General features: G+C 54.8%; 59 protein-coding genes (1 of these 59 running past the window's edge). 17 read left to right on the forward strand and 42 right to left on the reverse strand.

All coding sequences use genetic code 11. The features are described 5' to 3' along the window. Positions 1-307 precede the first annotated feature (307 nt). The 4 genes from yqaB (at position 308) to luxS (ending at position 3593) form a co-directional block, all read left to right on the forward strand. Entirely contained in the window at positions 308-874 is a 567-nt protein-coding gene (yqaB, locus tag RTX30_RS19880) for a fructose-1-phosphate/6-phosphogluconate phosphatase (protein WP_312691998.1), read from the forward strand. Continuing rightward, a complete protein-coding gene (locus RTX30_RS19885) occupies positions 871-1299 on the forward strand; it encodes a YqaA family protein (protein WP_312692000.1) in 429 nt (142 codons plus the stop codon). Before yqaB ends, RTX30_RS19885 begins: the two co-directional genes overlap by 4 nt. Positions 1300-1379: 80 nt before the next feature. Beyond that, the gene (gshA, locus tag RTX30_RS19890) at positions 1380-2924 is read left to right on the forward strand and encodes a glutamate--cysteine ligase (protein WP_312692003.1); all 1545 of its coding nucleotides are present in this window, start codon (positions 1380-1382) and stop codon (positions 2922-2924) included. A gap of 153 nt (positions 2925-3077) precedes the next feature. Beyond that, a complete protein-coding gene (gene luxS, locus RTX30_RS19895; RefSeq protein ID WP_312692006.1) occupies positions 3078-3593 on the forward strand; it encodes an S-ribosylhomocysteine lyase in 516 nt (171 codons plus the stop codon). Between the two features lie 40 nt (positions 3594-3633). Here luxS and RTX30_RS19900 read toward each other — a convergent pair whose 3' ends face one another. The 16 genes from RTX30_RS19900 to RTX30_RS19975 form a co-directional block, all read right to left on the reverse strand. Next, positions 3634-4749: an AAA family ATPase gene (locus RTX30_RS19900; RefSeq protein WP_312692008.1), complete on the reverse strand. Its 1116-nt coding sequence runs from the start codon at positions 4747-4749 to the stop codon at positions 3634-3636. Beyond that, complete coding sequence (locus RTX30_RS19905) at positions 4746-5450, reverse strand: RNA ligase family protein (protein ID WP_312692011.1); 705 nt, start codon at positions 5448-5450, stop codon at positions 4746-4748. The genes RTX30_RS19900 and RTX30_RS19905 overlap by 4 nt, the downstream gene beginning before the upstream one ends. A 281-nt stretch (positions 5451-5731) precedes the next feature. Beyond that, complete coding sequence (gene emrB / locus RTX30_RS19910) at positions 5732-7267, reverse strand: multidrug efflux MFS transporter permease subunit EmrB (RefSeq protein WP_312692014.1); 1536 nt, start codon at positions 7265-7267, stop codon at positions 5732-5734. Positions 7268-7282: 15 nt separating this feature from the next. Continuing rightward, positions 7283-8455 (reverse strand): multidrug efflux MFS transporter periplasmic adaptor subunit EmrA, encoded by a 1173-nt coding sequence (gene emrA / locus RTX30_RS19915; RefSeq protein ID WP_312692017.1) that lies wholly within the window; start codon positions 8453-8455, stop codon positions 7283-7285. Between the two features lie 129 nt (positions 8456-8584). After that, complete coding sequence (gene mprA, locus RTX30_RS19920) at positions 8585-9115, reverse strand: transcriptional repressor MprA (protein WP_312692020.1); 531 nt, start codon at positions 9113-9115, stop codon at positions 8585-8587. A 90-nt stretch (positions 9116-9205) separates the two neighbouring features. Continuing rightward, the gene (gene ygaH, locus RTX30_RS19925) at positions 9206-9541 is read right to left on the reverse strand and encodes an L-valine transporter subunit YgaH (RefSeq protein WP_312692023.1); all 336 of its coding nucleotides are present in this window, start codon (positions 9539-9541) and stop codon (positions 9206-9208) included. Further along, on the reverse strand, positions 9531-10241 hold the full coding sequence (locus tag RTX30_RS19930) for an AzlC family ABC transporter permease (RefSeq protein ID WP_312692026.1): 711 nt from the start codon (positions 10239-10241) through the stop codon (positions 9531-9533). The genes ygaH and RTX30_RS19930 overlap by 11 nt, the downstream gene beginning before the upstream one ends. A gap of 159 nt (positions 10242-10400) precedes the next feature. Beyond that, positions 10401-11585, reverse strand: coding sequence for an MFS transporter (locus tag RTX30_RS19935; protein ID WP_312692029.1), 1185 nt, complete (start codon positions 11583-11585; stop codon positions 10401-10403). 170 nt (positions 11586-11755) lie between these two features. Beyond that, on the reverse strand, positions 11756-12757 hold the full coding sequence (gene proX / locus RTX30_RS19940) for a glycine betaine/L-proline ABC transporter substrate-binding protein ProX (protein ID WP_312692032.1): 1002 nt from the start codon (positions 12755-12757) through the stop codon (positions 11756-11758). Positions 12758-12823: 66 nt separating this feature from the next. Next, positions 12824-13888: a glycine betaine/L-proline ABC transporter permease ProW gene (proW, locus tag RTX30_RS19945; protein ID WP_312692035.1), complete on the reverse strand. Its 1065-nt coding sequence runs from the start codon at positions 13886-13888 to the stop codon at positions 12824-12826. Further along, positions 13881-15083 (reverse strand): glycine betaine/L-proline ABC transporter ATP-binding protein ProV, encoded by a 1203-nt coding sequence (gene proV / locus RTX30_RS19950; protein ID WP_312692040.1) that lies wholly within the window; start codon positions 15081-15083, stop codon positions 13881-13883. Before proV ends, proW begins: the two co-directional genes overlap by 8 nt. A 389-nt stretch (positions 15084-15472) precedes the next feature. Next, positions 15473-16435 (reverse strand): class 1b ribonucleoside-diphosphate reductase subunit beta, encoded by a 963-nt coding sequence (gene nrdF / locus RTX30_RS19955; protein WP_312692043.1) that lies wholly within the window; start codon positions 16433-16435, stop codon positions 15473-15475. Positions 16436-16445: 10 nt separating this feature from the next. After that, positions 16446-18590, reverse strand: a complete 2145-nt coding sequence (gene nrdE / locus RTX30_RS19960) for a class 1b ribonucleoside-diphosphate reductase subunit alpha (protein WP_312692045.1) — start codon at positions 18588-18590, stop codon at positions 16446-16448. Next, positions 18563-18973, reverse strand: coding sequence for a class Ib ribonucleoside-diphosphate reductase assembly flavoprotein NrdI (gene nrdI, locus RTX30_RS19965; protein WP_312692048.1), 411 nt, complete (start codon positions 18971-18973; stop codon positions 18563-18565). Before nrdI ends, nrdE begins: the two co-directional genes overlap by 28 nt. After that, positions 18970-19215, reverse strand: a complete 246-nt coding sequence (gene nrdH, locus RTX30_RS19970) for a glutaredoxin-like protein NrdH (RefSeq protein WP_312692051.1) — start codon at positions 19213-19215, stop codon at positions 18970-18972. Before nrdH ends, nrdI begins: the two co-directional genes overlap by 4 nt. Before the next feature lie 263 nt (positions 19216-19478). Next, positions 19479-19805: a DUF883 domain-containing protein gene (locus tag RTX30_RS19975; protein WP_312692054.1), complete on the reverse strand. Its 327-nt coding sequence runs from the start codon at positions 19803-19805 to the stop codon at positions 19479-19481. 163 nt (positions 19806-19968) lie between these two features. Here RTX30_RS19975 and RTX30_RS19980 point away from each other — a divergent pair, with 163 nt between their 5' ends. Then, on the forward strand, positions 19969-20316 hold the full coding sequence (locus RTX30_RS19980; RefSeq protein WP_312692057.1) for a DUF2002 family protein: 348 nt from the start codon (positions 19969-19971) through the stop codon (positions 20314-20316). Positions 20317-20345: 29 nt separating this feature from the next. On the opposite strand, the gene alaE is transcribed toward RTX30_RS19980, so the two are convergent. Both alaE and RTX30_RS19990 read right to left on the reverse strand, forming a co-directional pair. Then, the gene (gene alaE, locus RTX30_RS19985; protein ID WP_312692061.1) at positions 20346-20795 is read right to left on the reverse strand and encodes an L-alanine exporter AlaE; all 450 of its coding nucleotides are present in this window, start codon (positions 20793-20795) and stop codon (positions 20346-20348) included. Between the two features lie 448 nt (positions 20796-21243). Then, complete coding sequence (locus tag RTX30_RS19990; protein WP_312692064.1) at positions 21244-21423, reverse strand: hypothetical protein; 180 nt, start codon at positions 21421-21423, stop codon at positions 21244-21246. 188 nt (positions 21424-21611) lie between these two features. On the opposite strand from RTX30_RS19990, the gene RTX30_RS19995 reads away from it, so the two are divergent. Both RTX30_RS19995 and RTX30_RS20000 read left to right on the forward strand, forming a co-directional pair. Further along, complete coding sequence (locus RTX30_RS19995) at positions 21612-21770, forward strand: YqaE/Pmp3 family membrane protein (protein ID WP_312692067.1); 159 nt, start codon at positions 21612-21614, stop codon at positions 21768-21770. A gap of 124 nt (positions 21771-21894) precedes the next feature. Further along, the gene (locus RTX30_RS20000; protein ID WP_312692070.1) at positions 21895-22749 is read left to right on the forward strand and encodes a hypothetical protein; all 855 of its coding nucleotides are present in this window, start codon (positions 21895-21897) and stop codon (positions 22747-22749) included. Between the two features lie 29 nt (positions 22750-22778). On the opposite strand, the gene RTX30_RS20005 is transcribed toward RTX30_RS20000, so the two are convergent. Beyond that, entirely contained in the window at positions 22779-23387 is a 609-nt protein-coding gene (locus RTX30_RS20005) for a short chain dehydrogenase (protein WP_312692073.1), read from the reverse strand. 99 nt (positions 23388-23486) lie between these two features. Here RTX30_RS20005 and RTX30_RS20010 point away from each other — a divergent pair, with 99 nt between their 5' ends. After that, positions 23487-24383, forward strand: a complete 897-nt coding sequence (locus tag RTX30_RS20010; protein WP_312692076.1) for a LysR family transcriptional regulator — start codon at positions 23487-23489, stop codon at positions 24381-24383. 38 nt (positions 24384-24421) lie between these two features. Here RTX30_RS20010 and tcp read toward each other — a convergent pair whose 3' ends face one another. The 7 genes from tcp to RTX30_RS20045 form a co-directional block, all read right to left on the reverse strand. Next, the gene (gene tcp / locus RTX30_RS20015) at positions 24422-26083 is read right to left on the reverse strand and encodes a methyl-accepting chemotaxis citrate transducer (RefSeq protein WP_312692080.1); all 1662 of its coding nucleotides are present in this window, start codon (positions 26081-26083) and stop codon (positions 24422-24424) included. Between the two features lie 133 nt (positions 26084-26216). After that, entirely contained in the window at positions 26217-27638 is a 1422-nt protein-coding gene (locus RTX30_RS20020; RefSeq protein ID WP_312692083.1) for a DNA cytosine methyltransferase, read from the reverse strand. Positions 27639-27708: 70 nt separating this feature from the next. After that, positions 27709-28251 (reverse strand): RNA 2'-phosphotransferase, encoded by a 543-nt coding sequence (locus RTX30_RS20025; protein WP_312692086.1) that lies wholly within the window; start codon positions 28249-28251, stop codon positions 27709-27711. Between the two features lie 86 nt (positions 28252-28337). Continuing rightward, positions 28338-28853 (reverse strand): rhodanese family protein, encoded by a 516-nt coding sequence (locus RTX30_RS20030; protein WP_312692089.1) that lies wholly within the window; start codon positions 28851-28853, stop codon positions 28338-28340. A gap of 2 nt (positions 28854-28855) precedes the next feature. Next, on the reverse strand, positions 28856-29167 hold the full coding sequence (locus tag RTX30_RS20035; RefSeq protein WP_312692092.1) for a metalloregulator ArsR/SmtB family transcription factor: 312 nt from the start codon (positions 29165-29167) through the stop codon (positions 28856-28858). A 98-nt stretch (positions 29168-29265) separates the two neighbouring features. Further along, a complete protein-coding gene (locus RTX30_RS20040) occupies positions 29266-30612 on the reverse strand; it encodes an enolase C-terminal domain-like protein (protein WP_312692094.1) in 1347 nt (448 codons plus the stop codon). After that, positions 30602-31948 (reverse strand): MFS transporter, encoded by a 1347-nt coding sequence (locus RTX30_RS20045; protein WP_312692096.1) that lies wholly within the window; start codon positions 31946-31948, stop codon positions 30602-30604. Before RTX30_RS20045 ends, RTX30_RS20040 begins: the two co-directional genes overlap by 11 nt. Before the next feature lie 408 nt (positions 31949-32356). Between RTX30_RS20045 and RTX30_RS20050 the strand changes: the two genes are divergently transcribed. Beyond that, on the forward strand, positions 32357-33625 hold the full coding sequence (locus RTX30_RS20050) for a lipase family protein (RefSeq protein WP_312692098.1): 1269 nt from the start codon (positions 32357-32359) through the stop codon (positions 33623-33625). Positions 33626-33629: 4 nt separating this feature from the next. Here RTX30_RS20050 and RTX30_RS20055 read toward each other — a convergent pair whose 3' ends face one another. The 5 genes from RTX30_RS20055 to RTX30_RS20075 all read right to left on the reverse strand — a co-directional run bounded on the left by RTX30_RS20055 (position 33630) and on the right by RTX30_RS20075 (position 40132). Beyond that, positions 33630-34637, reverse strand: coding sequence for a substrate-binding domain-containing protein (locus tag RTX30_RS20055; protein WP_312692100.1), 1008 nt, complete (start codon positions 34635-34637; stop codon positions 33630-33632). Between the two features lie 29 nt (positions 34638-34666). Then, the gene (locus RTX30_RS20060; protein ID WP_312692103.1) at positions 34667-36076 is read right to left on the reverse strand and encodes a sucrose-6-phosphate hydrolase; all 1410 of its coding nucleotides are present in this window, start codon (positions 36074-36076) and stop codon (positions 34667-34669) included. Next, entirely contained in the window at positions 36076-37446 is a 1371-nt protein-coding gene (locus tag RTX30_RS20065; protein ID WP_312692105.1) for a sucrose-specific PTS transporter subunit IIBC, read from the reverse strand. Before RTX30_RS20065 ends, RTX30_RS20060 begins: the two co-directional genes overlap by 1 nt. A gap of 77 nt (positions 37447-37523) precedes the next feature. Then, positions 37524-39041: a carbohydrate porin gene (locus RTX30_RS20070; protein WP_312692108.1), complete on the reverse strand. Its 1518-nt coding sequence runs from the start codon at positions 39039-39041 to the stop codon at positions 37524-37526. A gap of 164 nt (positions 39042-39205) precedes the next feature. Next, on the reverse strand, positions 39206-40132 hold the full coding sequence (locus tag RTX30_RS20075) for an aminoimidazole riboside kinase (protein ID WP_312692111.1): 927 nt from the start codon (positions 40130-40132) through the stop codon (positions 39206-39208). A gap of 148 nt (positions 40133-40280) precedes the next feature. Between RTX30_RS20075 and RTX30_RS20080 the strand changes: the two genes are divergently transcribed. Next, positions 40281-40952 (forward strand): HAD family hydrolase, encoded by a 672-nt coding sequence (locus RTX30_RS20080; protein WP_312692114.1) that lies wholly within the window; start codon positions 40281-40283, stop codon positions 40950-40952. Here RTX30_RS20080 and phnE (RTX30_RS20085) read toward each other — a convergent pair. The 5 genes from phnE (RTX30_RS20085) to RTX30_RS20105 form a co-directional block, all read right to left on the reverse strand. Next, positions 40939-41820 carry a phosphonate ABC transporter, permease protein PhnE gene (phnE, locus tag RTX30_RS20085; RefSeq protein WP_312692117.1) on the reverse strand — a complete coding sequence of 294 codons (882 nt, stop codon included), beginning with the start codon at positions 41818-41820 and terminating at the stop codon, positions 40939-40941. The two genes, RTX30_RS20080 and phnE (RTX30_RS20085), sit on opposite strands and share 14 nt — an antisense overlap. Continuing rightward, a complete protein-coding gene (gene phnE, locus RTX30_RS20090; protein WP_312692120.1) occupies positions 41817-42689 on the reverse strand; it encodes a phosphonate ABC transporter, permease protein PhnE in 873 nt (290 codons plus the stop codon). Before phnE (RTX30_RS20090) ends, phnE (RTX30_RS20085) begins: the two co-directional genes overlap by 4 nt. 81 nt (positions 42690-42770) lie before the next feature. Beyond that, positions 42771-43712 carry a phosphonate ABC transporter substrate-binding protein gene (gene phnD, locus RTX30_RS20095; RefSeq protein WP_312692123.1) on the reverse strand — a complete coding sequence of 314 codons (942 nt, stop codon included), beginning with the start codon at positions 43710-43712 and terminating at the stop codon, positions 42771-42773. A gap of 35 nt (positions 43713-43747) precedes the next feature. After that, a complete protein-coding gene (phnC, locus tag RTX30_RS20100) occupies positions 43748-44590 on the reverse strand; it encodes a phosphonate ABC transporter ATP-binding protein (RefSeq protein ID WP_312692126.1) in 843 nt (280 codons plus the stop codon). Positions 44591-44713: 123 nt separating this feature from the next. Beyond that, on the reverse strand, positions 44714-45163 hold the full coding sequence (locus RTX30_RS20105; RefSeq protein WP_312692129.1) for a hypothetical protein: 450 nt from the start codon (positions 45161-45163) through the stop codon (positions 44714-44716). A gap of 144 nt (positions 45164-45307) precedes the next feature. Here RTX30_RS20105 and RTX30_RS20110 point away from each other — a divergent pair, with 144 nt between their 5' ends. The 6 genes from RTX30_RS20110 (at position 45308) to RTX30_RS20135 (ending at position 50779) form a co-directional block, all read left to right on the forward strand. After that, positions 45308-45697 (forward strand): DUF3592 domain-containing protein, encoded by a 390-nt coding sequence (locus RTX30_RS20110; protein ID WP_312692132.1) that lies wholly within the window; start codon positions 45308-45310, stop codon positions 45695-45697. 30 nt (positions 45698-45727) lie between these two features. After that, complete coding sequence (locus RTX30_RS20115) at positions 45728-46117, forward strand: DUF3592 domain-containing protein (protein WP_312692135.1); 390 nt, start codon at positions 45728-45730, stop codon at positions 46115-46117. A gap of 37 nt (positions 46118-46154) precedes the next feature. After that, positions 46155-46523: a DUF3592 domain-containing protein gene (locus tag RTX30_RS20120; protein ID WP_312692138.1), complete on the forward strand. Its 369-nt coding sequence runs from the start codon at positions 46155-46157 to the stop codon at positions 46521-46523. 246 nt (positions 46524-46769) lie between these two features. Further along, the gene (locus RTX30_RS20125; protein WP_312692140.1) at positions 46770-47858 is read left to right on the forward strand and encodes an ABC transporter substrate-binding protein; all 1089 of its coding nucleotides are present in this window, start codon (positions 46770-46772) and stop codon (positions 47856-47858) included. An 88-nt stretch (positions 47859-47946) separates the two neighbouring features. After that, positions 47947-49716 carry an iron ABC transporter permease gene (locus RTX30_RS20130; RefSeq protein ID WP_312692142.1) on the forward strand — a complete coding sequence of 590 codons (1770 nt, stop codon included), beginning with the start codon at positions 47947-47949 and terminating at the stop codon, positions 49714-49716. Next, positions 49709-50779, forward strand: a complete 1071-nt coding sequence (locus tag RTX30_RS20135) for an ABC transporter ATP-binding protein (protein ID WP_312692144.1) — start codon at positions 49709-49711, stop codon at positions 50777-50779. The genes RTX30_RS20130 and RTX30_RS20135 overlap by 8 nt, the downstream gene beginning before the upstream one ends. Here RTX30_RS20135 and RTX30_RS20140 read toward each other — a convergent pair. The 4 genes from RTX30_RS20140 to RTX30_RS20155 are packed head-to-tail and all read right to left on the reverse strand — an operon-like array spanning position 50776 to position 53784. Beyond that, on the reverse strand, positions 50776-51414 hold the full coding sequence (locus tag RTX30_RS20140; RefSeq protein ID WP_312692147.1) for a DUF1109 domain-containing protein: 639 nt from the start codon (positions 51412-51414) through the stop codon (positions 50776-50778). The genes RTX30_RS20135 and RTX30_RS20140 overlap by 4 nt on opposite strands. Next, positions 51401-51964, reverse strand: coding sequence for a sigma-70 family RNA polymerase sigma factor (locus RTX30_RS20145; protein WP_312692150.1), 564 nt, complete (start codon positions 51962-51964; stop codon positions 51401-51403). Before RTX30_RS20145 ends, RTX30_RS20140 begins: the two co-directional genes overlap by 14 nt. A gap of 9 nt (positions 51965-51973) precedes the next feature. Next, the gene (locus tag RTX30_RS20150) at positions 51974-53206 is read right to left on the reverse strand and encodes a thioredoxin family protein (RefSeq protein ID WP_312692153.1); all 1233 of its coding nucleotides are present in this window, start codon (positions 53204-53206) and stop codon (positions 51974-51976) included. A gap of 32 nt (positions 53207-53238) precedes the next feature. Continuing rightward, positions 53239-53784 carry a peroxiredoxin gene (locus tag RTX30_RS20155; RefSeq protein ID WP_312692156.1) on the reverse strand — a complete coding sequence of 182 codons (546 nt, stop codon included), beginning with the start codon at positions 53782-53784 and terminating at the stop codon, positions 53239-53241. Between the two features lie 146 nt (positions 53785-53930). Between RTX30_RS20155 and RTX30_RS20160 the strand changes: the two genes are divergently transcribed. Then, entirely contained in the window at positions 53931-54305 is a 375-nt protein-coding gene (locus RTX30_RS20160; RefSeq protein WP_312692159.1) for a hypothetical protein, read from the forward strand. 55 nt (positions 54306-54360) lie between these two features. Here RTX30_RS20160 and RTX30_RS20165 read toward each other — a convergent pair whose 3' ends face one another. Together RTX30_RS20165 and RTX30_RS20170 are read right to left on the reverse strand one after the other, a co-directional pair. Next, entirely contained in the window at positions 54361-55113 is a 753-nt protein-coding gene (locus RTX30_RS20165) for a glycosyltransferase family 25 protein (RefSeq protein ID WP_312692162.1), read from the reverse strand. 19 nt (positions 55114-55132) lie between these two features. Then, positions 55133-56087 carry the 3' portion of an O-antigen ligase family protein gene (locus RTX30_RS20170; RefSeq protein WP_312692165.1) on the reverse strand. 284 nt of this gene lie beyond the right edge of the window, so the window shows 955 of its 1239 coding nt (coding positions 285-1239); its start codon lies beyond the right edge, outside the window; the stop codon is at positions 55133-55135.

Here is a 56087-nt window from a genome sequence, read left to right on the forward strand (position 1 = left end):
TCAGCTGGATAGAGTACTCGGCTACGAACCGAGCGGTCGGAGGTTCGAATCCTCCCGGATGCACCATTCTCTCCGTAATAAAAAGCCTTCTTTCTGATTAAACCGCTCTTAATGCTGACACCATGCAATAGATACATTGCTTCAGCAACGGCCCGCAACCTGAAAACTGCGCCATTTTCCGAAATCGCCATCCTTTGAATACCGCTCCCAAATAAAAGACTAAACCTTCGCTTATTACTCACTGGCAGCGACAATAAACGGTGTTTACGCTAAAGTAACAACCTGTTATCCAGTTTGTGAGAGCAAGATGTACGAACGTTATGCGGGGCTGATTTTTGATATGGATGGCACCATCCTGGATACTGAACCCACTCATCGTAAAGCCTGGCGTGAAGTACTGGCGCGTTATGGCATGCACTTTGACGAACAGGCGATGATCGGGCTGAATGGCTCGCCGACCTGGCGTATTGCTCAATCAATTATTGCTGCCAATCAGGGCGATCTTGATCCTCATCTTCTTGCGCAAGAGAAAACGGCAGCGGTAAAAGCCATGCTGCTGGATTCTGTGCGTCCTTTACCGCTTATCGACGTGGTTAAAGAGTGGTACGGGCGTCGCCCTTTGTCTGTAGGCACTGGCAGCGAGAGCGCGATTGCCGAAGCGTTGCTGGCGCACCTGGGGCTACGGCACTACTTCGAGGCCGTCGTGGCTGCCGATCATGTCAAAAATCACAAACCCGCACCGGACACGTTCCTGCTGTGCGCGCAAAAAATGGGCGTTGAAGCCCGGCAGTGTGTGGTGTTTGAAGATGCTGATTTGGGTATCCAGGCGGCGAACGCTGCCGGTATGGACGCCGTGGATGTACGCTTACTGTGAGTGACACGCTGTCGCTCTTTTCACTGTTTGCCAGCAGTTTTCTTAGCGCCACGCTACTCCCTGGTAATTCGGAAGTGGTGCTGGTTGCGATGCTGCTTTCTCACGTTAGCCAGCCCTGGCTTCTTGTTGTAATAGCAACAATGGGTAATAGCCTTGGAGGGCTGACTAACGTTATTCTTGGGCGTTTCTTCCCGCAGCGTAAAACTTCGCGCTGGCAGGAAAAAGCGACCCACTGGCTTAAACGTTACGGTGCGCTGGCACTGTTACTGAGCTGGGCGCCTGTTATAGGCGACATACTGTGCCTTCTGGCGGGATGGATGCGCCTTCCATGGGGGCCAGTAGTGATTTTTCTGTGCCTTGGGAAAGCGTTGCGCTATGTGGCTATCGCCCTCGTAACGCTTCAGGGTATGACGTGGTGGCACTAATTGGACTGAGTGAGTGACCTTTAATCGTCAACCATTACAATTATGCTTAATAAAATGATTATTACAGGCGGGAGGTCAATTTGATCCCGGACGTATCACAGGCGTTGTCCTGGCTGGAAAAACATCCTCAGGTTCTGAAGGGGATCCAACGTGGTCTTGAGCGTGAAACGCTGCGCGTAAATGCGGATGGCTCACTGGCGACGACTGGCCATGCGGCAGCGCTAGGTTCTGCTTTAACCCATAAATGGATCACTACTGATTTTGCCGAAGCTCTGCTGGAGTTTATCACTCCGGTGGAGGGCGATATCGACCATATGCTGACGATCATGCGTGATATTCACCGCTACACAGCCCGCCAGATTGGCGACGAGCGGATGTGGCCGTTGAGTATGCCGTGCTATATCAAAGAGGGGCAGGAGATAGAACTGGCGCAGTATGGCTCCTCGAATATCGGTCGTCTGAAAACCCTGTACCGTGAAGGGCTGAAAAACCGCTATGGCGCGCTGATGCAAACCATCTCTGGCGTGCATTATAACTTCTCGTTGCCGATGGCATTCTGGGAAGCGCGTAATGGCAGCACGGATAAAGACTCGGTTTCGGAAGGCTATTTCCGCCTGATCCGTAACTATTACCGTTTTGGCTGGGTGATCCCGTACCTGTTTGGCGCTTCTCCGGCAATTTGCTCGTCCTTCCTGCAAGGGAAGCCGACCACGCTGCCCTTTGAGAAAACGCAGAATGGTATGTATTACCTGCCATATGCTACCTCGCTGCGTCTGAGCGATCTCGGTTATACCAATAAATCGCAGAGCAACCTGGGCATCACCTTCAATAACCTGCAGGATTACGTCGTGGCGCTGAAGGCGGCAATTAAAACGCCCTCAGAAGAATATGCCAAAATCGGTCTGCAGAAAGAGGGTAAGTATCTGCAAATTAACACGAATGTGCTGCAGATCGAAAACGAACTTTATGCGCCGATCCGTCCGAAACGCGTTACCCGCAGCGGTGAAACCCCGTCAGATGCGCTGTTGCGCGGCGGTATTGAATATATCGAAGTGCGTTCGCTCGACATTAACCCGTTCACCGCGATCGGCGTTGATGAACAGCAAGTTCGCTTCCTCGATCTGTTTATGGTCTGGTGCGCGATGGCCGACGCGCCGGAAATGAGCAGTGATGAACTCCTGTGTACCCGTACCAACTGGAATCGCGTCATTCTGGAAGGGCGCAGACCTGGCCTGACGCTGGGCATTGGGTGTGAAACTGCGCAGTTCCCGCTCGCCCAGGTCGGCAAAGATCTGTTCCGCGATCTGAAACGTGTCGCACAAACGCTGGATGGCGTGTACGGTGGTAATGAGTACGAAAAAGTATGTGACCAGTTGGTTGCCAGTTTCGACGATCCGGAATTAACGTTCTCGGCGCGAATTTTGCGCTCTATGATTGATAATGGGATTGGTGGTACCGGCAAAGCGCTGGGCGAGCAATATCGTGCTCAGCTGTGCAATGAGCCGCTGGAAATTTTGCGTGATGAAGATTTTATCGCCGAGTGTGAAGCGTCGCTGCTGCGTCAGCAGGAAGTGGAAGCCGGGGATACAGAGTCATTCGAGGCGCTTCTGGCGCGACACGCCTGACACAAAAGAAAAAGGCCACATCTCTGTGGCCAAAATTTCATCTCTGAAAATCAGGGATGATGATAACAAATGCGCGTCTTTCATATACTCAGACTCGCACGGGAAAAAAGAGTTCATTTTATTTTAAAAAAAATCACTATCGGAGGTGACTAAATGCCATTGTTGGATAGCTTCACTGTCGATCATACCCGTATGGAAGCGCCTGCAGTCCGTGTTGCAAAAACTATGGACACCCCGCATGGCGACACCATCACCGTATTCGACCTGCGTTTCTGCGTACCGAATAAAGAAGTGATGCCGGAAAAAGGCATTCACACGCTTGAGCATCTGTTCGCCGGTTTTATGCGCAACCACCTGAACGGCAACGGTGTTGAGATTATCGACATCTCCCCGATGGGCTGCCGTACGGGTTTCTATATGAGCCTGATTGGTACGCCGGATGAACAACGCGTCGCCGATGCATGGAAAGCCGCGATGGCCGATGTGCTGAAGGTCAAAGAGCAGAACCAGATCCCGGAACTGAACGTTTATCAGTGCGGGACTTACACCATGCACTCGCTGGACGAAGCGCAGGACATCGCCCGTCATATTCTTGACCGCGATGTTCGCGTCAACAGTAACGAAGAGCTGGCCCTGCCGAAAGAAAAACTGCAGGAACTGCACATCTAGTTGTGTTGCCGTAAACCGCCTCTTGTGAGGCGGTTTACTCTCAGAGATCGACCACGCGATATTCCACGCAGTGGGCCTCATCTGGCTGCGGCACTTCAAGTTTTGCCGCCATCCGTTCTATTGCCGCTTCCGGCACTGCATGCTGGCGGTTCGCATTCTGCTGTTTCCACTGCTGCCACGGCACCTCCAGATAGACAATTTTGACCCGTGCGCCATAAGCGCTGAACAGGCCAGTCAACTGGCCGCGCAGCTGGCGCGTGATGTTAGTCGCGTTCCAGACAAACGGTATTTTCTGGCGAAGCAGCACGCGAGCCTCTTCTTTGGCCAGCTGGACGACCCGGCCCGTAGCCTGACGATCCTGCGGACTAACGCCGATGCGTCTGCGAATATCATCCAGACTCACCACCGCCATTCCCTGGCAGTGCTCGCGGACGTAGTGATCTTTCCCCATACCCGGCAGGGCGCTAAGCAGCGTAACGTCAAAGCCTTCGGCCTCCCAGGGGGTAAAATCCGGCGAACTGTTTTCATGCGTCAAATAGTGCCAACGTGCCGCGTTCGAAGCGAAAGGGCGCGCCTGTCCCCAGCACTGTTGCTCCTGGCAGAACAGTTCAAACAGCGTGATGCGGTCAAGCATCTCCTGCTTATCTGCGCAATGGCGTCCTTCCATATCGGCCCGTGCCAGAAGCGCCAGTAAGCGGGTATCAATACGCAGAGCGGCGCTCAGCAGCAACCGTTCTGGTGCCGGGCGTTCCAGCAACCAAAGCGGTAAGCCGTGCAGGCGCACCAGAGCGGCAATCTGTTCCCGCAGGGTGAAAGGCGTCGGAATATCACGCCATAAAATTTTTCTCGCTGTTAATTCGCCTTTACGCGCATGGCCTGGCGACTGAATGCGTCCATCTTCGTCCTGCACGGTAGTGCTGCGCTTTTCAACATCGTGAAGCAGCGCTGCGGCCCACATTATTTCCTGCTGTTGGGGCGCAAGCCGCGAGTAGCCAGGCTGTGCTGCCAGTGCGTCGAGCACCATCTGGGTGTGGATGCCCACATCGCCTTCAGCATGATGCAAGGGATCCTGCGGCACCTGGTGCATCTCCTCTACCCAGCTAAAACGCTGGCGCAGCGCAGTCCAGCGCTTGTCATCGCTCAGTTGCCAAATCATTGTGCGCCTCCTGCAAATTCATGCGCCATGCGTGCCCGCCGCCAGTGACGTTTCCAGTGCTCTGTTGTCTTGACGTGATTTTTCCGCACAAATTTAAAAACCTGATGAGAAAAATCCTCAACCGGAAATTCCCCGGTATTACGACTGACGATCCCCTCCAGCGTGCAGGGTTGCCCGGTCTGGGTATCCCAGGGATCGAATGCGCCACGCCCGGTAGTGAGCGCCAGAAATTCGCGCTGCCAGGCTTTTTCGTCGTGGCCCGGTTGCGGGCCGTCAATCACCGGAACGCAGGGGAAGTCAAACAAAGCCGCGTAAAATTGCACTTCTTCCCAGCTCAGCCACATATCTTTGCAGCGCACGGCAAACAGGAAGAAATCCTGCTCCAGCCCGCGGTATTCGATGGAGTGAACGGCATAAAGGTTTTCGCCGAACAGTTCCAGGTCGCCAAGGTCATTTTTGAGCCACTGCCAGCGCTGGCGGATTTTATGGGTCCACGCCGATTCGGTTGGTGCGGCATGAGAACGGGCAAACACACCATAGCGGTTAAGGCAGTTATTTTCGCCGTCCAGTTTTTCAGTGTGCACGAGCGTGTCGATGCACTGCACATCACGCCAGTAATGGGCGTTGATACGATCATCGCTGGTCGTGCCATGGGAGAACGGATAGTGCCAGGTTCTCCCGTACTTTCGTTGCGTATTCATGATAATCCATTATTTTTTGTGTAATAAATGTTCGCCCACAGGGCGTTAAGGGTTAAATGCGTTAAAAGAGGGTTGGTGAAACACACACCCGCGAAAAGAGGGTGAACGGCGAATAAGGGATAACACCTGAGCGAAATGCCCAGAACCGGTTACGGGTGAAGGGGGAAAATCGAAGCGGCGTAAAGATACACGCAGGATGGTGACAAAACAACCACCAAAATTTGTGGGAAAAAAGGGATCCGCAGATCCCTTTTTGCAACCGTTATGCCGGCAGGTGGCGCTTAATGCGCCCCACCTCCGCCACCGCCCGCGCCAAACGGTGGTTTAGCGAACCACACCAGACCGAGCAGGATCAGGAATACGCCGGCAGAGAACCAGAAGATCTCATTGGCGGAAATAATCAGTCCCTGGTTGGTGATCTGCTGAGCTATCCAGGCAGAAGACTGCTGCTGCGACATACCCAAGCCTTGCAGCTGATTATAAATCTCCTGCGAGTTCGGGTTGTACGGATTCACCGACTCCGTTAGCTGGGCGTGATGCATTGACTCGCGGTTAGTCCACAGGGTAGTGGTAATCGATGTGCCGATAGAGCCAGCCAGCGTACGCGCAAAGTTCGACAGGCTGGACGCAGCGGCCAGACGCTCCGGCGGCAGACCAGACAAGGTAATGGTAGTCAGCGGCATAAAGAAGCACGCTACGGCAAAACCCTGAATAAACTGCGGCCACGCTGAAGCGCCAAAATCCATGCCCGGCTCAAACGTGTACGCACGCCAGTAGAAGCACACTGCGTACATAATAAAGCTGAAGGTCACCAGTCGGCGCATATCCAGTTTGTGGGCAAAGCGGCCGATAATCGGCGACAGCAGCACCGGGATCACCCCGACAGGCGCCGATGCCAGCCCCGCCCAGGTTGCTGTGTAGCCGTAAACCTCCTGCAATAACTGTGGCAACAACACAATGGCGCCAAAGTAGAGCATATAGGCGAGGCTGATACACAAACAGCCGATGGTAAAGTTGCGCGACTTAAAGAGTGACAAGTCGACAATTGGGTTATCGTCGGTGAGCTCCCACACCACCAGAAAACTGATGGACACCACGGCGACAATCGTCAGGACGATGATCTCCGTAGAGTTAAACCAGTCCAGCTCTTTCCCCTGATCGAGCATCACTTGCAGACTACCAATGCCAATCACCAACAGCGCAAGGCCCACGCCATCAATGCGCCGTTGCTCGGTACGGGTTTCACGGCCACGCAGGCTTTGCAGGGTCATCAATACCACGACAATGCCGATTGGCACGTTGATAAAGAAGATCCAGCCCCAGTGGTAGTTATCACTGATATAGCCGCCAAGGATCGGCCCGCAAATGGGGGCCACAATCACAGTCATCGACCATAACGCCAGCGCAATAGAACGTTTGGCTGGCGGGTAATTACTCAGCAACAGACTTTGCGACAGCGGGATCAGCGGCCCGGCAACAATCCCCTGAATCACGCGGAAGAAGATCAGCATACTCAGGCTGCTCGACATGCCACATGCCCAGGACGCAATGGCAAAGGCCACGGTTGACCAGAGGAACAGTTTCACCTCACCCACGCGCTTTGCCAGCCAGCCGGTGATAGGGATGGAAATGGCGTTCGCCACCCCGAAAGAGGTAATAACCCAGGTTCCCTGGCTCAGCGAAGAGCCAAGGTTCCCGGCGATCGTTGGAATAGCAACGTTAGCGATGGTGGAGTCCAGCACCTGCATGAAGGTCGCGAGCGACAGCGCAATGGTCATAATGACCAGCTGCGCGCCTTCCAGCGGTTTCTGTTGCATTGCACTCACCTCAGATTAACCGGCGTTGGCTTTCACGATGTTATCGATCAGGGTATTGACCGGCTCAAGGCTGATTTCCCGCGCGTTACTTTCATACGCCGGGCTGGTACGAACCTGGCTTGCCAGCACCTGGCCGTCACGCTCGGACGTATCCACCGTTACCAGCGTAGAAAGACCAATACGCAGTGGATGATCGGCCAGTTGCTTCGCATCCAGCTCAATACGCACTGGCAAACGTTGCACCACTTTAATCCAGTTACCGGTCGCGTTCTGGGCAGGCAGCAGCGAGAAGGCGCTGCCGGTACCCATATCCAGGCCAACAACCTTACCGCTGTATTTCACTTCATCGCCGTAAATGTCGCTGACCACCGTCGCGGTCTGGCCAATGCGCATATGCGCCAGCTGCGTCTCTTTAAAGTTGGCATCGACCCACAGATTGGTGGCCGGAACGACTGCCATCAGCGAGGTGGTCGGGCTGATCTGGGCGCCTGGTTGAACCGCACGGCGCGACACATAACCGGTAATCGGGCTAATGATTTTGGTGCGTTGCAGTGCCAGCCAGCTATTGCGCACTTCTGTGGCGGCCTGTTTGACGGCAGGTTGATCTTCCAGACGGGTATCCAGCACGATCGCCTGGTTTGCATTAAATTGCTGTACTGCGACATCCAGCTCGGCCTGCGCGCTGGTGACCGCATCGCGCGCATGCTGCAGCTCTTCGCGGCCAATCAGGTTAGCGCTACCCAGCGGTACACGGCGGTTGAAGTCGCTCTGCGCCTGGGCGAGGGCGGTTTTTTTCACTTCAATGGTCGCCTGCAATTGTTTGCTGTTGATCATTGACTGACGTGTCTGACGGACGCTGGTTGCAAGGCCGGTCTGCGCTTTTTCAAACGCCTGCTGAGCATCGGTTGCATCCAGCGTGACCAACACATCCCCTTGCTTAACGAAATCGGTATTATCGGCCCAGACTTTCGTCACGCTACCGGATACCTGCGCCATGATTTGTACCTGGTTCCCTGCCACGTATGCGTCGTCGGTCTCTTCAAAATGACGCAGTACCAAAAACCAATAAATTCCATATGCAACGGCAATAACAACAAAGAGCAAGGTCAGCAGCAGAAGGGCGCCTTTACGTTTGCCTTTCTTTTTGACCGGTTGCTGCGGGGTTTGACTCTCCGCACTTACGCTCATGCTTTTCTCCACGATCTTATTATTTCTTATCGGCAACGCCGACCTGTTTTTGCCAAAAAGGCCAGCATGAAATCTGCCAGCCCACTTGTCTGAATGCTTTTATCCTGGATAGTCGAGCGTCTTTTCGCGTTAGCGCAACGCCTCGAGAATGACGTCGTCTTCGTCCATCTGGTCGAGACGCGACAGGAGTTTACGGGTGATATGCTCAAGCTGATCTTTCTCGGCAACGCTTAGCGAAGACCAGAGTTGATGCAGGCAGTTGTGCTGCGGGGGCAGAACCTGACGCAGAAATTCGTGACCTTTTTCGGTCAATTGCAGATGCAGACAGCGACGATCATTATCGCTTTCGCGGCGCTCAATCCAGCCGCGTTTTTCCAGCTCATCGGCGATACGCGTGGCATTGGTGCGCGATGAACCCAGCGCACTGCTCAGCTCAGAGGGCTGAATACTGTGGTTTTCCTGGGATTCCAGCGTGATTAACGCCATAAACAGCGTTTCGTTGATGCCCTGCGCTTTTAGCATTTTGTTGCGGTTTTCCAGCAACTTGCCCTGCATATGCATACACAGACGCGTTAACAGAATTTCCTGGAAGGGGAAATCCTCGTAGCGGCTGGCGCGAAATTTAAGCATTTGTTCAATGGGCGTAAAAGAACTATCCATTTGGGCATAACCTCATTAATTGCAGTCGATATAGTAACGACAGTGACAAATAAAGTAAATGTATTATTTGTGCTAATAAATTTGCCTTATCTATACACTTGTCAGTAGCTTCCAGGCGATTCCGTAAGCGAATGCGCTGAGTAACGTGGGAACAATAATGCTGCGCGTCTTCCAGAAACTGACGCCCAGCACCACAAAACCGGCCAGTGTTGGTAACAGACGGCGGCTGTCGGCGGCAATCTCCGGTACACAGGAGACCACCAGTAACGCACAAATAGAGGCGATACCAATCGTGTCGAGCAGGACCGCGGTATAACCGCGTTTAGCAGGGCGTGCCTGCCCGGCGCGGACACGCAGGGGAAGATAGCGAAAAAGAAAATTGACGCAGCCTACCAGCACCCCGAGAAACACTACTTCATGACTCATCGGGCGTACCTTGATAAAACGCCTGCACCAGCGCCGTCAGGCACCCGGCCACGATGCCAGCCAGGATCGCCGCAGGAATAGAAAACAGCGTGACGCCGCCCAGCGCGCCCACCAGCGCCGCCGTGACGCTGAGTGTCTGCCGGCGCTGGAACGACGCCAGTAAAAAACTCATAAACAGGGCGGGCAGCATAAAGCCGAGGGCCGATTCCACCGCCGGGTAGTGTTCCAGCAACCCGCTACCGGAAAAGGCGCCAAGCAGCGTACCCGCCACCCATGAGAACCATGAGCAGAAGGCAATGCCGATCATCCAGTTCTCGCTCCAGCGGCGGTTATCACGCACCAGTTTGGCGGTCGCGGCTGCAAACACTTCATCGGTCAGGCCAAAGGCCCAGATGGCGGTTTTTGGGTTTTTCAACGGCTGCAAAATACGGTTACGCAGTGAAGGGCCGTAAAGAACATGGCGCACATCCATCGCCATGACGGTGAATGCGGCAACCCACAAGGCGCTACCGGCAGCAAGCATGGTAGTGATCACAAACTGACTGGCGCCTGCATAAATAATGCAGGAGAAAAAAACGCTTTCGAAGGGAGTAAAACCGAGCTTGGTCGCATTCATTCCAAAAGCAAACGCCACAGGAACGTAACTTAATACGATCGGCAGACTGTCTTTGATGCCTTCCTGCAGCGTAGCCCTATTCATGGCACTGGCGTCTGTCGGTGTTGCTGAACTATCCATAGTGTTTGTTATATATCACCCACGTTAATATAACCGGGATAAACAAGTCCCTTAACCTTAACAGACTAAAGGACACCTTTACACCCCGGTTTTTCTCTGAAACCGCGAAACGTGGGCGGTTGATTACATCGCCGCCTCCTGGCGGTGGAATCCTCGCCACCACACCAGCAAGTTAATGACCGCCATCGTACTGCCCGCGGTGCACACACCCGCCCAGCCAGCCTGCTGCCAGGCCCATGCCGACATCAGCGAACCCGCCGCGCCGCCAATAAAGTAACTGGTCATGTAGCCTGCGGTCAGGCGATTACGCGCATCTGGCTTCACACGGTAGATCACCGTCTGGTTGGTGATATGTACCCCCTGCACAGTGAGATCCAGTACGATAATGCCCACAATTAATGCGATAACCGAACTGTGGCCAAGCCAGATAGCGACCCAAGACAGCAGCAACAGAATCAGCCCTCCGGTGGTGGTGAGGTGAGATTTGCCTTTGTCGGCCAGTCCACCAGCCTGGCGTGCGCCGAGCGCGCCGGCCGCGCCAACCAGGCCAAACAGACCGATCACCGCTTCAGAAAAGTTAAAGGGTGGCGAGGCCAGCAAAAAGGCCATTGACGTCCACAGGATGCTGAAGTTGGCAAAACTCAGACAGCCCAGCATGGCACGCGTGCGCAGCAGCTTGTCACCGGCGAAGAGGGTAAATACGGAGGCCAGCAACTGTGGATAGTTCAGGTGCGTCTCCGGTTTAACTTTCGGCAGGCCGCGCCACAGCGCCAGCGCCATCAGTGCCATCAGGACGCTGGCGAACCAATACACGGTACGCCAGCCGCCGAGGCTTGCCAGTAAACCCGCGACGGTACGCGCCAGTAAAATTCCCAGCAGCAGGCCGCTCATAATAGTGCCGACCACTTTGCCGCGCGTGGCCGGTGTGGCAAGCGTAGCAGCCAGCGGCACCAGGATTTGCGCGACGACGGAGAATAACCCGGTCAGCGCGGTACCGAGGATCATCAGCGGCAGCGTGCTACTGCTGGCGGTGATCAGCATGCCGCCAGCGGACAGCAGCGTCATCACAACAATCAGGGTTCGACGTTCGAACATATCGCCCAGCGGCACCAGGAACAACAACCCTGCGGCGTAGCCCAGCTGTGCGGCGGTAACAATAAAGCCCGCCTGATTCGGTGAAAGCGAAAAGGCGCGGGCGATAGTTTCAAGCAGCGGTTGCGCGTAATAGTTGCTGGCGACCGCGAGGCCGGTCGCGACGGACATCAGCGCAATCAGCGCCGGGCTCAAGCCATGATGTGGTTTGGTCATTGGAATAATGAGTCTGCTCAGTATTTTTGTCAGAAGCGAATCATAACCAATGACCAGCCATTTGTGACGAGGAATGCGTGTCGGAATGTGCGGTTAGCGTGCAGCAAGAAAAACAAAAGCGCCATCCGGAGCTGCTCCCGATGGCGCTTCGACAGTTATGCCAGAATGCTTTATTTCTGTGCGGCTAATGCCTCTTTCACCCAGCCATCGAACTGCTGCTGGTGCGCTTTGATCCAGCCGTCCACATGCCCCTGAATGTCGGCTTCAGAGTTTTTGCCTGCGTGCATCATGGCATTTTCAGCATTGATATCGGCCAGCGGCAGTTTCATCACCGCGAACAGTTTCGCCGCCGCCGGATTTTTCTCCGCCCAGGCTTTGTTCGCCACAATGTGCATGGTATTAACCGGGAAACCATAGTTCATGCCGTTTGGCAGTTTGGTATCCAGATTTTTTTGCTCGCCAGGCAGGGAAGAGAAAGGCACCTGCAACCAGACCACATCTTTACCCGGCTTCAGCACATCGCTGACCCAGTACGGCGTCCAGGTGTAGTAAAGCACGGGTTTGCCTTCTTTAAAGCGGGTTATGGTGTCGGCCATCATGGCCGAGTAGTTGCCATGATTCACCGTGACGGTTTTTTCCAGCCCATACGCCTGGTGCTGGTGGTTAATCACCGCTTCACAACCCCAGCCCGGTGAGCAACCCATCAGGTCCGCTTTACCGTCGCCGTTACCGTCAAACAGTTTGGCGATCTTTGGATCTTTGAGCTGATCAATGCTCGTAATGTGGTACTGCCCGGCAGTTTTCTTATCAATAAGATAACCCTGCGCCGCGCCAGTGACATAAGTCCCCTGGCGGTAGAATTTTTTATCGCCACCTGCGGCGGCATACATGTCGTCATGTAACGGCTGCCAGTTTACGGCGGTGAAAGTGACGTCGCCTGCGGCCATTGAGGTATAACCGACGTTGTAATCGACTTCGTCCGGTTTATTGACGGTGTAACCCAGCTTTTCAAGGGCGCGGCTTACCAGCAAGGTCTGAAAGGTTTCTTCAGAAATGGTGCTTTGAAAAGGCTGTACGGTAATGCCTTTGCCCGGCAGGTCTGCATCGGCTGCGAACGTGCTGGTAGAGACAAGGGTGGCAAACGCTGTGGCAAAAAGTACGCTATGTCGCATCGTTGTTCCTTATTTTCAGGTGGGATACTGGAAGCCCGGCAGGCAGTACGCCGCCGGGCAACAGGATTATTTGGCGAATGGGCGGGTCAGCAGACCCAGAGGACCGGTTTGATACCAGCGGCGATTTCCCCGGCTGCGGGAGTCGCGGCCAACAGCCTGGGTCAGGCGGTCGAGAATGATGGCGAGGATCACAATGCCCACCCCGCCAACAGTGGCCAGCCCCATATCAAGGCGACCGATCCCGCGAAGTACCATCTGGCCAAGCCCGCCAACGGCGATCATCGAGGCGATCACTACCATGGAGAGGGCAAGCATCAACGTCTGGTTAATTCCCGCCATAATGGTGGGCATGGCCAGTGGTAACTGTACTTTGAACAACATCTGACGCGGGCTGGCACCAAATGAGCGCGACGCTTCGATTAAATCCGCCGGCACCTGGTTAATCCCAAGAATGGTCAGACGCACGACCGGCGGCAGGGCGAAGATAATCGTCACCACCACACCCGGTACGTTACCGATACCAAACAGCATGACTATCGGCACCAGATAAACAAACGCCGGTGTTGTCTGCATCGCATCCAGCAGGGGACGAATAATTTTTGCCGCCCGCTGGCTGCGTGCCAGCCAGATCCCCAGCGGCAGACCAATCACCACGCAGAACAGCAGTGCGGTGAGCACCAGCGCCAGCGTGATCATCGCCTGCGACCAGGCACCAATTGCGCCAATGGCAATCAGCGATACCAACGTGGCGATCCCCATTCCGGCGCTACTCATCTGCCAGGCTATCAACGAGAAGACGATGATGGCGACGGGCGCAGGCATCCCCAGCAGCAATTGCTGGAACGCGCTGAGGATGTAATCCACCGGTACGCGGATCCCCTGAAATACCGGGCGGAAATGCATGACCACCCAGTCGATCGCGTGCGTCACCCAACTGTCCAGTGGGATCAACGTCTTATGGAACGGATCCATAATATTGAAATGCTCTGGCGCAGGCGCAGGTGCGCTGTTTAGCCAGTCTGCGCTGCCGCCATCGGCGGGCGCGGATGCACCGCCGCCCCAGGCGTCGGTAGATTGTGCCGCGCTGTCGGCGGCGGGCGTGCTATCCCACGGATTGTTTTGATCAGCCATTGTTTGCCCCCTCGCGATCTAAAGCCTGTAGCAACATCCGTTTTGAGATGATGCCCACGTACTGTTGTTCTTCTCCGACGACCGGCACCGCGCACGGCGCCTGGCCAACATGAGAGAGCAACTCGCTCAGCGGCGTTTCAGCCTCCACCGCCAACGGGGAGTCAATTAACGCCGCATCGATTCCCTGGTTCTGGCGCAAGGCCTCTTTCAGCGAATCGATGGAAACAACGCCAACAAATTTATTGCCGCGTTCAATCACATAACCATATTCACGATCTTCATCCTGCAGCAGTTTCAGCGCAGAGCGCGGACCAAAACCGGGCGTGCGACGGATCAAGCCGACAGGGGTACGACGCGCAATATCTTTGGCGCTGAACACCTGGCTAATATCTACGCCGCGGAAGAAGGTACGCACATAATCATTGGCCGGATTATTTAATATCTCATCCGGAGTACCGACCTGAACCACTTCGCCATTTTGCATAATGGCAATCCGGTCGCCAATACGCATGGCCTCATCGAGATCGTGCGAAATAAAGACAATAGTGCGCTGATGTTTTGCCTGGAGTTTTACCAGTTCATCCTGCATTTCCGTTCGAATTAATGGATCGAGTGCTGAGAAAGCTTCATCCATTAATAAGATATCGGGATTGATAGCCAGTGCGCGCGCCAGACCAACACGCTGACGCATACCGCCAGAGAGTTCATCCGGATACGCATGCGCATAATTCTCCAGCCCGACCTGACGCAGTGCATCCAGCGCTTTTTCCTGACGCGTCTGTGCCGAAGTGCCCGCTAATTCCATACCGAATGCAGTATTATCCAGTACCGTCATATGCGGCATTAGGGCAAATGACTGGAAGACCATCGCAATCTTTTTCCTGCGCACCTCGCGTAATTCGGCGTCCGATATTTTGGCGATATCCACACCATCTATCAGCACCTGCCCGCGGGTGGGTTCAATCAGGCGATTGAGAAGGCGTACCATAGTGGATTTACCCGACCCGGATAATCCCATGATGACAAATATCTCGCCTTCTTCAATGGCCAGACTGGCGTCTTTTACGCCAAGCGACAGACCCGTTTTTTCCAGAATTTGTTCTTTCGAAAGTCCTTTTTCTATATATTTGAAAGCCCGCTGTGGATGCTCACCAAATACTTTATAGAGGTTCTTAACTTCTAATTTAATTGCCATGCAATAATAGAGTTCCTGTTATTTATTGTGTCGATATAATACCCGATGAGAATAATTGACTGGCTATACCCTAGCATACTCAGAATCTGAGACAACCCTCAATTTCCGGGCGTCGCGAATTTCAACGTTGTTGAATCGGTGCTATTTCCCATGAGATAAGGGCTGGCGGCTGGTGATAAAATTTTCGTTTGCATCGCGAAATCGCGTCTGAATTGAGTAAATTCAGACGAAAATGACAGATGCATTACAGTGTAGAGGCTGTATGGATATTATGCTGAAGAATTCGGTAAATATTATTCAATGAACAATAACCTTTTTGGCAGGCGGGATATTTAATTTTAAATAACGGATGGGATATTCCCTCCCCGTGAAAGGGGAGGGCGAGAGGATCAAAAGTTCCAGTCTTCGTCTTCGGTTTCGACTGCTTTACCCATTACATACGAGGAACCAGAACCTGAGAAGAAGTCGTGGTTTTCGTCTGCATTGGGCGAAAGGGCGGCCAGAATCGCCGGGTTCACTTCTGCCATTTCCGCCGGGAAAAGGGCTTCATAGCCGAGGTTCATCAAAGCCTTGTTGGCGTTGTAGCAGAGAAACGCTTTCACATCCTCGACCCAGCCACTGTCGCCGTACACATCTTCTGTATAGCGCACTTCGTTATCGTAAAGGTCGAGTATCAATTCCAGCGCGAAGTTTTTCAGTTCTTCGCGTTTATCGGCGCTCACTTTCTCCAGCCCTTTCTGGTACTTATAACCAATATAGTAGCCGTGGACCGCTTCATCGCGGATGATCAGCCGAATCAAATCTGCCGTATTGGTCAGCTTACCGCGGCTCGACCAGTACATCGGCAACCAGAAACCGGAATAGAACAGGAAAGATTCCAGGAACACGCTGGCAATTTTCTTCTTTAGCGGCTCATCGGCGCGGTAATGCGCAAGGATCAACTGCGCTTTACGCTGCAAGGCGGCATTCTCTTCACTCCAGGCGTAGGCAGCATCCACGTCTTTGGTCTGGCAGAGCGTGGAGAAAATCGAACTGTAGGAGCGGGCATGCACCGCTTCCATAAAGCTGACATTCGACAGTACCGCCTCTTCGTGCGGTGTGATCGCATCGCTCATCAGCGCGGGCGCGCCAACGGTGTTCTGAATAGTGTCGAGCAGTGTCAGCCCGGTGAACACGCGTATAGTCAGTTGTTGCTCCGCCGGGCTTAGTGTTTGCCAGGCGGGAATGTCGTTCGACAGCGGCACCTTTTCCGGTAGCCAGAAGTTGCTGGTCAGGCGATTCCACACTTCCAGATCTTTGTCGTCCTGAATGTTGTTCCAGTTCACCGCGCTGACGCGTGACAGTTGGCTCATCCTTTTCTCCTTACAACGCGCAGGACACGCAGCCCTGGATCTCAGTGCCTTCCAGCGCAAGCTGACGCAGGCGGATGTAGTACAAGGTCTTAATGCCTTTTTTCCACGCATAAATCTGCGCTTTATTGATATCACGGGTAGTGGCGGTGTCTTTAAAGAACAGCGTCAGCGACAACCCCTGATCGACATGGCGCGTGGCTTCGGCGTAGGTATCAATGATTTTTTCCGGCCCAATCTCATAGGCATCTTCATACAGCGCAAGGTTATCGTTGTTCATAAACGGCGCAGGATAATAAACACGTCCGGTTTTGCCTTCCTTGCGGATCTCAATTTTCGACACGATGGGATGAATGCTGGATGTCGCGTGGTTGATATACGAGATCGACCCGGTGGGCGGTACCGCCTGCAGGTTCTGGTTATAAATCCCGTACTGCATCACATCCTGGCGCAGTTGTTGCCACATCTCACGCGTAGGCAATGTAATGCGGGATCGTTCGAACAGCGCACGGACTCTCTCTGTCTTCGGTTGCCAGTCGCCTTCCAGGTACTGGTTGAAATATTCACCGCTGGCGTAACGGGAGGCCGAGAATCCGGCAAAAGTGTGCCCCCGTTCACGGGCGATCATCATTGAGGTATGCAGCGCATGCCAGGTGATGGTGTAAAAATAGAAATTGGTGAAATCCAGCCCTTCCGGGCTACCGTAGGCAATGCCTTCACGCGCCAGGTACCCATGAAGATTCATCTGCCCAAGCCCGATTGCGTGAGACGCGGCATTGCCTGCCTCCACCGACGGCACTGAACGAATATGACTCATATCCGAAACGGCTGTCAGCCCGCGAATGGCGGTTTCGACGGTACGGCCAAAATCCGGGGAATCCATAGTGTGGGCAATGTTCAGCGAACCGAGGTTGCAAGAGATATCGTGCCCGATGGCGGCGTAATCGAGGTTTTCGTCGAAAGTCGAGGCGCTGTTTACCTGCAAAATTTCCGAACACAGGTTGCTCATGTTAATGCGCCCGGCAATCGGATTGGCGCGGTTGACCGTATCTTCAAACATAATGTACGGGTAGCCGGACTCAAACTGGATCTCTGCCAGCGTCTGGAAGAAATCACGCGCATTAATGTAGCTTTTGCGCACCCGATCGTCTGCCAACAACCGATCGTACATTTCGCTGATCGCCACATCGCCAAAGGGGTTGCCATATAAGCGCTCAACATCGTAAGGCGAAAACAGCGCCATTTGCGCATTCTCTTTTGCCAGCCGGAAGGTGACATCCGGGATCACGACTCCCAGCGACAGGGTTTTGATGCGGATCTTTTCGTCAGCGTTCTCACGTTTGGTGTCGAGAAAACGCAGAATATCCGGGTGATGGGCGTGTAAGTACACCGCGCCAGCCCCCTGGCGTGCGCCCAACTGGTTGGCATAAGAGAAGGCGTCTTCCAGCATTTTCATTACCGGGATCACGCCGGAGGACTGGTTCTCAATACGTTTGATCGGTGCGCCCGCTTCGCGCAGATTGGAAAGCAAAAATGCCACACCGCCGCCGCGTTTTGAAAGTTGCAACGCCGAATTCACCGCGCGGCCAATTGACTCCATATTGTCTTCAATACGCAGCAGGAAGCAGGAAACCAGTTCACCGCGTTGCTGTTTGCCGCAGTTGAGGAAGGTGGGGGTCGCGGGCTGGAAGCGTCCGGAGAGGATCTCTTCGGTCAGTTGACGCGCCAGCGCATTGTCACCCTGCGCCAGCGTGAGTGCGACCAGGCAGGCGCGATCTTCAAAATGTTCCAGGTAACGTTTGCCGTCGAACGTTTTCAGCGTATAGCTGGTGTAAAACTTCCACGCGCCGAGGAACGTCTGGAAGCGAAAACCGCGGGCGTGTGCGTGGGCAATCAGATCAACCACAAAGGCGCGATCGTAACGGGCCAGTACGCTTTCATCATAATAGCCTTCCGCCACAAGATAATTCAGGCGCTCATCCTGACTGGCAAACGTCACGGTATTCGGGCGCACATGTGTTGCCATAAACACATCGACGGCCTGGTGATCTTTATCGAACTGAATGCGCCCCGCGTTATCATAAAGATTGAGCATTGCATTCAGTGCATGGAAATCAGGCGTGCTTTGCGTCACGCGTTCTGCGGTTGTCGTAGCCAAAATTCGCTCACTCCTTTACGCACGTTATCGATGTCCTGCCGGGTGCCCATCAGCTCAAAACGATACAGCCAGGGGACGTTGCATTTCTGTGCAATCACATCGCCCGCGCGTCCGTAAGCGTCGCCGAAATTACGGTTACCGGAGGCAATCACACCGCGGATCAACGCGCGGTTATGCGGATCGTTCAAAAAGCGGATCACCTGACGGGGCACCGCACCCGCCGTGCCACCGCCGCCGTAACTGGGCACCACAAGGATATAGGGCTCGTCTACCTGGATACGTTCGCGCTCATTCAGCGGAATGCGTACCGCCGGCAGCCCGAGACGCGCCATAAAACGCTGCGTATTTTCGGAACTGCTGGAAAAGTAGACGAGGGTGCTCATGCGCTGGCCACGCTGGGGGCGCTGTGCAGGCGGTTGATCATATCCGGGCGAAAACCGGACCATTTATCCTCTCCGGCGACCACCACCGGTAACTGACGAAAACCCATCGCCCGCAGATCCTCTACCGCTTCCGGCACCAGATCGACGTTCACCATTTCGAACGCCAGGCCACGGCTTTCCATGGCACGTTTGGTGGCGTGGCACTGTACACAATCGTTTCGAGTGTAAATGGTAATGCGCATAATTCGTATTTCCGTTTAGAATGATTAAGCGGCGCGAAAGTTCGCGTCAGTTAGTGTGTCAGTTACTGAGAAGAATACTAGATGTAGTTATTAGAAGATGCAACCACACAATATATAGGAATTTGTCATAGGCTTTACCCGAAGGATGGAAACAATGGGTAAGGGGGTTTTGTACACGTTTTACACAGAGTTAGTGCCGCCGGAGCAAATAAAAACCCCTGCAGGCGGGGATCCGGCAGGGGTTAGCGGTAGTCAGTTAATCGTTAGCGGCGCAAGCTCAACAGGGCGCCAAGAAAGATCCCTACCGCGGCGGCAGCGCCCACGCTGCACCAGGGTTTATCTTTAACAAACGTATCTGCGCAACCTACGGCATCTCGCGCCGCTTGTTGTACGCGGTTGCGACCGTGCAAACGAGCACGCGTCTCTTTTAGCAGCGCCTGCGCCTTGCGACGTGCGGTTTCAGCTTCGTCTTTGGCATCACTGCCCCAGGATTTCAGCACCGCTTCCAGGCTGTCTGCCAGCTGGTTTACATCGTGGTTGATCTCCTCAACACCTTCATCTACATCACGGCGATTCGGTCTGTTAAACATAGGATCCTCCCTCGTTTTTGATGTGAAATTTAGTGTAGACCATATTTTTCGAGGCCAGACGGCAATCGCGCCTTTCGCCGCCGTTTGTGGACTTTTCTGAAAGCGTTGCCAATGCTGAGTCATGTAAGGTGGCGATGCTGTAGAAAGATGACGAGGAAAATCTATGTATTTAAGACCCGATGAAGTGGCACGCGTTCTGGAAAATGTGGGATTCACAATGGATGTGGCAACGACGAAAACGTACGGTTATCGCCGTGGCGAAAATTATGTTTATGTGAATCGCGAAGCGCGTATGGGCCGCACAGCGCTGGTGATCCACCCCACGCTTAAAGAACGGAGTTTGTCGCTTGCGGAGCCCGCCTCGGACATTAAGATGTGCGACCACTACCAGAATTTCCCGCTTTATCTCGGCGGCGATGCGCAGGAACATTACGGCATTCCGCATGGCTTTAGCTCACGGATGGCGCTGGAAAGGTTTATTACAGGATTATTTGGTGAACCACAGCATTAAGCAGCAGGTTTTAAGCCTGCTGCCCGCCATCAGGCTTTGGCCTGATGGTAACGACTCACCCGGAACAGACGGCGGCAATAATCAAGGAAATAGCCGTACACCGCGCCCATCATCATCGACAGCACAATATTAGAGCTGACTGCAGCGATAATCTGGTGCCCGTCTGCACCCACCGACCACAAAATTGCCACATACACTGGCGACTGAAACGTCACGTAGGCCAGCACGTCCGCCAGATTTTTCATCCAGCCTGACGGGCTAAAACGGCGGGCAAAACGCATAAAGAGATCGCGGTACATTCCATATGGCCAGGCAATAATAATGTTTACCGGAATCGCCACCAGACGCGATGAAAGTGACTGCTCAAAGCTCATTCCAGAGAGAAATATTTCAATCAGCATGTTCACTACCGAGCAATAGACAACCATCGCGAAGGTGTCTGCTGCGGCGTGACGCAGGCGGGACTGCGAAGAGAACATGAGCGAGCTCCTTGATACTCAATAAAAATAGCAAACGTAAAGGGGATATAGCGTTTTGACGTGCCTGATTTGATGCGGATAGATTATCTGTCTGGATATAAACTAACAACTAGCGATTAATTTTTATTATTTTCTCTTTATTGGATAAAGTGCTCTGCGAGTGTGCGTTTTTTGTGCATTTCATTATTTTTGTTGGGGTTGGTTAAAAAATTCTTTATTTTCATGTTGTTATATTTTCATGTGTAACGACAGGCTGTTTTAAGCGAGATAAATAAATGCTCTTTCAGAGGAGTGTGCTTAAGGCTGCAACATGGAAAGGCCTTGCAGGATTTTTTATGCTGATAAAGCTGCATGGGTAGTGTTTAATTCTGAGGATTACTGTGATTATTTATGCGTTTTTATTGCATAAGAACGGCATGTGCGGTGAGAGGACTCTCACCGCAAACGATCAGCAAACGCCGAAATCTCCCTCTTCTTTATAGAGAGAAACATCCTCGGCCTTCAGCGTAAGTTTGTCCGCTTGCTCATCATGGGCAGGCACTGCAACGAGTTGATCTTCATGGACTTCAAGCACCTTTAATTTCGGGCCGCCAATGCGCGGTTGCACGATATCGCCGACAGAAAACATACAGAGCTCCTTTGTTGTGAGTTTGTGTTCATAACCATAGCCTGGCGCGGAGTTACGGTATAGCGCAGCGATAGCGTAAAACAGCGTAAAAGCGCCAGATAAAGGTGGCGAGGCCAGCCTCAGCAACTATTCTTAAAGAGAAAGTGTTTTTTTTCAATGAGCTGCAATGTACTTGCAAGGGAGGCTGTATGGGTTTCTGGCGTATTGTCTTTACGATTATTCTGCCGCCACTTGGCGTACTGCTTGGCAAAGGTTTCGGCTGGGCATTTCTTCTTAACATCTTACTCACGCTGCTGGGGTACATCCCAGGTCTGATCCACGCCTTTTGGGTACAAACGCGCGACTGATCTTCAGGCGGGCGGTTTACCGCCCGCCCTGCTCGCATGCTGCATATATTCTCGCCAAAATCGTAAAGATTTGTTTCATTCAGACGATAAATACCTCGTCTGGTAATGATTCTAAGGAGAAGAGATGAGCATTAAGGACGTCGGAGCTGTGTCTGCCACACAAAATATGCCCGATACGACGCGTCAGTCAAAGACCATCATCTTTGCAGGTAAAGAGATCGTCACCGAGAGTTCCATTGCAGTAACTTTCTCTGCCGAAGCGCTTGCGCGCGGGATGGAAGGTCATACCCCACCGACCAAAGAACAGATTGAAGAAACGACCCGCGCTGTGGCAGCGACGCGGAATAACAACATAGCAGCCACGACCCGTGGTGGGCCGAGCCTGGCCAGTGCGTTTTATGGCGATCCGGCCACCGCTAACGATGCCGTGCGTTTTATCGACTTTTTCCAGCACTCAACAGTTGCCGCTGACGATATGGCCAATGCGCTCCATCAGGCAATGACGTCCCCTGAAGTCAGTGGCGACTACACCACCAACGCGATGGATTTGGCACTGACACAAGCCAAGCTTAACAAAGTGGTGCAACAGTACGTCTCTGCGGATTATCAGCAGCAGGCCAGCGATTTTGTTGCCCAATTTATCCGTGAAAAAGCCGATCAAGCGGATCAGCAGACCCGCGTGGTACTCACCCAGGCGGCCACGCTGGCACAAAGTCTTGGCGATAGCGGGCAGGCGCAGCACCATCAGGAAGCGATTGCACAACTGAGCGCCGGGACACACGCTTCGCAGACCGTGCGCAACGAGATGTTACAACTGACTGCCAGCAGTAAAGACAGCGATGTCTGGTTTACTCAGCTTAATGACCGGGTGAATGCAAGCCCTTCGCTGCCGTACATCAGTGAGATGGAAAAAAGCCACATCAGCGCGTTGCAGCAGCAGTGGCAAAGCTTTGTGAATAACGTCAGTGCCGTAAAATAGTGGCCATCCCCGCTACGGCGGGGATGTGTTTAATAACCAACGGCATAGGTGCGCCCGGTCTGCACGCCAGCGATACTGCGGCGATAAGCCAGTGCGACGCGCGCTGCCGGCACACTTTCAAACCCCGGAAAGAAAGGGCCATAGCCCGCGGCGGATTCTGCCAGCATCGTTGGGCTAACCACGTTGATACGTATGCCACGCGGCAATTCGCAGGCCGCCGCTTTGACAAAACCCTCCAGCGCAGCGTTAACGGTGGTGGCATTAGCGCCCTGGGCAATGGGTTCCACACCAACGATCCCGCTTGTCAGGGTAATCGAGCCGCCATCATTGAGATAATGCTGGCCAATTAATGCCAGCCGTACCTGTCCCAGCAGTTTACTTTCCAGACCCAACGCAAAATCTTTCGCCGTCATGCTCGTCAGCGGGCCGAAAAACAGATCCCCCGTCGCGGCGACGATCGCATCCACACGTCCGGTTGCGGCAAACATGGCCTGCACGCTCTCATCCCGGGTAATATCGACCTGCAGATCGCCGCGCGTAAAGCCAACGCAAAAAATGTCATGCTGATTGTCTTTGCGCAGTTCATCAACCACCGCGCTGCCCACGGTGCCGGTGGCACCAATAACGATAATTTTCATTGTGCTCTCCATCTGTCCTGGAAGAGCGCATTCTTTCCCTAATCATTGATAAGATAAATGAGTGAAAGGTTTGTTGATTACAAAGTGTAGGTTAGCAATATGGATAAACTGCGCAGTATGGAGATCTTCGTCACGGTAGTGGAGGAGGGCAATTTTACAGAAGCCGCCGCCCGGCTGGCGATCTCGGCAGTGATGGTGGGGAAGTACGTCGGGCAACTGGAAAACGCCCTCGGCACGCGTTTACTGGTACGCAATACCCGGCGGCAAAGCCTGACCGATGCTGGCCGCGTTTTCTACGAAGAAGCCCGCCGGGTGCTGGAGCAGGTACATGTAGCGGAAACCTCCATTGAGCGGCTACGGGCTACGCCCGCCGGCACCCTGCGTGTTAGCGCCCCGACCACGTTTGGCGCCTGCGTCATTGCACCCTTGACGGCCGTTTTTCTGAACGAGTGGCCGCAGGTGCGTGTTGAACTGGAGCTCAGTAACCGGCGGGTCGATCTGGTCGAAGAGGGATTTGACCTGGCGATCCGTATTGGCGACGTGTGCCCCGACGATGTGGTGGCTAAACCGCTGTGTCTGTACCGGATGGTGATTTGCGCTGCGCCGTCCTATCTGGCGCGTTATGGCACGCCGGTGACACCGGACGATCTGCGCGATCACCGCTGCCTGACACACATGGTATGGAACGCGCATAACGAGTGGAAATTGCCTGGCGACGGCGGTGAAATACGCTGGCAGCGTGATCCGGTGTTGCGCTGTAATGACGGGCAGGGCTTGCGGATGGCGGCCATTGCCGGAGCGGGCTTATTGTTGCAGCCGGAGATTCTGGTTCGCGGTGAGCTGCACAGCGGCAAGCTGGTGCCGGTACTGCAACGCTTTTTGCCCGTACCACGCCCGATTCACCTGCTGTGGCGGCAGGATAGCCGCCCGTTACCGAAACTGACGCACTATATCGATCACTTACGGTTTCACATAACGGAATGGGTTAATGATTAACCGGCGCGATATCCGCTCGCGCCGGCCGTCTCAGTGGATTAGAAGGTTTCCCAGTTATTGTCGCTGGTGGATTGCGTCGCAGCTACCGGGCGAAGGGGCGCTGCTTGCGGTTTGCCGGGTTTGCTACTGGTCAGTGCGTTATGGCCGTTGACGCGGAATACCGCAACCGCCTGGCGCAACTGTTCAGCCTGCTCTTCCAGCGCCGCAGAGGCGGCGGCAGACTCCTGCACCAGCGAGGCGTTCTGCTGGGTGACGCTGTCCATTTGCGACACTGCAAGGCTCACCTGCTCGATCCCTTTGCTTTGCTCTTCCGACGCAGAGGCGATTTCCCCCATGATATCGGTCACGCGGGTAACGGCGTTAACGATCTCCTTCATCGTGTCGCCCGCTTCTGCTACCTGGGTGGTACCCGAGTTGACACGGTTAACGGAGTTTTCGATCAGTGTCTTGATCTCTTTCGCTGCCTGGGCGCTGCGGCTGGCAAGGGTGCGAACTTCCCCGGCGACCACGGCGAAACCGCGACCCTGCTCACCCGCGCGGGCAGCTTCGACGGCGGCGTTGAGCGCCAGAATATTGGTCTGGAAAGCGATGCCATCAATCACACTGGTAATATGCGCAATTTGCTGCGAGCTGTCGGAGATTTCGCTCATTGTGCGCACCACATTGCTGACGACCTGGCCGCCGCGCGCGGCGGTATCCGAAGCCGTTTTCGCCAGTTGTGAGGCCTGACGGGCGTTGTCGGTGTTCTGTTTCACCGTGGCAGTCAGTTGCTCCATACTGGCGGCCGTCTCTTCCAGCGAGGCAGCCTGCTGCTCAGTACGAGAAGAGAGATCGTTATTGCCGGTAGAGATTTCACTCGCCCCGGTGTAAATCGAGTCGGAACTGTTACGCACGGCGCTAACAGTCTGCACCAGCGAGGATTGCATTTCATGCAGGCCCGCGGCCAGTTGGCTCATTTCGTTGCGGCCCTGGGCGGAAATGGACTGGGTCAAATCGCCGCCAGCAATCGCGCGGATATGGCTCATAATGCTGTGCAGTGGCCTCAGCAATAAATGTTGCAGGCCGAGCCAAATCACCACCATTACCGCAATCACCACCAGCAAAATCGTGCCGAGTGTCCACTGCATGCTGGTAAAGCTGCTTTGGTTTTCCTGGGCGGCGGCTTGCAGGAAGGTGTTATTTTCAGCCCGCCATTTGGCATAGCTGGCCTCCATATCATCCTGCGCTTGCTGCGCATCCAGGTTGCCGTAGGCTTCGTAATTATTGGCTTTCAGGAAGGTAATCGACTGTTGCAACACATCGTGCATTTTGGTGACGTTTTGCGCGACTTCATCGGCTAACGCCTGATCCTGACCCGCAACACGCGGTGTGCTTTTATAGTTGTTGAAGTAAACGTCGGCTTTACCGAGCGAGTCGGTCGCCGTGGTCAGCAGTTTATCGATACTGGCAAGCGACGCGGGATCGCGCTGGTTTTTTAAAAAGCGGATAGCCACTCGTGTAACGGTGACACGTGTTTTGACTAGCGTATTTACGCTGTCGCCAAGATTTTCTTGCTGTGCGTTCAGAACACCCGTGTTCTGGAAGTTGATTCTGTCGTTGTTGACCGCCGAGTAGAAGAGACCCCCGGTGACCAGTTGAAGGAGGCAAAATACTGAGAGAGCAATAATAATGCCGGTAATAACCCGTATATTTTTAAGCATGGCCATAGTCCGTGAAAGAGTCGGGATTGCTCAACAATTATCGACCTGGCCGGCAGTAACTTTATGATCGCTTTTTAAACACTTAACGTGGACTAAATAAAGTGCCCGGTGCGTCACACACCGGACTGTTGGGTTACTTTTTGTTGCGCCGTTTTACCGCCAGTGCGATACGCGGCTCCAGCAGTTTTGCCACGGCGGCAAACACCGGTACCACCACCGAATTGCCAAACTGGCGGTAAGCCTGGGTATCAGAGACGGGAATACGGAACGCGTTTTGCCCCACTTTTTCGAAGCCCATCAGGCGGGCGCATTCGTGCGGTGTCAGGCGGCGCGGGCGTCGGGCCTGGTTTTCTGCGTGCGTAAAATCGGTTTCGCCAAGGGCTTTATCCCAGCCGCGATCGACCAGAATCTCCGAGCCATCTTTATGGTAGCGTGCCGACAGGGTGCGGGCGACGCTATCGGCACGGGTCGGATCGACCAGCCCAAAGCCGAAACCGTTGCCTTTTGCCGCATGTTTTTTGGCATAGCGGTAGAGGTAGTCCCACAATTTCTGCGACAGCACGTACTTACTGTCGACGGAGGGATCAAGCAGCTCGCCAAATGTCGGGCGCTGCGCCGGGTAAAGGCGGTCAATATCGCGCAGTGTAAAGCCTTCGCTAAGTTGTAAATCCCGGCGGAAGCCGACCAGCACAATGCGCTCCCGGTGCTGCGGCAGAAAATGCTTACCATCGATAATTTTCGGATCGTCTTTACCCGACGCATCGGCGTCGGCCACGTCGTAACCCAGTTCGTCCAGCGTATTCATGATCACGCTAAAGGTTTTGCCTTTGTCATGGCTTTTCAGGTTTTTAACGTTTTCCAGTACAAAAATGGCCGGGCGGCGGGCTTTGATGATCCGTGCAACGTCAAAAAAGAGCGTCCCTTGCGCTTCGCATTCAAAACCGTGGGCGCGGCCAAGCGCATTCTTTTTACTGACGCCAGCAAGGCTGAATGGCTGACAGGGAAAACCTGCCAGCAGCACATCGTGTTCGGGGATGTGCTGGGTAATGTGTGCGTAGGCTTCTGTTTCACTGATAGCGGGGTTGCCGCTCAGCGTCACCTCGCGAATATCCTGATTAAAGGTGTGCGTGGCTTTATCGTTGTACCAGTTGGCTTTGTAGGTGCGCACCGCATTTTTATTCCATTCGCTGGTAAAAACACACTGCCCGCCGATGGCCTCAAAGCCGCTACGAATGCCGCCGATACCGGCAAAGAGATCGATAAAACGAAAGCGATAATGCGGGTGGTGTGCCGGCGGGGAAGGCAGCAGGTCGCGCAGCAACGCTTCTTCGGCTGCGGTCAGCCTTTTCGCCGCGCCTTTGCCATTGACCCAGCGGTTAAGGGATTCGCGGCTCCATTCGAGTTTGCCCGCTTTTTTTAACTGCTCTGCCACATATTTCTGGCCGTAAATTTCCAGTACCTGGTCGAGTAATGCCCGGTCGCGCAACTGCTGCCGCTGTTGGTCAGTGTCGGCCTGCGCCAGCAGATCCTGCGCAAGTGAATCTAATTCCGCCATGGCGTCTCCTTGGATTATGGGCTGAATATATCACTCATTTGACCCAGAGGAGAATCGCCAGAACAGGGGGTTATTGCTGAATAAATGCCGCTGGTACGGCTTCCGTCAGCCACACGCCGTTGTCGGCTTGATAGAAAACAAAGCCTTGCGCATGCATTTCGCCCGCGAGAATGCGTAACACCACGGGTTTGCCGTGGCGTTGCCCGACAGTTGTTGCGGTGACTTCATCGGCAGATAAATGCACATGCTGGCGCGACTTCGCCTCCAGCCCCTGGGCCAGGATGTCCTCCAGAAAACGGGTAGCAGTACCGTGGTATAGCGTACCGGGCGGTGTTACAGGCGTGTACGAAATTTTCACTTGCGAAGTTGAATGCCCCTGCGCGGCGCGAATGCGTGCGCCATCGACAGAAAGCGTAAAGCGCTTTTTGTCGCTGGTATCGACAATTTCCTGGATCAGCGCAGGGGTATAGTGATAACCCTGTCTGGCTGCCCCCGCGATTAACGCGTCAACACTGGCCCAGCCTTCTGCATCCAGTGTCAGGTCAATCGCCTGTGGCTCATGGCGCAGCACGTAGCTTAAAAACTTACTCAGTTCACTCTGTTTTTTGTTCAATGATGGCTCTCCCTCGCAAAGTGCTATTATCCTGCCGCTGTTTTTGCCTGGCAATTCACGACAATTGGCGATGGCCTGCAAAACCCTTAACGGTTGTTCCATGGCATTTTCGCCAGCAGTAGCGCCATGCCACACCAGCCGCTAAGCCCGGCGAACAGCAGTCCCGCGCCGACAAAACCCGACAGCAGGAAAAAGCCAGGGTTGACGGTATAACCCAGTACCACACCGGCGAGGATCAACGTACCGGCAACGATTTGCACCTGTTGCATCAGCGGGCGTGGCTGGCTTTTATCTTCAATGGTTGGCAGGTTCACCTGTTTCCAGTGATTTAATCCGCCTTCAAGGATCATGACCTCTGCCGTGCCGGCTGCCTGCACCAGTGCCGCAATGTTTTGTTGAGTTCGCATGCCGGACTGGCAATGAAAGATCACCGTTTGTGTCGGCGGGAGCATTTTCCCGGCCTGTATTTCGTCAAGCGGCAGCGAGAGCGCGTCTTGCAAATGCTCGCGGCGAAACTCTGCCGGCTGGCGAATATCGACAATTACTGCGCCCTTTTTCTGTAACGCAAGGGCCTCTTTCGGCGTAGTCTGAGTGTAATGCATGATTATGCCTCCGGGCAGTATATGCCCTTGAGTGTGCTGATAATTTCCCGTACTGCAGGATCTTTAATAAAGTAATTCACCCGCTGAGCGTCGCGCTGACTTACGACCAGACCTTCTTCCTTCATGCGTGCCAGATGTTGGGATGTAGCAGAAGGGCTCAGACCAGTGATAGCGCTCAGTTCGCCTGCCGGAGTGCCTGGCGCATCGATCAGCATACAGAGAATAAGCAGTCGGTGCGGGTTGCTCATTGATTTCAGCAGGCAGCTGGCCTGAGCGGCCTGCGCCTGCAGTAGGTTGATTTGGGTCGCGTTCATTTTAGTTTAGATTTTTCTAAATTTAGATAAATCTAAAATAAAGGGGGGGAGAATACAAGTGAAGAGTGCCGCCAGACTCTGGCGCTGACGGCATGACTTTACGGGCGCATCAGGGTCGGGCGCTTGGCGTTAAACGTCCAGTTATCGATCAGAAATTGCATGCCGATGGCATCGTTACGGTTTTTATCCGGCAATGACAGGTAAAGTTGATGCGCCGCTTCTACGCGCGCCATATTCAGCGTAATCCCGAGCCCTGGTCCTTCCGGCAGCGCCAGAAAACCGTCGCGAATTTTCGGTGGTTCTTGGCTAAGTTGCTGGCCATCCTGCCAGATCCAGTGCGTATCAAACGCGGTAATGCGATCGCCCGGCGCGGCGGCGCCCAGGTGAGCCACCATCGCCAGCGAAATATCGAAGTGATTATTCGAATGACAACCGGTTGTGAGTCCCCACTCACTGCATAATTGCCCGACGGTATGGGCATTGCGCAGTGTCCAGAAGTGCGGGTCCGCCAGAGGGATATCGATAGCATTCAGTCGTAACGCATGCTCCAGCTGCCGCCAGTCATTGGCAATCATATTGGTCGCAACCGGGACGCCCGTGGCCCGTTTAAACTCCGCCAGGGTTTCGCGACCAGAAAATCCCTGTTCCGCGCCGCAGGGATCTTCCAGGTAAGGCACGCGCCCGGCCAGCTGTTTGCCCAGCCGTATCGCCTCTTCCAGCGACCAACTGGCATTAGGATCAACCGTCACCCGCGCACCGGGGAAGCGCGCCAGCAGCCGCTCGACCGTTTCCACTTCATAGTCGCCCGCGTGCACGCCGCCTTTCAGTTTAAAGTCGCGAAAACCGTACTGTTCTGTGGCCGCCTCGGCCAGACGCACCACACTTTCATGATCCATAGCCTGCTGGTGGCGCAGCCGGAACCAGTCGCCATGCTCATCTTCGCCGGACAGGTAGTTCATCGTCGTTTTACGGCGATCGGCGACATAAAACAGATAGCCGAGCACCGGAATGCGATCGCGCTGTTTGCCGCAAGCCAGCAGATCCGCCACCGGCAAATTGAGCCATTTTCCCTGTAAGTCCAGCAGCGCGGCTTCAATCGCCGCCACGGCGTTATAAAACTTTTCCGGGTTCATCTGCGGAATATGAATCGTGTCGGCCAGCGTACTGTGCTGGTTGCGTGCATCGCTGCGCCACAGCTGGCTGAGGGTGTGATTCAGACGCAGCAACTCACTGCCGACAATCTGTGGTTCAAAGCGCGCCAGCAAGTCCAGCACTGAACTGTGGCATGGGCATTCGCCGACGCCGGTATGACCGCTGGAATCGGTCAGTTGCACCAGAATGCGGGTGAAATAGCAGTTATGCGCCCCGCCAATATTCAGCAGCATACTGTCGTACCCGGCCACCGGAATGACCTGCATTTTGGTTATTATCGGGCTAGCGGACATGTTTATTCTCCACGGTCACAAAGGCACCGGGGGCGGGGGTATGCCGGAACAGCAGCAGCCACAACCCGGTGATCACAGAAACGCTGGTTAACGCATACAGCCCACCGGTGGTGGAGCCGGTGGTCAGTTCCAGGTAGCCAAACACCGTCGGGGCGAAAAAGCCGCCGAGATTGCCAATGGAATTAATCAACGCAATGCCTGGCGCCACAATGCTGGCGGGCAACTCGCCTTGCGGCATCGGCCAGAACAGCGTGGCGCTCACTTTCGAACCGATGCAGGCAATAATCATTGCCACAAAACCGAACCACGGGTTACCCATTGTCGCCATAAAGGTGCCACAGGCGGCAACCAGCATCGCCAGGCCCAGCCCCTGGTTCAGTTTGTCGCGGTAGCGGTCGCTGTAACGGCCCACGACATTGAGCGCAATAATGGCGCACATCCAGGGGATGGCGGTGAGCAGGCCGATACCAAAACTGCTGAACCCCTGAATACGCTGGATAATCTGCGGCAGCCAGAACACCAGCGTGTAGCCGGTCATGGTCATGGTGAAGAAGATCAGACAATAGGTCAGCAGCCGCCGGTCGGTAAGTAACGCCCATTTTCCCGGTGTGGTGTGGTAGCTTTCACGCGCGTGGTCTTCCTGCTCCAGCAACGCAGTCAGCGCGTGTTTCTCTTCGGCGCTAAGCCAGCGTGCATCTTGTGGGCGCGACACCAGCACTGCCAGCGCAATCAGCCCTACCAGGACCGAGCCGCCGCCTTCCAGAAACATCACCCATTTCCAGCCAGCAATACCCATGAAATCATGCATCATCAGGATGGAACCGGTAATCGGACCGGAAAAGAGGAATGCCCCTGCCGAGGCGCTTAAGATCATTGCCGTCGCGCGCCCGCGATGGCTGTTTGGCACCCACTGACGAAAGTAAAACAACACACCGGGGAAAAAGCCCGCTTCCGCAACGCCGAGCAAAAAACGCAGTGCATAAAACTGTACCGGCGAGGTAACAAACCCGGTCAACATCACCACCAGCCCCCAGGTCACCATAATGCGGGTGAGCCACAGCCGCGCGCCATAACGTTTCATCATGATATTACTGGGGACTTCAAACAGCGCATAACCAATAAAAAACAGACCGGCCCCAAGGCCAAAGGCCGCGGCGCTGATCCCGGCGTCAGTGTGCAGTTCAGCTTTAATAAAGCCAATATTAGAACGGTCGATTTGATTAATGATCAACATTATTGCCAGCATAGGAATGATACGGCGGAAGAATTTTCCGACCGCGCTGGAAATATGTTTTTGCAATTCGGGAGGTACCTGCAGATGCCCTGTCTCAGTCATGGGTGTGCTCCTGTTATTATAGTTTTTAAATAGTAAGGAGCTCGATAAGGGAAAAATATGTGCATCAGCACAAGGGTTGTTGTGTGTTTATGCAAAAGTTACACACTATCATGATGTTATGTTTGATATTGACGGGCATTTGACTTACGGATATGCGTGATTATTCACAAAAAACACATCAATAATGAATAAATCGCCCGGATGGTTGGAAAAATCATTATTGTGGTCTAGCGATATATCGTTGCGTCATTATTATTTGAAATTTTCTGGCGATATTTTAAAAATAACGTCACGCTTCGTGTTGAATAAAACACTCGCACTTTTCGGTTGAATTATTACAAACATATGCGTTTACTGGCCTGAAATACCTTGTTATTAATCAGAGAATAACCTGAGGTTTGCCGGACGATGAAAAACATATTATGGGTGCTGGCAGCATGGCTGACGGCGTGGGCCAGTGGTGCAAACGCATGGAGTCATGCGTTGCCTGTGGGAGCGGCGGTGGGCGACCAGTCGCTTTCGCCGTTTTATATCTGGGACAGCGCGCTGCCCTCTCAACCGGGCGTGATGCTGCGCGAAGAGCCTCAGCCACCTTCGCCTGGCATCACCGATGCCGGGCAAACGCAACGCATTCTTTATACCTCGCAAGATAAACGCTGGAATGCAGGCATTGTCCCGGTCAGTGGTGCTGTCTGGTTCCCGAAAGGAGAGCCGCCCGCCGGTGGCTGGCCGGTGCTCGCGTGGGCGCACGGGACGCTGGGCGTCGCCGATGCCTGCGCGCCCTCATGGACCAACCCCACCCCGCGCGATGCAAACTATATCAATCAATGGCTTAAGCAGGGCTTTGTTGTGGTTGCGACCGATTACCAGGGACTCGGTGGGCCAGGCCCACACCCCTATATGAACTGGGAGGCGGAAGGGCGTTCGGTGCTCGACAGCGTGCGCGCGGCCCGGCAAACCTGGCCGCAGCAGGTTGCCAATAACCTGGTGATCAGCGGGCAATCGCAAGGTTCCGGTGCATCGCTCGGGGCGAGCCTGATTGCGCCAGACTATGCACCCGAACTGAAGCTGCGCGCGACAATCGCCACAGGAATTGTCGCCACCTTTCCGGATGGCCCCATCAAACCTGGCCATGCCCGCCCTGGTCAGCGCGATCCTGCGCGTTTTACGTTACTGCGGTTGATCGGCGGATCGCTGCCGGACGGTGCCCCCGAGGCCGATAAATGGGTAACTGAGCCGGGGGCGAAGATGCTGGCTCTCGCCAGAACGGCCTGTATGCCAGAGTTGGGGAAATATGAACGGCGCGAGAACATCACCGGCGCGAAGGCGTTTATCGGCGGTTCACGCCAGGTGGATGCCGCCCTGCTGCCGGTGACGGATATGCCCGTGAAGCTATTTCCTGCGCCGCTCTTTACCGCCACCGGGCTGGCTGATCACACACTGGCTCCGCATCATCAATATGCCGCTGTCGCCGCGCTGTGCGCCGGGGGGAATGCCGTCGAGTGGAAAACCTATCCCGGCATTACCCACAACGGCACGGTGAACGTGGCATTTGGCGATGAACTGGCCTTTGTGCGTGAGGTAATGGCGCACTCCCCGCAGCAAAACAGCTGCGGTTCATTGCTCGCGCCAGGCGAACCGCAACAGCCGCTGAAGGGAATACCGTTCAACCGCTGAGGCCTTACGGGTGCCGCCAGCGCAACGTTGCAGGCAAAATGCGCTGCGGCGAAGTCGGCTCGTTGCCCTCAATCATCTGCGTGATGATGTCGAAGCAGTCCTGCGCCAGGCGTGGGATATGTTGTTCCACGGTATCAATCGGCAGCGACAGTGAGTCATAGAGGTAGTGATCGTCAAAGCTGGCAATGTGGATGTCGCTCTCCAGCAGATGGTGCTGGCTCATATAGCGCAGCACCCCTTCCAGCAGACCACAGGCGGCGGTAAACAGCGCTTTCGGCGGGCGGCCTAACCTGGCGCACAGCGCGGCGAACATCTCATAGCCGCTGCTGGGGTGATAATTGCCGTGAATAATCCATTCAGGGCGCGGCGTGACGCCGGCGCGTTCCAGCCCTTGCATAAACCCGGCGAGGCGATCTTTAGTCGGTGACAAACGTGGCTGGCCGCCAAGAAAATAGATTTCGTCAGGATTGGCCCGTGCCAGGCGTTCCACCAGCCCGGCGGTAGGGGTGAGCGAGTCGGTGATCACCAGCGGCAGGCGCGTTTCATTGATATGGCGGTCAAACAACACCACTGGCAGCTGTTCACTGAGCTTCACGTAGTCGCTGTCGCTTTGCATGCTGGAAGCGACAATCAGGCCATCGACCTGACGCGCCACCAGGTTGTTAACCACCACGGTTTCCTGACTGGCGTTTTCGTCAGTGCAGGAGATCAGAAGTTGCAGGCCCGCTTCGCGGCAGAGGTTTTCCAGCTCGTGAGAAAAAACGGCAAAACCGTAGTTGGTAATTTCCGGCACCACCAGCCCCAACGTATGGCTGCGGTTTTCGCGCAACAGGCGGGCGTGAATACTCGGCTGATAATGATGCTGCTGGGCAATCGTCAGGACACGCTCGCGTGTCTCCTGCGCCACCCGCAACTCTTTACCCCGGCCGTTAAGCACCAGGCTGGCAGTGGCTTTTGACACCCCTGCCAGCGCGGCGATATCACTGATGGTAACGCGTTTTGTTTTTCTCACGGTTTTGCATCGGTTAATGAAACAAGCACTTATTCTACCATGCAAGAACGTAACGACCAGTAGCGTGCCCGTACTTCTGCGTCGCCTGACAGGGTTAATTTCGCCGGATGCTCAGGGAAGTAGCGGCTGCTCATCACACCTTCGCCATCGTTAATAAAGATCTCAACGCTGGAGTGATCGCACAGAATCTGCAATTTCCGGGTATTACCGCACCAGTAGCGGTACAACCACTCGCCCGTTTCGAGGCTACGACGCGCAAGACGCAGTTCGTCCTGGTGCCACTGCAGTATCAGCGTACCGGCAAAATCCAGCGTCACCCCGGCGTCGCACTCCAGCACCAGTTCAAGACGTTGTGCATCCAGCGCGGGCAGGCGATCGGCCGTGCCCTGCCAGCTCTGCTCTTCACCGCGCAGCGCCTGCAACTCAACAATCGGCTGTTGCAAAAGTTTGCCATCGCGAGAGGTGAGTTCGCGCAGGCAGGTCATTTGGTGGATCCAGCCATTGGCGACGGTAGGTTGCAGCATCTCTTCGCCATCCGGTACCCCCATCCAGCCCACCAGCAGGCGACGCCCGTCTGCAGTCAGGGTGGTTTGCGGGGCATAAAACTCAAACCCACTGTCCAGCTCGCTAAACCCGCCGTGCAGGTAGCGCGCGTTGGCGTAATCCAGTTGGCCGCTCAGGTAGGCGCTCGGATAGGTATTCAGCCAGCGCTTCTCTTCCCGTGCCAGACCCTGCGGGCAGCAGATAAGAAATGTGTGGTCGTCGAGGGCGAACATGTCCGGGCATTCCCACATATAACCCGCTGCATCCAGACCGCCGAGTCCGCTTCCGGCGACTTCGCCCAGGTTCTGCCAGTTCCATAAATTTTCGGAACGCAGCAGCAGCACCTTACCTTGCAATTGCAGATCCTGCGCCCCCAGCACCATGTACCAGTACTCGCCATGCCGCCAGACTTTGGGATCGCGCACATGCCCGGTATAGCCATGCGGTAAGGGGAGCGCCGGGCCAAGCTTATCGAAGCCGCCTTCGCTGTTTTGCACCGCCAGACATTGCCAGGCGGTACGCGTACCGTCATCAAACTTCACATTGCCGGTGTAGCAGAGTGTCAGCACACCGTTATTATCCACCGCGCTGCCCGAGTAGCAGCCGCTGCGGTCATACTCTTGATCCGGCAACAGCGCCACCGGTTCATGCTGCCAGTGCAGCAGATCGTCCGAACTCCAGTGCGCCCAGCCTTTGTGCAGGTGCTGGCAGCCCAGCGCATTCCACTGGTAAAAAAGGTGGTAACGCCCGCCAAAGTGAATGAAACCGTTCGGATCGTTGAGCAGCCCGGTGGTGGGCGCAAGGTGCCAGCCGGGGTAATGGCTGTCTTTTAGCGCCCTGGGCTGGCCTTTCATCACTGCCTGTAACATGGCAGGGAGCAGGTTTTTTTCAGCCATTATTCAGAGTCCGTTTTGTATTTCAGCAGGTATGAGAGCACAAAGGCGACGCTAAATGCGATAACCATGCCGATGGCATAATTAAGCAGCGAGCTGGCCTGCACAATCGCCATGCCCGGAATGCCGGTCAGGCCGACAGCAGTCATATAAACATGCACAGACACCACCCAGGCCCCGCCCACGGCTCCGCCCACCAGCGCAGCAATAAACGGTTTAACAAAGCGCAGGTTGATACCGAAAATCGCAGCTTCGGTAATGCCGAGCAGGGCAGAGAACGCCGACGGCAGGGTGATCGCTTTGATTTTCGCATCTTTGGTTTTAAACCACACGGCCAGGCAGGCGCCGCCCTGAGCAACGTTCGCCATCGCCCAGATCGGTAACAGGAAGTTTACGCCGATTGAGGGATTACCCAATAGCCCGGCTTCAATAGCGTGGAAGCTGTGATGCACGCCGGTGATGACAATCACTGAATAGAGCCCGCCAAACAGCAACCCGGCCAGCCAGCCGGCATGGGCGATCAGCGTGCTGAGCACAAAGGAGATGCCGTCGCCCAGCGCACGTCCGGCGGGGCCGATAATCAGCATGGCGATGAAACCGGAGATGATCACCGTCAGGAATGGCGTCAGGATCAGATCCAGCGCATCCGGGATCACACGACGCAGTTGCTTCTCCAGCACGCTCATAAACCACACTGCCAGCAGGACCGGAAAAACGGTGCCCTGGTAGCCAATCATCGCCACTTCAATGCCGAAGAAATTCATGGTGTGGAAACCAGCCGCCACCCCCCAGGCGTTGGTCAGCGCCGGGTGAGTCAGAATGCCGCCCAGCGTTGCGCCTAGGTACGGGTTACCGCCGAACTCACGGGCAGCGGTAAAACCAATCAGGATCGGCAGAATGATAAACGCCGCCGAACTGAACATGTCGAGCATGATATAGAGTGCGTTATCCGGGTTGACCCAACCGTAGGTTTTCACCATACCCAGCAGGCCCATTAACAGACCAGAAGCGACAATCGCCGGAATAATCGGTACGAAAATATTCGACAACAAACGGGCGATACGCTGGAACGGGTTCAGCTTACGTGCGGCGATATCGGCGGCTTCTGACTTACTGGTTTCGCTGATCCCCGCTTCGGCAATAAACGCCGCGTAGACTTTGTTGACGACGCCGGTACCAAAGATAATCTGCAACTGTCCGGCGTTACGAAAACAGCCTTTTACGCCGTCCACTTTGCCGATGGCGGCGGTGTCCGCTTTGGCATCCTCGACCAGCACCAGGCGCAGACGCGTGGCGCAGTGCGCGGCGCTGGCGATATTCTCCTTGCCACCCAGTAACGGCAGTAGCGACCGGGAAATTTGTGCAAAATCCATAAAAACCTCTGTCTTATCGTTTTTGTGGTGTCAACCAGGCGAGAGACGGCTCCTGCACCCCGCAGGAGCCAGCCTCATCAGAACCAGGTTTCCATTTGTACGCCGAAGTTCCATTCGCCGCCGGCTTTGAAGCCGTTGCTGCCAAAGGCATCATCGCTGGCATACTTATCCAGACGGTGATCCCAGTCCATCCAGGTGGCGAAGAGGCGAATTTCCGGACGTTTCAGGAATTCACCCACATCGCTGGCTTTCAGCGTCGGGGCGACGGTGAGTTTGTAGAAGCTGCCGCTCACGGCGTTACGGCTGTTATAGCCTTCCGGGCGTAGATCCATGTACTGATAGCTACCTTCGTACTGCATTTCGAAGTTTTCAGTAATGCCCTGAATCAGGCGCAGGTTAGCAGTCGCCCACTGGTAGCTGTCGCCTTTGACGTAGCGATCTTTACTGCTCTGCGCCAGCAGTGCCGGCGCAATATGCCAGCCACCGCCCAGCGGGGTAATGCCGTAGCTCGCCAGGCGCCAGGTGTTGGCATCCGACAGCAACGCGCCATCAGAACCGATAGATTTCACCTCTGCGCCCAGGCCGTGACCGTAAAGCAGCGCGGTCTTCGCTGACCCCTCGCGCAGGCCGTAGAAGCTGTCGTTATGCAAGCCGAGCAGGGCATGTACACCGGTGTTGGCCGCATCTCCTTTCACTTTGTTGCCGTCCAAATCCAGACGATCGTCGTTATCTTTGGCACGCATACCGCTGACCATCAACTGTACCGGGCCGTAGAAGTTGTTCAACGACAGAATATAGTTTTGCGCGGTGTTTTCGCTGTTCTCAATATCGCCAAATGTGCGGCCATACACCGAGATGTTACTGCGGGCATTATCGCTCCACTTCATGTCATAAACACCCGCCCCTGTCCCGGCGAGGAAGACGACATCGGAGTCAATCCAGTGGATGTCGAAGTTATCCCTGTCGAAGCGTTTACCTGCCCAGACGGTGGAGTCTTTAAACGCACCGCTAAAGCTGGGCAGGTGGCCGATTTCGGTGAAAGCCTGGCGCAGGTTGAGATCGCTGGAGGAGGCCGTCCAGTCGTTGTAGGTTTTCTGGCCGTCGGCGAGCATCACCTTAAAGCGGGTAGTCGCTCCGTTGGCCAGGGTCTGTTTATGTTCGAGGTTCATCTCCACATAGGTATCCGGCTCGTTACCGAGACGACCTACGTGACCGCCGGTTTCTCCTGCGGGCGTGACCGTTGGACCGCCCTGGGTTTTGGCGGCGGAGTTGTTCATCAGCAGGCCTGAACGTGCATAGCCGTGAAATTCAAAGCCGCCTTCGTCACTGGATTTCTGCTCCAGTTTCGCAGTGCGCTGCTCCACTTGTGTAGTGGTGGTTTGCGTTTTTTGCTGTGCGGCAGCCAGTTGCTGCGCCTGTTTTTCTGCAGCCTGTGCGCGGGTTTCAGCGGCACTCGCGCGCTGCTCTGCTGCCTGCAAGCGCTGTTCCAGCGCCGCCAGGCGCGCTTCAATACTGCTCGTGCTGGGATCGGCGGCCCAGGCAGAGCCAGAACTTAAAATCAAACCAAGGGTTATTGCGAGCGTGCTTTTTTTCATCGTTTTGCATCCCTAAGGAAGAGCCATCATCACAGAGTTATTTTGCTAAACCGGTTTAGGTTGCAAATCATAATCACGGTGAAATTACCGAGGCAATCAAATTTGCTAAACCGGTTTAGTGAATGTGAGACGGCTCGCAAAACGAAGCGATACGCCCGGTAAATTCAGGCCAATTGCTCAGTAAGCTGATGAGGGTAAGGCAGGGCTGTCATCGCTCCTTTTGCGGTGGTGGCCAGTGCGCCGCAGGTTTGAGCCGTCTCCAGCCGCTGCGTCAGCGTCGTTTCGCTATCCGGCAGGCCATACGCCGCCAGCCCCCACAGCAAACCCGCGACAAAGGCATCGCCCGCGCCAGTAGTATCGACACTGACTACCGGTACCGTTGGGTAGTGGTACGGTTTGCCGTTGTGCCAGGCCAGTACGCCATCTTTACCCTGCGTCACCAGCACGAGCGGGATAGCATACTGTTCGGCCAGTGTCTGCATGCCGTGTTCGATGTGCGTGGAGCCGCTGAAAAAGAGCAGCTCCTCTTCGGAAAGTTTCACCACATCGGCCAGCGCGAAAGCGCGCGTCAGGCACTGGCGAAGCAGGGCCGGGTCTGACCACAGGTCGTGGCGGATATTGGGGTCGAAACTGACAAAGCCACCCGCTTTGCGGATGCGCTCCATGGCGCTGAAGGTCGTGCTGCGCGACGGTTCTGCCGCCAGTGCAATTGAGCAGCAGTGCAGCCACTCCCCGGCATGAAAGGCGGGTAAATCCTGTGTCTCAAGGAACAGATCGGCGCTGGGGCGCACCATAAACGTAAAAGAACGCTCGCCTTCATCGTCCAGTGCAACCACCACTGTCGAGGTGCGCTGCGCCGGATCGGTGACCATAAAGTCGGTGTTTACCTGTTCGCTGGCCAGCGTGTGTTGCATAAAGCGACCGAAGGGATCATCCCCGACGCGGCCAATAAACCCACTGTTTCCCTGTAAACGCGCCACGCCGACGGCGACATTCGCCGGTGCGCCACCAGGGCATTGCATCAGGCGTCCTGCCCCTTCCGGCAGTAAATCCACCACGGCGTCTCCCAGACACCAGACTCGAGCTGACATGCTATTCTCCCGATAAAAAGTATTGCTAAAAATTAACTAAAACGGTTTAGCAAATCAATGTCGTTCTCTGCTTTCTGCGTAACATCTTTAAGTTGTCATCTTTTTTATGCATGCTGAACGTCTGTTTATCAACCAAATGGAGGGGCATATGTCGCAACCGCTTTATGTTTTCGATCTCGATAACACCTTGATTCACGGCGACAGCAGCACACTCTGGAGTCGCTACCTGGTGCAGGAAGGCTTTGTCATTAACCCGGACTATCTGCTGCATGAAGAGCGGATGATGCAGGATTACGCTCGCGGCGAAATGGATCTGCATGAGTATGTGGCATTAACGCTGTCGCCGCTGGCCGATATTCCTGTCGCGCTGGTGGATCGTATGGTTGCGCTGTGCATTGAAAAAGAGATAGCTCCGCGCATTTACCCTCAGGCACGGGCGCTGATTGAGCGGTTACGGGCGCAGCAGCAACCGATGCTGATTATCTCGGCATCGGTGGGTTTACTGGTGAAAGCTATCGCTCCGGTGCTGGGGATTGAGCACGCCATTGGCGTGGAAGTGAAAACCGATAACGGGCGTTACACCGGCGTGATTGACGGGACACCGAGCTACCAGCAAGGCAAAATCGCCTGTCTCGAGGACTTTCTAGCACGTCATCCACAATATGGCGGGCCGCTGACGTTTTATACGGATTCAATCAACGACCTGCCGTTGTGTGAGCGTGCCGATCACGTTTACCTGGTGAATCCATGCCAGAAGCTGGCAGCGCAGGGCGCGCAGCGCCACTGGCCGGTGCTCAACTGGCAGCTTACTCCGGTTTAAATAACGCGATTGATTTACCGGTAATGTAGCGTCGGCGCAGCCAGGCTGACGCGGCATCCATCAGCATGACTACGGCCACGAGGATCACGGTGATAAACATCACCACATCCCAGTTCCATAAGCGCATGTTTTCGGCATAAATCAGCCCGATCCCCCCCGCGCCAACAAACCCCAGTACCGCAGCCGAACGGGTGTTGGACTCAATCTGATACAGACTCAGCGCGAGAAAAGTCGGAAAAGATTGGGTAAACGTACTGAACCGGTGCTTCTGTAAACCGCCCGCGCCGACTGCCGTCAACCCACGCCCGGGGGCGCGATCCACTGCTTCGTGGCTTTCCGCATACAGGCGACCCAGTAATCCGGTGTCCTGCATAATGATCGCCAGCACCCCGGCGAGCGGCCCCAGCCCGACAGCCCGCACGAAAATCAGCCCCCAAATCGCCATATCAACTCCGCGCAGGATGTCGAATAAACGGCGCATGAAAAATGCCACCGTCGCCAGCACGCCGCCTTTCATAATGTTGCGTGCGGCGAGGAACGACAGCAGCAGGGCAAACACCGTGGCGGTTAAGGTTCCGGCGAAAACAATCGCCAGCGTAATGCCAATTTGCGTGAAGTAGTAGGCAAAGGGCCAGTTGAGGAAATCATGCCAGACGAACATGCGCAAAATGTAGCGCCCAATCTGCTGCATACCGTTGAGTGCCTGATCAACTGGAATGCCAAACTGCATAAAGAACCAAAGATAATAAAGCGCGACCGCCAGTGCGATCAGCGCGAGACGGCGCAGGTAACGCCCCTGGGCCTGGAACAGGTTTTTATTCAATTTACGGCTCAGCGCCACGTTCGGTACGGTTTGCCAGCTTGTCATTTTTTGCCCTCCAGTACCCACTGACGCAAACGGCCAGAGAGCGTATCCAGTACCGACACCACAATAATGATCAACAGCAGTGTGATGCTGACCTGGTCATAACGGTCGAGCTTGATATTGGTCATCAGTTCCTGGCCGATACCGCCCGCGCCAACCAGCCCCAGAATGGTAGAGGAGCGGAAGTTAATTTCCAGTCGCATAAAACCGTAAGAGAGGAAAATGGGTTTCACCTGCGGCCACAGGGCAAAGCGGATACGTTGCAGGTGCGTAGCCCCGCAGGCGGCCAGCCCGCGTACCGGTTTATCCTGCGTACTCTCGACCGCTTCGTAAAACAGCTTGGTCAAGCTACCGACCGTGTGCAGCGCCAGCGCCAGGAAACCGGGTATCGCCCCAATGCCAAACGCCATCACAAAAATAACCGCCCACGCCAGTTCTGGCATGGTGCGTAAAAACGCCACCAGTGCGCGAATAGCAAAACGCACGGCAGGGGGCGACCAGGTATTACCCGCCGCCAGAAACGCCAGCACCCCAGCCACGACGAAGGAGAGTAACGTGGCGGCCAGCGCCAGTTGCAGCGTTTCCCAGATAAGCGGCAACTGGATCGGCAGACGGTATCCCCAGTAAGCCAGCGACCCTTTGGTGTGGCTGTCGGCAAACAGCACCGGCCAGTGCAGCGTCGGCACGGTTTCCAGCATGTAATCCATAAAGTTCGGTAGCGAGTGCCAGATGGTGGCGAGGTTAAACTCCGCTGCCTGGCCGGCGGCGTAATAGAGCGCCAGCAGCAGCAAAGACCAGGTCACGGTATCGCGCTTCTGGCGCATTCTGACCTGCTGGTAGTAGTGCTCAAACTGCATATTCGACATGTTCATGCGTTGCGGTCGATCCTGATGACAATCGAATAAAAGCCCCTGTTTTTTACGCAGGGGCTGGCGAAAGAGAGAAACCGTGAATTAGCGGGCGGTAACCAGCTCGCGTTTCATCTCAATAATCTGCTTATAGTCGTCAACACTGCCGGGGCCGATATGCTGGGTGCCGCCCATTGCTTTTACAAAACAGGCGTGGTTTTCAGTATCCAGTTTCTTAATGGCGGTAACGACTTTGGCTTTAAAATCTGCCGGCAGGCTGTTGCTCACCAGGATCGGGCCGTTCGGGATCAGCGGCGATTCCCAGATAATACGGATCTCTTTCATCAGGTTCGGGTGATCCATACGGATCAAGCGGTTAAATGCCCCAACGCTGTAGCCGCTATCGTAATCACCGACCATCGACGTCCAGGTCACCGCCCCTTCGAACTGGCCGTTCAGCACGCCCAGAATGTCCTGCTCATGGCCTCCGGAGAAGGTAACGCTGGAGAAGAAGTTATTGTATTTATTGTCAGGGTTGCCGCCGAACTTCTGTTTAAACGCGTAGTTCGGGATCAGATAACCGGAAGTGGAGTCCGGGTCGGCGAAGCCAAATGCTTTGCCTTTCAGATCTTCCAGTTTTTTGTAGGGGCTGTCGGCTTTGACGATCACTACCGAGTGGTAACCACGGGATTTATCTTTGTCATCAACCGCGATACCGACGATATCAACGGCTTTCGGGTTGTTGATATAAACAGAAGCATAAGACGAGGGCGACATGCTCAGCACCACGTCGACTTTGCCCCCCAGCAGCCCCTGGATAACGCCAGAGTAGTCAGACGAGTTGCGCAGTTTGGTATCCACGCTCAGTTCTTTATCGAGAAACGTTTTCACACACTGGTTATCGCCAATCTGTTGGGTCGCATTCTGCCCACCCAGGATCCCCAGATTCAACTCTTTCGGCTGCTCAGCCGCCGGTGCCTGCCACGCCAGCAGTAAACCTGTCATCAATGCAGAGAAACGTAATGCACCAGAAATATGCTTTTTCATTGTCATTGCCTGTGTTGTCTCATTGGAAGGAAGAATTAATGCAACTGGCTTATTTCATCGCCATAAAGAACCTGCAACACGTCTTGCGTCAGCCGGGAAGGGTGATCGTCAAAGACAATCCGCCCCTGCGCCACGCCGATTACGCGGGTGCAGTACTCTTTTACCAGCTCGACGGAGTGCAGGTTCACCATCACGCTAATGCCTTGTTCGCTCACTTCCCGCAGTACGCCCATAATGCGCGAGGTGTTTTTGGGATCCAGTGAAGCGACCGGCTCGTCGGCCAGTAAAATTGAGGGGTTCTGGATCAGCGCCCGGCAAATCGCCACGCGCTGCATTTGGCCACCGGAGAGGGTTTCCGCACGCTGCAAGGCATGCGGCAGCATGTTCAGCCACTCAAGCAATGCAATGGCTTTGGCGCGGTCTTCATCGGTGAACACTTTAAACAGGGACTTCAGCGTCGAGGTCTGGCTCAGGCGACCCAGCAGGACATTGGTCAACACATCGAGACGCGGCACCAGGCAGAAGTCCTGAAAAATCATGCCGCACTGTCTGCGCCACTGGTTAAGTGCGCGGCCTTTCAGGTGTGCGACATCACGGGGCGTCCCCACTTCCGGGAAGCTGAGGATCTCGCCAGACGTGGCGCTGTGGGTGCCGTTCAGTACGTGCAGCAGGGTGGACTTGCCCGCGCCGGAGCGGCCAATCACGCCGACCATTTCACCGCGGTGCAAATCAAAACTGATGTCGTGCAGCACCGTCTGGTGCACGTTATAGGCTTTACGCAGGTTTTGCACGCTCAGCACTTTTTGTTTCGGCACCGTGTTGAAGGTTTGCACAGACGAAAAGTGGTCTTCAGAGATTTCTGCCAATGCGCTGTTCATAGGTCTTCCGGTTTTTTCAGTAAACTGGCGACCATTAAGGGGACAGGGGATGATCGTTTTATGACGAAAAGACGAACAAATAATGAACGTCACGGTGTCGTAACGCAGGCAGGCACGTCGGGGTTATTTTCTGTATTCGATAGAAAGATATTTTCGTAAGCCGGGTGAACGCGTTACTCCCGGCGGATCGGAAAAGAAAGGCAACCGCAGTCGCGGCGTAGAGGCTATTTTCACCACCCATTCGCCCTCGCCAAGAAAACGAAAGCGGATATGCGCAGCGTCGACAATCAAATTCTCGAAAAAGCCCGTCGCCCACATCTGGCCAATATGCACTATCTCCAGCACGCCGTGGCGGATATCAATGAGCGCAATGGTCAGAGACTCTTCATATATAACGTCATCGGTCAGACACAGCAGATAGCGAGTGTCATCAACCTGGATTGCCGCTTCGAGCAACAGACCGGGAACGGTAATGTTTGTGACCTCCTCGGCGATCAATACTGCCGATTGGGCTTGCCGGAAGTCAGTAGCATCGCGCGTAGTAACAAGTGAGACGTTATTGGCTTTACGCATTCTTTATTCCATTTCCGATAAGCGACGAGCTTCAGAATATTCTCATCAGGAGCTCCGATAAAGCGAGTATGCTGTACCTTTTTATGACTATTAACGACGCCCCGCCGTTGTTTTTAAAGCGTGTACGAGTCCGGAGATAATAAGATGGAATTTGACTGGAGGTATATTCTTTATCTTTTTTTTGCTGTGGTGGTTATCCTCATCATGAAGGGCTTTTATGCTTCCTTTGGGCGCTACATCAAACAGATGTTTGTTGAAGCTCAGGTAATGAAGATCGGTATCGGCGTCAATGCGGATATTATCCACCGAAGCAAAACAGCGTTGATAGACGCAGATATGCCAGTGTACCGGCTCACGGTAAAATTCAAAACTCGCGAAGGTGTCGAAGTACAATCAAGCATAGACAGGGCGCTGGATATGGAGGGGTTTACGCGTTATGCGCCAGGCAATGGGGTGGCGTTAAAGTATGATCCGAAAAACCCAAAGCGCATTGCTTTATATGATAATGACAGGCCCCTGATCCTGGGCGATTAATCCCCGAACGATATCTTTCATGGAGGGCGCATGGAATTGGGCTGGATAGTTCTGTTCTTACTCTTCTTTGGCCTGTTGATCGCGTTTGTGCTTCGCCAGGCGATTTCGATGATTATGCCGGGTTTTCGGCAATTCAGAATGGAATCCGCCGTGCTTAAAAGCGGTATTGGCGTGAATGCGGAAATCATTCACCGCAGCAAGACCGGGATGATTGACGGTGAAGATCCGGTGTATCGCCTGACCTTTAAATTTATTACCCGCGAAGGCGTCGAGGTACAGTCGAGCCTGGAACGGGCGCTGGACAGGGACAGTTTTATACGGTACACCCCGGGTCATGTTGCAGCACTGAAATACGATCCTGCTGATCCAAAACGCATTGCGTTATATCGCCACGATCGACCGCTGATTTTGGGCGAATAATCGTTATCGTATAACGGTAGAAAACGAGAACAGAGATATGGACATTATTCAGGTCATTTTCATGATTGGGCTCGCCGCAGTGCTGCTGTTTGGGCTTTACAAGTTAGCGCGTTGGATCCGCCAGCTGTGTATTGACGCGCATGTGCACAAACATGGCATTGGCGCGAATGCCGATATTATTGCCCTTAAGCGCACCAACTGGATGGACAGGCGCACTGTCTACTGTGAACTGGTATTGCGTTTCAGAACCCGAGAAGGGCTGGTGGTGCAGGCGAGCGTGTTTGAGCATCTGACCAGCAGTGAAATTGTGCGGTTTGCCGAGGGCAACGGCACGACCGTGAAGTACGATCCGCAAAACCCGCAGCACATTATCTTATATGACCGTCCGTTAATTTTAGGGGATTAACCCCGCCGTACCCTTCGCCGTAACCGCGCCTGTCACGCCTTTCGCACTCTCCTGGCGTGCGATTCACGCTGTTTTTCCCCGTCATCCGGCGCGTTAAGGCGCTTTATGTCCTCGCACTGCAACAGCCTGAATTTTAATTACGCCAGCGTCACAAAAGTGGGAAAAAACAAGCCACTGCGTTGCATCAGGCGGATCACAGACTATATGTTAAATTTGTGTTTAAAAAATGATACCGAGGGATTGTTCATGGATAAGAAAACAGATGTTCTGGTCGCTGCGCTGGCTCTGCTTTTTTCCGGCACTGCGCTGGCTGCGGTACCGCAGGGCTACCCGGCGGATTACCAAAAAATTATTGATGCCGGTACCAAAGAGGGCAAGGTCGTTATTTATTCCACCACGGATACCAAAGCCGCAGGGCCGCTGATCAAGGGCTTTGAGGCGCAATATCCGGGCATTAAAGTTGAATATAACGACATGAACAGTACCGAACTCTACAACCGTTATTTGAGCGAGCAGGCTTCTGGCGGCGGCAGCGGCGATGTGGTGTGGAGCTCGTCGATGGACACCGCATTAAAACTGGCGACGGATTACGCCGATGAATATGCCTCCCCGGAAGTGGGCAAATTACCCAAATGGGCGGTGTGGCAGAATAAAGCCTATGGCACCACCTATGAACCGGTGGTGTTTATTTACAATAAACGCTTGATCCCACAGGGCGATGTCCCGGACTCGCACGCCGCGCTGGCAAAATTAATCGCTGGTCAGGCCGACAAGTTTAAAAACAAAGTCACGACGTACGATATTGAAAAATCCGGGCTGGGTTTCATGCTGGCGGTGGAAGATCGTAAATTCGATAAAGAGTACTTTACCCGCCTGGCGGACGTGGCGAAGGGCGGACTCACGGTGCAGTCTTCTACCGGTACCATGATGGAGCGCGTCTCCTCCGGCGAAAACCTGATCGGCTATAACATCCTCGGCTCTTACGCTGAAGCGCGGGCGAAAGGGGATAATTCACTGGGTATTGCCTACCCGAAAGATTACATCCTGGTGCTTTCCCGCGTGTCGTTTATCAGCGCCGAAGCGGAACACAGCAATGCTGCCAAACTGTGGTTTGATTATGTGCTCTCCGAAAAAGGGCAAAGCATTCTGGCAAACCAGGCTGACATTCCCTCTCTGCGTAACGACATAGAAGGCAAGAACGATATTGATGGCATGACCAAAATGCTCGGCGATGCGCTGAAGCCTATCCATGTGGATGAGTCGCTGCTGGAGTATCTGGAACCGAAAAAGCGTCTGGAATTTATTAAACAATGGCGTGCGGCTGCCGCCAAATAATGGCCGTACGGGTGGCGCGTTCCGTTAGCGCGCCCCCTTTTCATCGCCTGACTGGTTTGCCGGAAAGACCTGACCAAAGGGATGACCAATGAATACATTGCGCAGAAAGTGGCAGGGGGTGCCGCGTGGCGTGATCGTGCTGATCACCGCGTTGGTTATTTATATTCCGCTGTTATTTATTGTGGTGCAGAGTTTTCTCTCCGCGCCGTTTTTTGCCCGCTCAAAAGAGCTGAGTCTCGAATCCTTCGCCTTTATTTTTACCGATCCTGATTTTTTCCTCGCCCTGAAGTCCGGGTTTATTCTGGCATTTGGCCTGGTGTTTATTGCCATTCCGCTCGGCGGCATCCTTGCATTTTTAATGGTGCGCACCGATTTACCCGGGCGTCGCTTTATTGAGCCGCTGATCCTCGTGCCGATCTTCGTTTCGCCAATGGTGCTGGGGTTTGGTTATGTGGTGGCTGCCGGACCGGTGGGCTTCTTTTCGCGCTGGGCGGAGGAGCTTATCGGTTTTGTGCCCTGGAACATTTACTCAATGTTCAGCATTGTGGTGATTGCCGGGCTGACCCACGTGCCCCATGCGTATCTCTATATCTCGTCGGCGCTGCGAAGCGTCAGTTCGGATGTGGAAGAAGCCGCCCGAACGGTTGGCGCTTCGCCGCTGCAGGTGATGACAGCCGTGAGCCTGCCGATGGTACGCCCGTCGATTTTGTACGCCTGCGTGCTGTTGTTTTTCCTCGGGCTTGAAGTGTTTGGCCTGATGCTGGTGCTCGGCGATCCCGAAGGCAACATGGTGCTGGCGACTTATCTCTACAAGCTGACCAATAAACTCGGCACCCCGTCCTATCACCTGATGGCAGCGGTTGCTGTGGTGCTCATCTGCATCACCATTCCGCTGGTCATGCTGCAACGCCGCCTGATGCGTACTGCTAACCGCTTTGTCACCATGAAAGGCAAAGCTTCGCAGGCGCGGGCATTGCCGCTGGGGAAATGGCGCTGGGTCGCCGGTGCAGTGGTGGTGGCCTGGCTGACGGTCACTATTGGCGTGCCGCTGATTGGCGTGGTACTGCGGGCGTTTATTTCGAACTGGGGAGTAGGCGTTTCGTTGTGGGACGAAGTTTCGCTGGATACGTTCCGCAATATCTGGCAGCAGCCCAATTTACTGCGCGCGATTGTTAACTCAATGGCGATTGGTGTGTTTGGCGGTGCGCTGGCGGTCGTTTGCTATCTGTTTGTTGGCATTGCCATGCACCGTAAACAGGATCATGTCACGCGCTTCCTGGATTACAGCGTGCTGGTACCGCGCGCAGTACCTGGGTTGCTGGCCGGGCTGGCATTTTTGTGGGTGTTCCTGTTTCTGCCGATGTGGCTCGATCAGTCGCTGAAGAACGGCTGGCTGTCGTCATTACCGGTGGCGGAGTGGCTGCGGGAAAACCTGATTGTCTGGCTGCGTTCACTGCGTAACACCATCTTTAGCGTGTGGCTGGCCTACACCGTGGTGTGGATGGCCTACGGCCTGCGGCTGATCTCGTCGACCTTATTGCAGGTGGGGCCGGAACTGGAAGAGGCGGCGCGCAGCACCGGGGCAACCAGCGGCCAGGTCACCCGCCATGTTACGGTACCGCTGTCGCGTTATGGCCTGATTGGCTCCTGGCTGTTGATGTTCCTGATTTTTGAGCGCGAATACTCCACCGGGGTGTATCTGCTGTCGCCTGGCACGGAAACCATCGGCTCGATGCTGGTGTCGCTGTGGGCGGCGGGGGCAATTGATATTGTCGCCGCGCTGTCATTTATCAATATTCTTCTGGTGGTCATTGGTCTTGGTGTGGCCCTGCGCTTTGGAGTGAAATTACATGATTGAGCTATCGGTAGAGGATCTGCATCTGACCTACGGTGATAACCCGGTGCTGAAAGGGGTATCAATGGAGTTAAAGCGCGGTGAGGTGGTGTCGCTCCTTGGCCCTTCTGGCAGCGGCAAAACCACGTTATTACGCGCGGTGGCCGGGCTGGAAAAGCCAGGCCAGGGGCGGATTACCATCGGCAGTAACATTGTTTACGACGGCACGCCGCGCAGTGAGATCCCGGCAGAAGAGCGCAACCTTGGGCTGGTATTTCAGTCTTACGCCTTGTGGCCGCACAAAACGGTTTTTGAGAATGTGGCCTATCCGCTGAAGCTGCGAAAAGTGCCGTCGGCTGAAATTACCCAACGGACGCAGACGGTGCTCGACCAGTTAGGGCTGGGGCATCTGGGCAAGCGTCACCCGCATCAGCTTTCCGGTGGGCAGCAGCAGCGTGTCGCCATTGGTCGCGCGCTGGTCTATAACCCGCCGGTGATCCTGCTCGACGAACCGCTCTCTAACCTCGACGCCAAATTACGTGAAGAAGCGCGCGTCTTTTTACGTGAACTGATCATCCGGCTGGGGCTGTCGGCGCTGATGGTGACGCACGATCAGAACGAAGCGATGGCGATTTCGGATCGCATCCTGCTGTTGAACAACGGTGTGATTGAACAGCAGGGTACACCGCAGGAGATGTACGGTTCGCCGTCGACGCTGTTTACCGCCGAGTTTATGGGTAGCAACAACCGGCTACACGGCAAAGTGACGGATGTCTCGAATGGCAGGGCGCGCATTGAAGGGGCGAAGTGGTCATTGTGGGGCCTGGCCGGAACTGGCGTGACAGTGGGTCAGGAGGCAACGGCAGTGATCCGTGTCGAAAACCTGCGGCTGGTGGACGCACCGCAGGATAATTCGATGGAACTGCCAATGCTGACCAGCATGTATCTTGGCGATCGCTGGGAATATTTGTTCCGCACCGCGGGCGATGACTTTGTGATCCGCGTTTACGGCACACAGCAACGCAACCCGCAAAACTATCGGGTTGTGCTCCCAGAAGATCAGTTATGGATCTTCCCGAAACGCTAATCTGCCAGGGACACCCACTTGTAGCCCAGCACGATGGTCACAGCCACAATGGTGGCTGTGGCCGCAATATGCATCAGCAAATCTGCCAGGCTGATATGCGTGGGGTGGCATAATGACAGAAGCGTGAGCGCCATGCAGGCCACGCCCGTGCCTGCTGCACCGAGGCTGCGTGCGGGGAATAACGTGCGGGTGCGGCGCAAATAGCCAATCACCAGCGCCACCATCGGCGCACTGACGACCACCATAAACAGGTAACAGTTCGTTTCCTCCTCGTGGCCTGCAATCCGTGGCGCATGATGCAGATGCAGGTTCAGCAGCGTGCTGACTAGCCAGAGGCTGGCCAGCATCGCGAACCATTTCCAGCTTAACGGGCGCTGCCCGGCAATACTCAGCAGAAAGGCATTCCGTACCGCCAGCGTACCGGCGCTAAACGTCAGCAGTAATTGCAATATTGACCACACTGCGCCCGCTTGCGACCAGTCGGTATGGGCACGATTAAGCCATACGCTGGCGGCAATCCCACAAGGAAGTGCCGTAGCGATCCAGGCTATCACGCGCCAGTGTGGCAACCACGGCCGCGTTACGGGCGTTATCGCGCGGCCCAGTTTTTCGATTAACAGGTCATGATCGGCCATGATGGGCTCCCAACCGACGAAGATGCGTTAACGCGCGATGCAGCAACGACTTGACGGCGGATACCGTCAGATTATTGCGGCTCGCGGTTTCCGACAGGCTCATCTCGCGCAAATGAACAAGCTCAATCACCTGCCGCTGGCGTGCCGGTAGCTGGTTTAGCAGTGCCGCAAGCTCCTCATGCGAGTGCTGTTGCTCAAGGTAGGTGACATACAGCGGCACCTGGGTAATGTCGCTTTCACCAGACGTCTCCCGCTGCTCGCGCCGCCCGCGTTTACGCAGCGCATCGACGGCGCGAGCCTGCGCAATAGCGACCAGCCACGGCAAAAAAGGCGCAGTAGGATCATAGGTATGGCGGATGCGGTGCACGGTCAGCAGTACATCCTGAATGACATCTTCCACCAGCACCTCATCGGCGATTTGTTTACGCGCCAGCGAGCGGATCACCGGGACCAGCGCTTTAAGCAGCCGGGTGTAGGCCTGCTGATCGCCCGCTTGCGCCAGTGCCATCAGTTGCGGCCATTCATCACGCGCTGCCTGAGCTTTCTCCATATTCCGCCTTTAGCTTTTTTTCCCGCTGGCCTCAGTCAACGCATTGACCACAATGGTGGGCGTTAGCACCTGCGGCAAAATTTTCGGCGCGCTGCCATCTGCCGGGTAGACCACATACAGCGGCAGACTGCCCTGTCCCAGGTCGTTGAGCGCATCATCAATGTCAGCATTAAATTTGGTCGAATCGGCAACCATGTAGAGTGCGCCCGTCTGTGCCAGCGCATCTTTTACCGTCTGCGTGGAGAGCGAGGTGCGCTCATTCACCTGGCAGGTGATACACCAGGACGCGGTGAAGTTAACAAAAATCGCCTTACCGTGACCGCGATTTTCGGCGACGGTTTGCGGTGACCATTTCACTTCGTCGACATGCTGTGCGGTTTGCGCAGCAGCAAGCGGCGCACGGGTGTTCACCACAGACGGCAGCGGCACAATCGCGGCCAACAGCAAGGCAGCCGTGATCGCAAACAGCACTTTGTACCCGCGCCCGGCAAAGCGGCGCTGTTGCGCCATGCCGTACAACCAGGCAGCAAAACTCGTTACCACCGCCGCCGCGAGGATCGCCGCCAGCGCGGTAGTGCCAGCCTGTTGCGCCAGAACCCATACCAGCCAGCCGAAGGCGCCAAACATGGGGAAGGCCAGCCCGCGTTTGAGCGTCGCCATCCAGGCACCAGGACGCGGCAGCCATTTACCCAGCGCCGGGAATAGCGAAATCAGGCTAAAGGGCGCAGCAAAACCGAGCGCCAGGGCAAAGAAGACAGCCAGCGCCACGGCGGGCGGCTGCACCAGCGCGTAGCCAATGGCACCAGCCATAAACGGCGCGGCACAGGGCGTTGCGACGATAATGGAAAGCGCCCCGGTCAGCGCGGCGCGAAGAAATGCGCCCCGTTCCAGCGGGATCTCGCCGGCGCGTTGCAGAGAAAGTCCCACTTCAAACACGCCGAGCAGGTTCAGCGCGGCGCCGAGGATCACCAGTGCCAGAAAGGCGATCACCAGCGGTGACTGGAGCTGGAATCCCCAGCCGACAGCGGTGCCGCCTGCGCGCAGTGCCAGCAAGATCCCGGCGAGGATCATCATGGTTACCACGCTTCCCAGCAGGAAGCCAATCCCCTCTTTACGCACCTGCGCCGGGTTTTGCGTATGGCGTAACAGGCCCAGCGCTTTCAACGAAATGATGGGGAATACGCAGGGCATTAAGTTGAGAATAATGCCGCCAGCGAAGGCGGCGAGCATGGCGGTCAGCATAGTGATTCTCTGATCGGGTTAGTCATGGCGCATTACGAATGCGTGTTGGCGTACTGTTTCACCGCTTCCATCGTTTTTTGGATATGCGTTTCCGGATTTCTGTCAGTGTAGCTCAGCAGGATCTTGCCATCGGGCGCTATCACAAATGAGGTGCGATCGGAGAGCGTTTTGCCTTTCATCTGCATCAGTGTTTCGTACTGGGCGGCCACTTTCGCGCCAGGATCGGCAGTGACGGTGAACTTGTCGCGGCATTCCAGCTTAGAAAACGCATCCACCTGATCGGGATTCCCGGCGGTTACGCCAATGACTGTCGCACCCAGTTTTTTGAAATCGTCGGTGGCTTCTGCAAAAGCGTGGGCTTCGATGGTACACCCCTTGCTGAATGCCGCCGGGAAGAAGTAGAGCACCACCGGGCCTTTTTGCAGGGTCTTTTGCAAGGAGAAGGTCAACGGTTTACCCGCCAGCGCGCCTTGCAGGGTGAAGTCCGGCGCTTGTGCGCCTGCGGGCAGGGCAGCATGGGCAGTGGCAACGCTCAGCAGAGCGGCGGTAGTCAGGCTAAGAACGAGTTTTGGTGTCATGTTGCGCTCCAGTTGGCTTAAGGTCATTAACACACATCTACAGTTCGCTGGCAGGCCAGGGAAAGTTTCGCGGCGGGTAAAAAAAATTGCGCTCCGCGCTATGCTGATAAAGTATTAATCAAAGCCACAACAACGGTGCTGAATAAATGGAACCTTCCTTGCCTCAGGTGATTGACTTTATCCGCGAGTTCACGGGCTGCCGGCGTCAACCCATTCATGAGAATACCTGGCTGGAAGCCGATCTGGGCGTCACCGGTTACGATGGCGTTGATCTGCTGGAGGAGATCGCCGACGCCTTTGATGTGGTGCTCTGTACGGAAGAGGAGGGGTACCGCAAGACCTTCTCGCTGGGGGAAAACGAGTATCTGTTTGGCGGCGAAGGCCTGGATCTACTGGGTATCGGGCGTTTGATTGGGTGGCTGCGCGGTATTCCTGAACCGGTAATCCGCGATCTTAGCGTTGGGCAGTTGCATCAGGCTCTGGTCAGGGCGGCGCAGGAGAAGCGCCGTAGCACGACGTAATGGCTGAGTACACTAAATAAAACCCGCCAGCAGACGGGTTTTTTACGGCGATGCGTCAGTGTTTGACGATTTTTATAAAGGGCCGTCTTAATAACAGATGTGCGGCTTTTTTCAGCTTTTCCTTGAGGGGCCTGTTGGCGTAAATATGCTTCCAGGCCTGCTTTTTCTGCTGCTGTATGGCGTCACCGTCGCGATCGGCAATAGTGGTGATTTTTTCATACTCCGGGTGGGTATTAATACATGCCGGAATGACCCCCAGCAGATGAATATGCCCGAAGTCTTTAAACGTTGACCATTGATCGGCAACACACCAGACCGGGAACAGGTTATCCAGCAGGTTTTTAGCCGCTTTTCTGTTAATAACGTACGCATGAGAGAAAGCGGCGTTATAAACATGGTGCAGAGCATCTTTCTCTGCCAGCAGCATAAGCGGTTTTTTACAGTACTGGTTTACCTTTGAGAGCAGGCATACATAGGGTTTATCGCCCTTGATATGCGCCGCCAGCCGGGCCAGTCGCTCGTTTATATCCGCCGGGATGAGCACGTCATCTTCGAGGATCAGCGCATGTTCATCTGCCGAGTTCAGTAACTTTTCATAGGCCAGAAGGTGGCTCATAGAACAGCCAATTTCGCCAGGCGTGATAGCGTAACTCTCTTTTTTTCGTAAAAATCCCAGAACGTTAGCGGGAATATCCCGGCCGTTAACGGCATCAATAAACGCATAATCCAGCTGTAATTCGCTGGCCTGCGCGGAGACTGACCGTCTCCGCTCCTCTGAGTGTTTCAGGCTAATAATATAGGTTTTCATTCCGTAACCATTATTGTTTTTATTTTCTGTGTGCCATAACAAGGTAACTCAATGTCAGCGTCGTTGAGAGGATCACAACATATTCAATCGAGGTCAGAACCACATCTGTCGCGCCGTACAATAAGGCTGAGAATGAGGCCAGCGCCACCGGCCCCACCACTTTTGGCGTGCTGATTTTGCAAATCAATGAGTAATAAAAGAACGCTAAAATAAGAATACCAAACACACCAAACAGCGAGGCATACTGAATAAATTCGTTATGTAAGTGAATGGTCAAATAATCTGCCGCATTGGATTTTATATTTTTCTCCGCCAGATATTGCGTAATGGCGTTATTACGGTGCGACTCACTTTGACCCAGCGGCGACTCTTTAAAGGCGACAATACCCACCTTCCACATGCTGAAGCGTGCCCCTAACGAGGTGTAGTCCCAGCCATTGTTATATGCCTGGATATCCTGCAGCGTTGAGTCGAGTCGGGCGGTCAACATTTTATGGTTAACTGCGACCACCGCCACGAGGGCGATGCAGGCGGCAAGGATAATTTTGACGCTCAGCAGCTTGTCTTTATACATCGACACCGCGAGCAACATCAGGCCAAGCAGGGGATGGATGACAATCGCGGCGCGGGTCTGGGTCAGGATCACGACATACGTGGAAATAATTAACAGCAACGCCTGAAGCACATATTTAGCGCGGTGCTGCAGGGTGCTGATCAGTAGTGACGAGTACGCCAGCGCAAATGCGCTGTAGGCATATGCGGTTAACGTTGCCCGGTTAATGCCCAAAAAGATGCGATCCTGCGTGGTAATGCCCTGATAAATGCCGTAAGCGCTTGCAGCAACAAAGGCGACCGTCATCGCTGCGAGGGTCGTTTTTCTGAGCGTATCGGCAGGTAAATGGCGGTTAAAGCTTATCAGGTAACAGGCAATCGCTGAGGCAATAAACCAGCGTTTCGCCGGTGTAAATAGCAAC

The sequence above is a fragment of the Kosakonia sp. genome, from assembly GCF_032052965.1.
GTDB lineage: Bacteria > Pseudomonadota > Gammaproteobacteria > Enterobacterales > Enterobacteriaceae > Kosakonia.

Coding starts and splice junctions, on each gene's coding strand:
- yqaB (WP_312691998.1), top strand. CDS start 308: ATGTACGAACGTTATGCGGGGCTGATTTTTGATATGGATGGCACCATC.
- luxS (WP_312692006.1), top strand. CDS start 3,078: ATGCCATTGTTGGATAGCTTCACTGTCGATCATACCCGTATGGAAGCG.
- RTX30_RS19900 (WP_312692008.1), bottom strand. CDS start 4,749: ATGATTTGGCAACTGAGCGATGACAAGCGCTGGACTGCGCTGCGCCAG.
- RTX30_RS19905 (WP_312692011.1), bottom strand. CDS start 5,450: ATGAATACGCAACGAAAGTACGGGAGAACCTGGCACTATCCGTTCTCC.
- emrB (WP_312692014.1), bottom strand. CDS start 7,267: ATGCAACAGAAACCGCTGGAAGGCGCGCAGCTGGTCATTATGACCATT.
- emrA (WP_312692017.1), bottom strand. CDS start 8,455: ATGAGCGTAAGTGCGGAGAGTCAAACCCCGCAGCAACCGGTCAAAAAG.
- mprA (WP_312692020.1), bottom strand. CDS start 9,115: ATGGATAGTTCTTTTACGCCCATTGAACAAATGCTTAAATTTCGCGCC.
- ygaH (WP_312692023.1), bottom strand. CDS start 9,541: ATGAGTCATGAAGTAGTGTTTCTCGGGGTGCTGGTAGGCTGCGTCAAT.
- RTX30_RS19930 (WP_312692026.1), bottom strand. CDS start 10,241: ATGAATAGGGCTACGCTGCAGGAAGGCATCAAAGACAGTCTGCCGATC.
- RTX30_RS19935 (WP_312692029.1), bottom strand. CDS start 11,585: ATGACCAAACCACATCATGGCTTGAGCCCGGCGCTGATTGCGCTGATG.
- proX (WP_312692032.1), bottom strand. CDS start 12,757: ATGCGACATAGCGTACTTTTTGCCACAGCGTTTGCCACCCTTGTCTCT.
- proW (WP_312692035.1), bottom strand. CDS start 13,888: ATGGCTGATCAAAACAATCCGTGGGATAGCACGCCCGCCGCCGACAGC.
- proV (WP_312692040.1), bottom strand. CDS start 15,083: ATGGCAATTAAATTAGAAGTTAAGAACCTCTATAAAGTATTTGGTGAG.
- nrdF (WP_312692043.1), bottom strand. CDS start 16,435: ATGAGCCAACTGTCACGCGTCAGCGCGGTGAACTGGAACAACATTCAG.
- nrdI (WP_312692048.1), bottom strand. CDS start 18,973: ATGAGCACCCTCGTCTACTTTTCCAGCAGTTCCGAAAATACGCAGCGT.
- nrdH (WP_312692051.1), bottom strand. CDS start 19,215: ATGCGCATTACCATTTACACTCGAAACGATTGTGTACAGTGCCACGCC.
- RTX30_RS19975 (WP_312692054.1), bottom strand. CDS start 19,805: ATGTTTAACAGACCGAATCGCCGTGATGTAGATGAAGGTGTTGAGGAG.
- RTX30_RS19980 (WP_312692057.1), top strand. CDS start 19,969: ATGTATTTAAGACCCGATGAAGTGGCACGCGTTCTGGAAAATGTGGGA.
- alaE (WP_312692061.1), bottom strand. CDS start 20,795: ATGTTCTCTTCGCAGTCCCGCCTGCGTCACGCCGCAGCAGACACCTTC.
- RTX30_RS19990 (WP_312692064.1), bottom strand. CDS start 21,423: ATGTTTTCTGTCGGCGATATCGTGCAACCGCGCATTGGCGGCCCGAAA.
- RTX30_RS19995 (WP_312692067.1), top strand. CDS start 21,612: ATGGGTTTCTGGCGTATTGTCTTTACGATTATTCTGCCGCCACTTGGC.
- RTX30_RS20000 (WP_312692070.1), top strand. CDS start 21,895: ATGAGCATTAAGGACGTCGGAGCTGTGTCTGCCACACAAAATATGCCC.
- RTX30_RS20005 (WP_312692073.1), bottom strand. CDS start 23,387: ATGAAAATTATCGTTATTGGTGCCACCGGCACCGTGGGCAGCGCGGTG.
- RTX30_RS20010 (WP_312692076.1), top strand. CDS start 23,487: ATGGATAAACTGCGCAGTATGGAGATCTTCGTCACGGTAGTGGAGGAG.
- tcp (WP_312692080.1), bottom strand. CDS start 26,083: ATGCTTAAAAATATACGGGTTATTACCGGCATTATTATTGCTCTCTCA.
- RTX30_RS20020 (WP_312692083.1), bottom strand. CDS start 27,638: ATGGCGGAATTAGATTCACTTGCGCAGGATCTGCTGGCGCAGGCCGAC.
- RTX30_RS20030 (WP_312692089.1), bottom strand. CDS start 28,853: ATGCATTACACTCAGACTACGCCGAAAGAGGCCCTTGCGTTACAGAAA.
- RTX30_RS20035 (WP_312692092.1), bottom strand. CDS start 29,167: ATGAACGCGACCCAAATCAACCTACTGCAGGCGCAGGCCGCTCAGGCC.
- RTX30_RS20040 (WP_312692094.1), bottom strand. CDS start 30,612: ATGTCCGCTAGCCCGATAATAACCAAAATGCAGGTCATTCCGGTGGCC.
- RTX30_RS20045 (WP_312692096.1), bottom strand. CDS start 31,948: ATGACTGAGACAGGGCATCTGCAGGTACCTCCCGAATTGCAAAAACAT.
- RTX30_RS20050 (WP_312692098.1), top strand. CDS start 32,357: ATGAAAAACATATTATGGGTGCTGGCAGCATGGCTGACGGCGTGGGCC.
- RTX30_RS20060 (WP_312692103.1), bottom strand. CDS start 36,076: ATGGCTGAAAAAAACCTGCTCCCTGCCATGTTACAGGCAGTGATGAAA.
- RTX30_RS20065 (WP_312692105.1), bottom strand. CDS start 37,446: ATGGATTTTGCACAAATTTCCCGGTCGCTACTGCCGTTACTGGGTGGC.
- RTX30_RS20070 (WP_312692108.1), bottom strand. CDS start 39,041: ATGAAAAAAAGCACGCTCGCAATAACCCTTGGTTTGATTTTAAGTTCT.
- RTX30_RS20075 (WP_312692111.1), bottom strand. CDS start 40,132: ATGTCAGCTCGAGTCTGGTGTCTGGGAGACGCCGTGGTGGATTTACTG.
- RTX30_RS20080 (WP_312692114.1), top strand. CDS start 40,281: ATGTCGCAACCGCTTTATGTTTTCGATCTCGATAACACCTTGATTCAC.
- phnE (WP_312692117.1), bottom strand. CDS start 41,820: ATGACAAGCTGGCAAACCGTACCGAACGTGGCGCTGAGCCGTAAATTG.
- phnE (WP_312692120.1), bottom strand. CDS start 42,689: ATGAACATGTCGAATATGCAGTTTGAGCACTACTACCAGCAGGTCAGA.
- phnD (WP_312692123.1), bottom strand. CDS start 43,712: ATGAAAAAGCATATTTCTGGTGCATTACGTTTCTCTGCATTGATGACA.
- phnC (WP_312692126.1), bottom strand. CDS start 44,590: ATGAACAGCGCATTGGCAGAAATCTCTGAAGACCACTTTTCGTCTGTG.
- RTX30_RS20105 (WP_312692129.1), bottom strand. CDS start 45,163: ATGCGTAAAGCCAATAACGTCTCACTTGTTACTACGCGCGATGCTACT.
- RTX30_RS20110 (WP_312692132.1), top strand. CDS start 45,308: ATGGAATTTGACTGGAGGTATATTCTTTATCTTTTTTTTGCTGTGGTG.
- RTX30_RS20115 (WP_312692135.1), top strand. CDS start 45,728: ATGGAATTGGGCTGGATAGTTCTGTTCTTACTCTTCTTTGGCCTGTTG.
- RTX30_RS20120 (WP_312692138.1), top strand. CDS start 46,155: ATGGACATTATTCAGGTCATTTTCATGATTGGGCTCGCCGCAGTGCTG.
- RTX30_RS20125 (WP_312692140.1), top strand. CDS start 46,770: ATGGATAAGAAAACAGATGTTCTGGTCGCTGCGCTGGCTCTGCTTTTT.
- RTX30_RS20130 (WP_312692142.1), top strand. CDS start 47,947: ATGAATACATTGCGCAGAAAGTGGCAGGGGGTGCCGCGTGGCGTGATC.
- RTX30_RS20135 (WP_312692144.1), top strand. CDS start 49,709: ATGATTGAGCTATCGGTAGAGGATCTGCATCTGACCTACGGTGATAAC.
- RTX30_RS20140 (WP_312692147.1), bottom strand. CDS start 51,414: ATGGCCGATCATGACCTGTTAATCGAAAAACTGGGCCGCGCGATAACG.
- RTX30_RS20145 (WP_312692150.1), bottom strand. CDS start 51,964: ATGGAGAAAGCTCAGGCAGCGCGTGATGAATGGCCGCAACTGATGGCA.
- RTX30_RS20150 (WP_312692153.1), bottom strand. CDS start 53,206: ATGCTGACCGCCATGCTCGCCGCCTTCGCTGGCGGCATTATTCTCAAC.
- RTX30_RS20155 (WP_312692156.1), bottom strand. CDS start 53,784: ATGACACCAAAACTCGTTCTTAGCCTGACTACCGCCGCTCTGCTGAGC.
- RTX30_RS20160 (WP_312692159.1), top strand. CDS start 53,931: ATGGAACCTTCCTTGCCTCAGGTGATTGACTTTATCCGCGAGTTCACG.
- RTX30_RS20165 (WP_312692162.1), bottom strand. CDS start 55,113: ATGAAAACCTATATTATTAGCCTGAAACACTCAGAGGAGCGGAGACGG.